Origin of the sequence: Amycolatopsis granulosa, assembly GCF_011758745.1 — a bacterium.
GTDB lineage: Bacteria > Actinomycetota > Actinomycetes > Mycobacteriales > Pseudonocardiaceae > Amycolatopsis_E > Amycolatopsis_E granulosa.
Map to the genome: position 1 here is coordinate 1462886 of NZ_JAANOV010000001.1, position 55052 is coordinate 1517937.

At 72.8% G+C, this 55052-nt stretch carries 57 protein-coding genes (2 of these 57 running past the window's edge); 26 read left to right on the top strand and 31 right to left on the bottom strand.

Annotated elements, in window-relative coordinates; all coding sequences use genetic code 11:
- Positions 1-1777, top strand: the 3' portion of a protein-coding gene (locus FHX45_RS06920) for a WXG100 family type VII secretion target (RefSeq protein ID WP_167097732.1). It extends 371 nt beyond the left edge of the window; the window shows 1777 of its 2148 coding nt (coding positions 372-2148); the start codon falls outside the window, past its left edge; it ends in the stop codon at positions 1775-1777.
- Positions 1778-1898: 121 nt separating this feature from the next.
- Here the strand turns inward: FHX45_RS06920 and FHX45_RS06925 are convergent, their stop codons facing one another.
- Together FHX45_RS06925 and FHX45_RS06930 are read right to left on the bottom strand one after the other, a co-directional pair.
- The gene (locus FHX45_RS06925; RefSeq protein ID WP_167097734.1) at positions 1899-2945 is read right to left on the bottom strand and encodes a hypothetical protein; all 1047 of its coding nucleotides are present in this window, start codon (positions 2943-2945) and stop codon (positions 1899-1901) included.
- Positions 2942-4141 carry a type VII secretion protein EccE gene (locus tag FHX45_RS06930; RefSeq protein WP_341771381.1) on the bottom strand — a complete coding sequence of 400 codons (1200 nt, stop codon included), beginning with the start codon at positions 4139-4141 and terminating at the stop codon, positions 2942-2944. The genes FHX45_RS06925 and FHX45_RS06930 overlap by 4 nt, the downstream gene beginning before the upstream one ends.
- A 231-nt stretch (positions 4142-4372) precedes the next feature.
- Between FHX45_RS06930 and FHX45_RS06935 the strand changes: the two genes are divergently transcribed.
- The 4 genes from FHX45_RS06935 to FHX45_RS06950 all read left to right on the top strand — a co-directional run bounded on the left by FHX45_RS06935 (position 4373) and on the right by FHX45_RS06950 (position 7465).
- Positions 4373-5293 (top strand): sigma-70 family RNA polymerase sigma factor, encoded by a 921-nt coding sequence (locus FHX45_RS06935; protein ID WP_167097736.1) that lies wholly within the window; start codon positions 4373-4375, stop codon positions 5291-5293.
- A 166-nt stretch (positions 5294-5459) separates the two neighbouring features.
- On the top strand, positions 5460-5624 hold the full coding sequence (locus tag FHX45_RS06940; protein ID WP_208405834.1) for a hypothetical protein: 165 nt from the start codon (positions 5460-5462) through the stop codon (positions 5622-5624).
- 88 nt (positions 5625-5712) lie between these two features.
- A complete protein-coding gene (locus FHX45_RS06945; protein ID WP_167097738.1) occupies positions 5713-6585 on the top strand; it encodes a 5-oxoprolinase subunit C family protein in 873 nt (290 codons plus the stop codon).
- A 457-nt stretch (positions 6586-7042) separates the two neighbouring features.
- The gene (locus FHX45_RS06950; RefSeq protein WP_167097740.1) at positions 7043-7465 is read left to right on the top strand and encodes a C40 family peptidase; all 423 of its coding nucleotides are present in this window, start codon (positions 7043-7045) and stop codon (positions 7463-7465) included.
- A 41-nt stretch (positions 7466-7506) separates the two neighbouring features.
- On the opposite strand, the gene FHX45_RS06955 is transcribed toward FHX45_RS06950, so the two are convergent.
- Positions 7507-8100: a TetR/AcrR family transcriptional regulator gene (locus FHX45_RS06955; RefSeq protein WP_167097742.1), complete on the bottom strand. Its 594-nt coding sequence runs from the start codon at positions 8098-8100 to the stop codon at positions 7507-7509.
- Between the two features lie 42 nt (positions 8101-8142).
- Between FHX45_RS06955 and FHX45_RS06960 the strand changes: the two genes are divergently transcribed.
- The 3 genes from FHX45_RS06960 (at position 8143) to FHX45_RS06970 (ending at position 10913) form a co-directional block, all read left to right on the top strand.
- Positions 8143-8997 carry a virginiamycin B lyase family protein gene (locus FHX45_RS06960; RefSeq protein ID WP_167097744.1) on the top strand — a complete coding sequence of 285 codons (855 nt, stop codon included), beginning with the start codon at positions 8143-8145 and terminating at the stop codon, positions 8995-8997.
- A gap of 106 nt (positions 8998-9103) precedes the next feature.
- A complete protein-coding gene (locus tag FHX45_RS06965; RefSeq protein WP_341771382.1) occupies positions 9104-10117 on the top strand; it encodes a CobW family GTP-binding protein in 1014 nt (337 codons plus the stop codon).
- An 82-nt stretch (positions 10118-10199) separates the two neighbouring features.
- Positions 10200-10913 carry a GAF and ANTAR domain-containing protein gene (locus FHX45_RS06970; protein WP_341771645.1) on the top strand — a complete coding sequence of 238 codons (714 nt, stop codon included), beginning with the start codon at positions 10200-10202 and terminating at the stop codon, positions 10911-10913.
- Here FHX45_RS06970 and FHX45_RS06975 read toward each other — a convergent pair.
- Positions 10910-11686 (bottom strand): crotonase/enoyl-CoA hydratase family protein, encoded by a 777-nt coding sequence (locus tag FHX45_RS06975; protein ID WP_167097746.1) that lies wholly within the window; start codon positions 11684-11686, stop codon positions 10910-10912. The genes FHX45_RS06970 and FHX45_RS06975 overlap by 4 nt on opposite strands.
- Positions 11687-11759: 73 nt before the next feature.
- Positions 11760-12359: a GTP cyclohydrolase I FolE gene (gene folE / locus FHX45_RS06980; protein ID WP_167097748.1), complete on the bottom strand. Its 600-nt coding sequence runs from the start codon at positions 12357-12359 to the stop codon at positions 11760-11762.
- A 178-nt stretch (positions 12360-12537) separates the two neighbouring features.
- On the opposite strand from folE, the gene FHX45_RS06985 reads away from it, so the two are divergent.
- The gene (locus tag FHX45_RS06985) at positions 12538-13227 is read left to right on the top strand and encodes a helix-turn-helix transcriptional regulator (protein ID WP_167097750.1); all 690 of its coding nucleotides are present in this window, start codon (positions 12538-12540) and stop codon (positions 13225-13227) included.
- An 18-nt stretch (positions 13228-13245) separates the two neighbouring features.
- Here the strand turns inward: FHX45_RS06985 and FHX45_RS06990 are convergent, their stop codons facing one another.
- Positions 13246-14187: a MerR family transcriptional regulator gene (locus FHX45_RS06990; RefSeq protein ID WP_243868942.1), complete on the bottom strand. Its 942-nt coding sequence runs from the start codon at positions 14185-14187 to the stop codon at positions 13246-13248.
- Between the two features lie 111 nt (positions 14188-14298).
- Here FHX45_RS06990 and FHX45_RS06995 point away from each other — a divergent pair, with 111 nt between their 5' ends.
- Both FHX45_RS06995 and FHX45_RS07000 read left to right on the top strand, forming a co-directional pair.
- Positions 14299-14877 (top strand): TetR/AcrR family transcriptional regulator, encoded by a 579-nt coding sequence (locus FHX45_RS06995; RefSeq protein ID WP_167097752.1) that lies wholly within the window; start codon positions 14299-14301, stop codon positions 14875-14877.
- A gap of 58 nt (positions 14878-14935) precedes the next feature.
- The gene (locus tag FHX45_RS07000) at positions 14936-16102 is read left to right on the top strand and encodes an MFS transporter (protein WP_167097754.1); all 1167 of its coding nucleotides are present in this window, start codon (positions 14936-14938) and stop codon (positions 16100-16102) included.
- Here FHX45_RS07000 and FHX45_RS07005 read toward each other — a convergent pair.
- Positions 16038-16898, bottom strand: coding sequence for a CE1 family esterase (locus FHX45_RS07005; RefSeq protein ID WP_167097756.1), 861 nt, complete (start codon positions 16896-16898; stop codon positions 16038-16040). The genes FHX45_RS07000 and FHX45_RS07005 overlap by 65 nt on opposite strands.
- Positions 16899-17064: 166 nt before the next feature.
- On the opposite strand from FHX45_RS07005, the gene FHX45_RS07010 reads away from it, so the two are divergent.
- From FHX45_RS07010 to FHX45_RS07025, 4 genes are read left to right on the top strand one after another with little or no spacing between them, the layout of a single operon-like run.
- Positions 17065-18534, top strand: a complete 1470-nt coding sequence (locus FHX45_RS07010) for a class I adenylate-forming enzyme family protein (protein ID WP_167097758.1) — start codon at positions 17065-17067, stop codon at positions 18532-18534.
- Positions 18531-19661: an acyltransferase family protein gene (locus FHX45_RS07015; RefSeq protein WP_167097760.1), complete on the top strand. Its 1131-nt coding sequence runs from the start codon at positions 18531-18533 to the stop codon at positions 19659-19661. Before FHX45_RS07010 ends, FHX45_RS07015 begins: the two co-directional genes overlap by 4 nt.
- Positions 19658-20389, top strand: a complete 732-nt coding sequence (locus FHX45_RS07020; RefSeq protein WP_167097762.1) for a phosphosulfolactate synthase — start codon at positions 19658-19660, stop codon at positions 20387-20389. Before FHX45_RS07015 ends, FHX45_RS07020 begins: the two co-directional genes overlap by 4 nt.
- Positions 20390-20400: 11 nt before the next feature.
- Positions 20401-20799 (top strand): VOC family protein, encoded by a 399-nt coding sequence (locus FHX45_RS07025; RefSeq protein ID WP_167097764.1) that lies wholly within the window; start codon positions 20401-20403, stop codon positions 20797-20799.
- A gap of 23 nt (positions 20800-20822) precedes the next feature.
- Here FHX45_RS07025 and fahA read toward each other — a convergent pair whose 3' ends face one another.
- From fahA to FHX45_RS07070, 9 genes are all read right to left on the bottom strand, one after another.
- A complete protein-coding gene (fahA, locus tag FHX45_RS07030) occupies positions 20823-22004 on the bottom strand; it encodes a fumarylacetoacetase (protein ID WP_167097766.1) in 1182 nt (393 codons plus the stop codon).
- Positions 22001-22870 (bottom strand): hypothetical protein, encoded by an 870-nt coding sequence (locus FHX45_RS07035; RefSeq protein ID WP_167108555.1) that lies wholly within the window; start codon positions 22868-22870, stop codon positions 22001-22003. The genes fahA and FHX45_RS07035 overlap by 4 nt, the downstream gene beginning before the upstream one ends.
- Entirely contained in the window at positions 22840-24039 is a 1200-nt protein-coding gene (locus FHX45_RS07040) for a homogentisate 1,2-dioxygenase (RefSeq protein ID WP_167097768.1), read from the bottom strand. Before FHX45_RS07040 ends, FHX45_RS07035 begins: the two co-directional genes overlap by 31 nt.
- Before the next feature lie 63 nt (positions 24040-24102).
- On the bottom strand, positions 24103-24627 hold the full coding sequence (locus tag FHX45_RS07045; RefSeq protein ID WP_167097770.1) for a MarR family winged helix-turn-helix transcriptional regulator: 525 nt from the start codon (positions 24625-24627) through the stop codon (positions 24103-24105).
- Between the two features lie 36 nt (positions 24628-24663).
- Complete coding sequence (locus tag FHX45_RS07050) at positions 24664-25986, bottom strand: MFS transporter (RefSeq protein WP_167097772.1); 1323 nt, start codon at positions 25984-25986, stop codon at positions 24664-24666.
- Between the two features lie 79 nt (positions 25987-26065).
- Positions 26066-27481, bottom strand: a complete 1416-nt coding sequence (locus FHX45_RS07055; protein WP_167097774.1) for an FAD-dependent oxidoreductase — start codon at positions 27479-27481, stop codon at positions 26066-26068.
- Complete coding sequence (locus tag FHX45_RS07060; protein WP_167097776.1) at positions 27478-28254, bottom strand: SDR family NAD(P)-dependent oxidoreductase; 777 nt, start codon at positions 28252-28254, stop codon at positions 27478-27480. The genes FHX45_RS07055 and FHX45_RS07060 overlap by 4 nt, the downstream gene beginning before the upstream one ends.
- The gene (locus tag FHX45_RS07065) at positions 28247-29053 is read right to left on the bottom strand and encodes an SDR family NAD(P)-dependent oxidoreductase (RefSeq protein WP_208405835.1); all 807 of its coding nucleotides are present in this window, start codon (positions 29051-29053) and stop codon (positions 28247-28249) included. The genes FHX45_RS07060 and FHX45_RS07065 overlap by 8 nt, the downstream gene beginning before the upstream one ends.
- On the bottom strand, positions 29050-29586 hold the full coding sequence (locus FHX45_RS07070) for a nuclear transport factor 2 family protein (protein ID WP_341771383.1): 537 nt from the start codon (positions 29584-29586) through the stop codon (positions 29050-29052). The genes FHX45_RS07065 and FHX45_RS07070 overlap by 4 nt, the downstream gene beginning before the upstream one ends.
- A gap of 88 nt (positions 29587-29674) precedes the next feature.
- Here FHX45_RS07070 and FHX45_RS07075 point away from each other — a divergent pair, with 88 nt between their 5' ends.
- The gene (locus FHX45_RS07075; RefSeq protein ID WP_167097778.1) at positions 29675-30346 is read left to right on the top strand and encodes an IclR family transcriptional regulator; all 672 of its coding nucleotides are present in this window, start codon (positions 29675-29677) and stop codon (positions 30344-30346) included.
- Positions 30347-30359: 13 nt separating this feature from the next.
- Here FHX45_RS07075 and FHX45_RS07080 read toward each other — a convergent pair whose 3' ends face one another.
- Both FHX45_RS07080 and FHX45_RS07085 read right to left on the bottom strand, forming a co-directional pair.
- Entirely contained in the window at positions 30360-30512 is a 153-nt protein-coding gene (locus tag FHX45_RS07080) for a hypothetical protein (protein ID WP_167097780.1), read from the bottom strand.
- Between the two features lie 5 nt (positions 30513-30517).
- Positions 30518-31621: a glycosyltransferase family 2 protein gene (locus tag FHX45_RS07085; protein WP_167097782.1), complete on the bottom strand. Its 1104-nt coding sequence runs from the start codon at positions 31619-31621 to the stop codon at positions 30518-30520.
- Between the two features lie 189 nt (positions 31622-31810).
- On the opposite strand from FHX45_RS07085, the gene FHX45_RS07090 reads away from it, so the two are divergent.
- The 3 genes from FHX45_RS07090 (at position 31811) to FHX45_RS07100 (ending at position 33320) form a co-directional block, all read left to right on the top strand.
- Positions 31811-32431 carry an L-threonylcarbamoyladenylate synthase gene (locus tag FHX45_RS07090; protein WP_167097784.1) on the top strand — a complete coding sequence of 207 codons (621 nt, stop codon included), beginning with the start codon at positions 31811-31813 and terminating at the stop codon, positions 32429-32431.
- 67 nt (positions 32432-32498) lie between these two features.
- A complete protein-coding gene (locus tag FHX45_RS07095) occupies positions 32499-32639 on the top strand; it encodes a hypothetical protein (RefSeq protein WP_167095801.1) in 141 nt (46 codons plus the stop codon).
- A gap of 3 nt (positions 32640-32642) precedes the next feature.
- Positions 32643-33320 (top strand): hypothetical protein, encoded by a 678-nt coding sequence (locus FHX45_RS07100; protein WP_167097786.1) that lies wholly within the window; start codon positions 32643-32645, stop codon positions 33318-33320.
- Between the two features lie 193 nt (positions 33321-33513).
- Here the strand turns inward: FHX45_RS07100 and FHX45_RS07105 are convergent, their stop codons facing one another.
- The 5 genes from FHX45_RS07105 to FHX45_RS07125 form a co-directional block, all read right to left on the bottom strand.
- The gene (locus tag FHX45_RS07105) at positions 33514-34392 is read right to left on the bottom strand and encodes an enoyl-CoA hydratase-related protein (protein WP_167097788.1); all 879 of its coding nucleotides are present in this window, start codon (positions 34390-34392) and stop codon (positions 33514-33516) included.
- 76 nt (positions 34393-34468) lie between these two features.
- On the bottom strand, positions 34469-35506 hold the full coding sequence (locus FHX45_RS07110; RefSeq protein ID WP_167097790.1) for an acyl-CoA dehydrogenase family protein: 1038 nt from the start codon (positions 35504-35506) through the stop codon (positions 34469-34471).
- Positions 35507-35517: 11 nt separating this feature from the next.
- Positions 35518-36690 (bottom strand): acyl-CoA dehydrogenase family protein, encoded by a 1173-nt coding sequence (locus FHX45_RS07115; protein ID WP_167097792.1) that lies wholly within the window; start codon positions 36688-36690, stop codon positions 35518-35520.
- The gene (locus FHX45_RS07120; protein WP_167097794.1) at positions 36687-37820 is read right to left on the bottom strand and encodes an acetyl-CoA C-acyltransferase; all 1134 of its coding nucleotides are present in this window, start codon (positions 37818-37820) and stop codon (positions 36687-36689) included. The genes FHX45_RS07115 and FHX45_RS07120 overlap by 4 nt, the downstream gene beginning before the upstream one ends.
- Positions 37805-39367: an acyl-CoA synthetase gene (locus tag FHX45_RS07125; RefSeq protein ID WP_167097796.1), complete on the bottom strand. Its 1563-nt coding sequence runs from the start codon at positions 39365-39367 to the stop codon at positions 37805-37807. Before FHX45_RS07125 ends, FHX45_RS07120 begins: the two co-directional genes overlap by 16 nt.
- Positions 39368-39455: 88 nt before the next feature.
- Between FHX45_RS07125 and FHX45_RS07130 the strand changes: the two genes are divergently transcribed.
- Both FHX45_RS07130 and FHX45_RS07135 read left to right on the top strand, forming a co-directional pair.
- Entirely contained in the window at positions 39456-40091 is a 636-nt protein-coding gene (locus FHX45_RS07130; RefSeq protein WP_167097798.1) for a TetR/AcrR family transcriptional regulator, read from the top strand.
- A complete protein-coding gene (locus FHX45_RS07135; RefSeq protein ID WP_167097800.1) occupies positions 40085-40261 on the top strand; it encodes a hypothetical protein in 177 nt (58 codons plus the stop codon). The genes FHX45_RS07130 and FHX45_RS07135 overlap by 7 nt, the downstream gene beginning before the upstream one ends.
- On the opposite strand, the gene FHX45_RS07140 is transcribed toward FHX45_RS07135, so the two are convergent.
- Genes FHX45_RS07140 through FHX45_RS07165 form a run of 6 tightly spaced genes read right to left on the bottom strand, consistent with a single transcriptional unit; the run spans position 40258 to position 47319 of the window.
- Positions 40258-41193 (bottom strand): hydroxymethylglutaryl-CoA lyase, encoded by a 936-nt coding sequence (locus tag FHX45_RS07140; RefSeq protein WP_167108564.1) that lies wholly within the window; start codon positions 41191-41193, stop codon positions 40258-40260. The two genes, FHX45_RS07135 and FHX45_RS07140, sit on opposite strands and share 4 nt — an antisense overlap.
- A 22-nt stretch (positions 41194-41215) precedes the next feature.
- Positions 41216-44080, bottom strand: coding sequence for an FAD-binding and (Fe-S)-binding domain-containing protein (locus FHX45_RS07145; protein WP_167097802.1), 2865 nt, complete (start codon positions 44078-44080; stop codon positions 41216-41218).
- Positions 44077-44445, bottom strand: coding sequence for an FmdB family zinc ribbon protein (locus tag FHX45_RS07150; protein WP_167097804.1), 369 nt, complete (start codon positions 44443-44445; stop codon positions 44077-44079). The genes FHX45_RS07145 and FHX45_RS07150 overlap by 4 nt, the downstream gene beginning before the upstream one ends.
- A gap of 4 nt (positions 44446-44449) precedes the next feature.
- Positions 44450-45727 carry a hydroxyacid-oxoacid transhydrogenase gene (locus FHX45_RS07155; protein ID WP_167097806.1) on the bottom strand — a complete coding sequence of 426 codons (1278 nt, stop codon included), beginning with the start codon at positions 45725-45727 and terminating at the stop codon, positions 44450-44452.
- 11 nt (positions 45728-45738) lie between these two features.
- A complete protein-coding gene (locus FHX45_RS07160) occupies positions 45739-46545 on the bottom strand; it encodes an N-acyl homoserine lactonase family protein (RefSeq protein ID WP_167097808.1) in 807 nt (268 codons plus the stop codon).
- 60 nt (positions 46546-46605) lie between these two features.
- Positions 46606-47319 (bottom strand): GntR family transcriptional regulator, encoded by a 714-nt coding sequence (locus tag FHX45_RS07165; protein WP_167097810.1) that lies wholly within the window; start codon positions 47317-47319, stop codon positions 46606-46608.
- 61 nt (positions 47320-47380) lie between these two features.
- Between FHX45_RS07165 and FHX45_RS07170 the strand changes: the two genes are divergently transcribed.
- The 4 genes from FHX45_RS07170 (at position 47381) to hisS (ending at position 52450) form a co-directional block, all read left to right on the top strand.
- The gene (locus tag FHX45_RS07170) at positions 47381-47884 is read left to right on the top strand and encodes a 2Fe-2S iron-sulfur cluster-binding protein (RefSeq protein ID WP_167097812.1); all 504 of its coding nucleotides are present in this window, start codon (positions 47381-47383) and stop codon (positions 47882-47884) included.
- Positions 47881-48852 carry an FAD binding domain-containing protein gene (locus FHX45_RS07175; RefSeq protein WP_167097814.1) on the top strand — a complete coding sequence of 324 codons (972 nt, stop codon included), beginning with the start codon at positions 47881-47883 and terminating at the stop codon, positions 48850-48852. Before FHX45_RS07170 ends, FHX45_RS07175 begins: the two co-directional genes overlap by 4 nt.
- Complete coding sequence (locus FHX45_RS07180; protein ID WP_167097816.1) at positions 48849-50921, top strand: molybdopterin cofactor-binding domain-containing protein; 2073 nt, start codon at positions 48849-48851, stop codon at positions 50919-50921. Before FHX45_RS07175 ends, FHX45_RS07180 begins: the two co-directional genes overlap by 4 nt.
- A 242-nt stretch (positions 50922-51163) precedes the next feature.
- The gene (gene hisS, locus FHX45_RS07185; RefSeq protein ID WP_167097818.1) at positions 51164-52450 is read left to right on the top strand and encodes a histidine--tRNA ligase; all 1287 of its coding nucleotides are present in this window, start codon (positions 51164-51166) and stop codon (positions 52448-52450) included.
- 7 nt (positions 52451-52457) lie between these two features.
- Here hisS and FHX45_RS07190 read toward each other — a convergent pair whose 3' ends face one another.
- On the bottom strand, positions 52458-53123 hold the full coding sequence (locus tag FHX45_RS07190; RefSeq protein WP_167097820.1) for an HAD family hydrolase: 666 nt from the start codon (positions 53121-53123) through the stop codon (positions 52458-52460).
- 39 nt (positions 53124-53162) lie between these two features.
- Positions 53163-53849 carry a hypothetical protein gene (locus tag FHX45_RS07195; protein ID WP_167097822.1) on the bottom strand — a complete coding sequence of 229 codons (687 nt, stop codon included), beginning with the start codon at positions 53847-53849 and terminating at the stop codon, positions 53163-53165.
- A gap of 132 nt (positions 53850-53981) precedes the next feature.
- On the opposite strand from FHX45_RS07195, the gene FHX45_RS07200 reads away from it, so the two are divergent.
- Positions 53982-55052: the 5' portion of a sensor histidine kinase gene (locus tag FHX45_RS07200; RefSeq protein WP_167097824.1), read on the top strand. 12 nt of this gene lie beyond the right edge of the window; the window shows 1071 of its 1083 coding nt (coding positions 1-1071); its start codon is at positions 53982-53984; the stop codon falls past the right edge of the window.

A 55052-nucleotide genomic window follows, 5' to 3' on the forward strand; every position in this document is an offset into this window, starting at 1 on the left:
GTCGCCCGGCGCGAAGGCGGTGTTCCTGGAGAAGGTCGGCATGACGCTGGCCTACCTGCGGGTGTGGGAGGACGCGGCGATCAAGAACTCGGTCGCGCTGCACGGCCTGTCCAACGTCATGTACGAGGCGCAGGCCGAAATGCGGGTCCTGTACCAGGAGTACGCCGCCGTCACGGGCGCCTTGCAGTACCTGGCCGACCAGCCGGGCGTGGGCACACAGTACGGCTACTACAAGGTCATGCCGCAGCGCAAGGTCGACGAGACGAAGGACGAGTACACCGACAAGGCGCGGAAGCTGGCGCACAAGTACGCCGGTGAGTACTCGCCCTACATCGCCACACTCCAGGCGGGACACGCGAAGGCGCTGGACCCGATCAACGCGATCGCGCACCCGGAGGCACTGGGGGTGGACCTGCCGGACGTGCCGCCGCCGGGTGCTCCGCCGGGCGCTCCGGGTGGGCCGCCGCCGGGTGCGCCGCCCGGAGGTCCGAACGGGGCGCCGCCCGGGGGCCCGAAGAACCGCACGCCGCCGACCGGTACACCGCCCGGGGGCCCGAAGCACCCGCCGAAGAACTTCACGAACCGGCCGCCCGGGCCGGGTGGCCCGAAGACGCCGCCGGGTACCCCGCCCGCCGCACCGCCCCCGGCGCCGAAGAACCTGGTGCCGCCGGGTACGCCCCCGCCCGCGACGCCACCGGCTCCCGCCCCCGCGACGCCACCGCCGGGCACGCCGCCGCCCGCGTTCGCCGGCCTGCCGCCGGGTTTGCTGCCCAACGGCTTCCGCGGCGGCAAGATCCCGCCCGCGTCGTTCGGCGGTAACAAGCCGTCGCCGGGCCTGTTCGACGGGTCGAAGGCGCCGAACGCCGCGCCGCCGACGCTCGGCTCCACCTCGCCGGACACCTCCGCCGGTGCCCCGCCCGGTGGCTTCCCGTCGTCGTCGGCGCCGAACAGCCTCTACCCGCCGGGCACGATCACGCCGCCACCGGGCGGTCAGGTGCCGGAGAATCCGAAGGAGAAGTCCCCGGGTGCGAACCAGCCCGGGATTCCCTCCTACGGCGAGCAGTCCTTCACCGACCACCTGGAGATGGAGGCGAAGAGCGCCGCCCAGCAGCAGGCGTCCGCCGCGCCGCCGCCTTCGCTGCCGCCGGGCTCGTCGGCGCCCGGCTCCACCGCGGGGGAGAAAACCGGGTCACCATCGGGTCTGCCCGGGCACACCGAGCAGTCACCCGCTTTCCAGGCGCCGCCGAGCACCACCCCACCGGTGCTGGGCAACGACAAGAAGCGCAAACAGCGCGCCGGCAGCAAGGCCGAGGCGCCGGCCGTGCCGCAGGACGGGCCGGGGCTGGGCGCGCCGCCGGTGCTGTCCAACCCGCACCGCAAACCACCGGAGAAGACGTTCACCGAGAAGCAGCGTGAGCGCAAGCGGGCGCCGCGGCCGGCGGTGCCCGGGTCGGAGTTCGCGGCGAACCTGCCGGCCGGGATCGCCCCGGTGTTCGACGGCCGCTTCTCCACGGAGGAATACGTGGTCGGTCCGGCCGGGGAGATCCCGTCGGTGCTGCAGGCGGCCGCGCCCGTGGTGTCCGCACCGGACCGGCACGCCAAGCCGGTCGTGCACGCCGACCGCGCCACCCGGGTGGCCAAGCCGGCCGAGAAGACGCCGGTCCGGGAGGACACGGCCTTCGAGGTGGAGACGCCGGGCGGCCCCGTCGTCGCGGGCGGCCAGGAGGAGCGGCGGCAGAGTCCGGCCGGACCGTCCCCTCTGGACGGACGGACCTGACCGGAGCCGCGGTCGCGGTGGTGCCCCGCCCGGCGCGGGGCACCACCTGGCACGCCTGGCGCTGGGCGGAGGCCCACTACCCACGAGGGCCGGCCAGGGGCACCGGCGTCCCCGCCCGGGATCAGTACCGGCCGGGCCGGCCCAGCCGCTCGCGCTCCGCCGGCGCCGGATCCACCCACACGTAGTGGTTGGTCTCCCCCGCCAGCACGGCCAGCATGTCGTCGCGCAGCACCTGGAGTTGCTGGGACGTCCGCTGGGTCAACTGGAGCGCCGGCGCCAGCAGCGCGGCCTCGTTGGGCGTGAGCCGCTGCATCAGGACCAGGTCCGAGCCCGGCACCGCGCCGACGCGTTCCGGCGTGAGGCGGCGGTGCAACAGCACCCTGGTCTGCCACGCTTCCGGCTCGCTCTGGGTCTGCGGCGCGTCGTGCAGGCACAGCACCGGCGCGTCCGCGCTGGCGCTCATCGCGGGCGGTGATCCCGGCGCCACCACGGCGACGCGGTCGGTGCGGCCGGTCGCGGACCGTCCCAGTTGGACCCAGTCGGCCGGGTGCTGCGAGAAGACCAGCAGACGCGCACCGGCCCGCAGCGCGCGGTAGGCCATCAGCCGGGCCGCCCAGGCCCCGCCGATCAGGCTCACCGACACCGGTTCCGGCCGGAACAGCGTCAACGCCACCGGGAAGCCGTTCTGGTCGCGACCGAGCGGCAGGCCGACCGACGACGCGGAGATCTGCAGCAGTTCCAGCGCGGCGTCCGACGCGTGGTGCGCGCCGATCCGCAGGCGCGGGATCGACCGGTGCCGTCGCGTGCGCCAGTCCCGGTGCTCCCGTGGCGCGACGGTCGCCGGCCCGGCGGGGCCGGGTCCGGGCGGGCCGGGCGGCATCGGGGCCGGGAGGCCCACGGCGAGCGCGGGCCGCGCGACCTCCACGGTGGTCGCGGTCGCGGTCGCGGCGGCCTCGGAACCCGCCTGTTGCCGCGTCCGCGCCGGAGCCGCAACGGCGACGACGGCAGGGGCCGACGGTACCGCCGGGGCGCCGAGCACGGCCTGCCCCTGCGGTGGCGGCGGCTGCGGCTGCGGCTGGGCCTGCGCCGGCGGAACCGGCGGCCTGGGCCGCGCCATCGCCTGCGCCGGCGGCTGCGGCCGCGACGGCGGGTGTTGCCCGGCGTTCATCGTGCACCTCCCCCGCTCGGGGCCGAAGCATACACGGCCGGCGCGTGCTGACCGTCCAAACGGGACACCCGGGCCCCGTTGCGCTGCGCGAGGGTACGGACCAGGTCGCACACCTGCGCGTACCGCTGCGGGGTCGCCGCGACCCGGACCAGGCATCGCAGCATGGTGCCCTCGTAGGACGGTTCGAGCAGCACCGCGGTGCTGACCAGGTCCGCGGGCAGTTCGGCGAGCGCGGCGAGCAGGCCGGTACCGCGATCCGGGTCCGGCCAGGACTGGATCCAGAAGCAACCGTGCGCCAGCCGCGCCGAGTGCCAGGCCTCCCAGTCCTCGTGCACCCCGGCCGGGCCGCCGCCGGGCCGCAGGTCGCAGGACCGGGCCAGCGCGTCGACGACCTCGTCGGCCGTCAGCATCCGGGCCGGCAGGCCGCGGCGCCGCAGCACCCGTTCCGCACGACGGGTGATCTCGGCGAGGACCGCGGGCACGTCCAGGCGCCCCGTCGCCGAGTCGATCATCGACTCGGCGACCGCCGTGGCGTCCAGCCGGACCGCCACCCACAGCACGCGGTCACGGGTTCCGGCGTCCCGCCCGGGCACCGAGTGCGTCACCACCTGGATGACGACACCGGCCTGTTCGGCCTCGGCGGCGGTGCGGGCCAGCGCCGCGAGCGGCACGGGCGGGTTCGCGACCGCCGCGCCGCCGCCGACCTCCAGCACGGCGAACCAGCCCGCTTCGTCGCTGCCCATGCCGAGCTTGCTGCCGCCGGGGCCGTCGATGTTCTCCACCACGAGATCCGGCACCAGCTCGCACAACGCGGTGAGCCGCGGGTCGTCCCGCCGCTCACCCGCGGTGCCCCGGCGGGACCGGAACCCCATCCACAGCATCAGGCTCTCGGTCCACCAGCGGCCCTGGGATCGCCCGAACATCAGCACGATCGCGGCGAGACCGATCACGCCCGCCACGATCAGCGCCCACATCTTCTGCACGCCGACGGCCGCGACGACCACGAGCACGACCTCGAACGCCAGGAGGCGGGCCAGGCTCACCACCCCGAGCCGTCCCCGGCCGCGTGCGGGGCGGAACCACGCCTGCCGTCTGGCCTGGGCGCGCAGTTCGACGGAGCCGCCGCCACGCGCGTCGAACTGCGCAGCGGCCTGCGGCTGCTGACCGGTCGTGATCACCTGCGGAGCCCCTTCCACCAGCCAACGATATAGCCGGACCCCGCCATGATCACCGCACGAAAACCCGCGGTGTTCGCGGCGGACCCGTAGCCGCCCCGCACCCTACCGCGACCCGGCGCGCCAGGGCTGGTGATGACCTGGCGTTTTCCCCTTGGCCGCGCGGCGCCGCGGTGTCGGTTCCGTGCCAGGGCGTTCGGCCACGCTGGCACCGGAAGCGCACTCTCTCCTGGCTGTCGGAGGCAACGGCAGGTGACCCCACCGCTCTTCGAGCCGGCCGATCCGGTCCGGACGTACCTCAACGGCATCAGCCGGTCCGAGCTGCTGACCCTGGAGGAGGAGGTCGTCCTCGCGAAACGGATCGAGGCGGGTCTCTACGCGCAGCACGTCCTGGCGACCACGCCGATCGCCGACCCGGAACGCCGCGCGGACCTGCAGCTCGTCGCCGACGAGGGCCGCGAGGCGAAGAACCGGCTGCTGGAGGCGAACCTGCGGCTGGTGGTCAGCATCGCCAAGCGTTACACCGGGCGCGGCATGTCGTTGCTGGACCTGATCCAGGAGGGCAACCTCGGGCTGATCCGCGCGGTGGAGAAGTACGACTACACGCCGGGGTTCAAGTTCTCCACCTACGCGACGTGGTGGATCCGCCAGGCGATCAGCCGGGCGCTGGCGGACCAGTCCCGCACCATCCGGATCCCGGTGCACCTGGCCGAACAGGTCAACCGGGTGCTGGCCGCCCGGCGGGAGCTGGCCGTCCGGCTTGGCCGGGAACCCGGGCACGAGGACATCGCCGCGGAACTGAGCCTGACGCCGTTCCAGGTGATCGAGCTGCTGTCCTACAACGAGGAGCCGATCAGCCTGGATCAGACGGTCGGCACGGACGGCACCAGCGTGCTCGCGGATTTCCTGTGCCACCCGGCGCGGCCCGGCGTGCCGTCGTCGTACCACGTGCTGCGCCGGGAGATCGACGATCTGCTGGGCACGCTCACCGCCCGCGAGCAGCAGGTGATCCGGCTGCGGTGTGGTCTGGACGACGGCCGTCAGCGCACCCTCGAGGAGGTCGGCCGCGAGCTCGGCGTCACCCGCGAGCGGATCCGCCAGATCGAGCGGCGCACGCTGGACAAGCTACGTGAGCAGTCCCGCACCAGCCGGCTGCAGGCCTACGTCTCCTGACGCCGCGACGCGAAGTCCGCAGCGCCGCCGCGCCGCCACCGTACCGGCGCCGGTGACCTGCGCGTTCGATCTCCCGTCGCGGTCAGCCCGGCGGTCCCGGTCCGGCAGCGGGGCCGGGCACACTGACCGCATAGCGACCGTCGAGGGGGAAGATGGGCAGGCTGACGTGGCTGACACGAAGTCCCGCTGCCGCACGTGCGGGGATTGGGACGGCTGGATCCTGGAGACCGACGTCGATCCGGTGACCGGTCTCGTCACCTCGCACGAGGCGCCGTGCCCGTGGTGCCGTCCGGCTTCGCGGCACCAGGAGGATCCGTTCCGGCCGTGGTGAAATTCGCAGCCCAGATGTAATACGTAGCGCTTGCAGGATCGTTCAACAATTGAGTACGGTCGCGGCACCCGAACGAACCGGAGTCGCCATGGCCGCTGTGCTCGAGGTCGTCGACAGCGGGCCGCTGTCGACGGTGCAGGACCTGGGCCGGCCCGGGTACGCCGACATCGGTGTGACCGCGTCCGGCGCCGCCGACCGCGCCTCGCTGAAGCTCGCGAACCACCTGGTGGGCAACAGCGCCGGCGCGGCGGCGATCGAGGTGACGTTCGGCGGGTTCGCCGCCCGCGCGAGCCGGGACCTCGTCGTGGCCGTGACGGGTGCACCGAGCCCGATCACCGTGGGCCGGACGAGTGCCCCGATGAACTCGCCGCTGCGGATCCCGGCGGGCACCGAGTTCCGGCTGGGATGGCCGGCCACCGGGCTGCGCAGTTACGTGGCGGTCCAGGGCGGTGTGACGGTCGAACCCGTCCTCGGTTCGCGGGCGACGGACCTGCTGACCGGGCTGGGACCGGATCCGTTGCGGCGCGGGATGGTTCTCCCACTGGGCGACCCGGTTCGCCCCGCGGCGCCGCACGGCGAGGCGCCGGTCTGCGCTCCCCCGTCGGACGAGCTGACGCTGCGCATGATCCCCGGTCCGCGCGACGACTGGTTCGCCGAGTCGGCGTCGCGGACCCTGCTGTCGCAGCCCTACGTCGTGACCTCGGAGAGCAACCGCATCGGAATCCGGCTGGACGGGCCGGTGCTGCCCCGCGCGCAGCAGGGGGAACTGGTCAGCGAGGGCATCGTGGCCGGAGCGTTGCAGGTGCCGCCGTCCGGAAGGCCGACGCTGTTCCTCGCCGACCACCCGGTGACCGGGGGTTACCCGGTGATCGCGGTGGTGGTGACCGAGGACGTCGACAAAGCGGCCCAGGCACGCCCGGGGATGCGGATGCGGTTCACCCTCGCCGACGTGCCAGCCTAGGGGCCGGGTTCGCGGGCTCCGGTGACGGAGCACCCGCTCACTGAACCCGGAGTGGACACTCCTCGGGCCGATCCCCGAATTTGGCTCGTGAGGACGCGCAGTGGAAGTAGGGCCCGGGCAGCGGCAGGAGCTCGGTGGCCGCGATCGCCGTTGCCGATCCGGAAGGTCCACATCGGACCTGGCTGGCACCGGCCTGCCGTCCCGGCGTCCGTCCGGCAGCTGCTGTGCCGGGTCGTCGTGCTCCGCCACCGGCCGTGCGGGCCGCCGGGCTGCCGGCACCGCGGGCGTGAGCACGCGAAAGGTGAGCCCGGTTCACCGACGTGTTCTCGTTCACTGAAGCGGGTGTATATCGTTTCGTGATCGGGCCGCGGGGAAAACGGGTTCTGGTTCCGGGAAATGAACCGAAATGCCTTCGAGTGTGAAGGAGGTTCCTACCGTGCCCACTCGAATACGCAGAATGATCACCGTGCCGATCACGTGCGCCGTCGCGGTCCTGGCGTTCACCGCGCCCGCGACCGCGGCGCAGCTGTCCACAGGCGACCGTATCGTGCACGCCGCGGCTGCACAGGCCGGAAAGCCCTACCGTTCCGGCGGTACCGGTCCGGGCGGGTTCGACTGCTCCGGCCTGGCGCAGTACGCGCACAAGCAGGTCGGCATCACCCTGCCCCGGACCGCCCGGGCGCAGCGGACGGCGGTCCGCGGCGTGTCCAAGCCGGACAAGCGGCCCGGCGACCTGGTGTTCTTCGCCAGCGGCGGCAAGGTTTACCACGTGGGTATCTACGCCGGGGACAACAAGATCTGGGCCGCTCCGGAATCGGGTGACGTGGTCCGGTTGCAAACCATCTGGACCAGTTCCTACACCGTCGGCCGGGCTTGGTGATCCCCGCCGCGGGGCATCCGGCGAACCGGTGCCCCGCGGCGTCATCCGGAGATCACCGCCGAAACGGCGTCCCGGGCGCATTCCTCGGCCATCACCGGATCCGGTGGCTCACCCATCAGGACCAGCCGGTGGTACAGCGGCGCCGTCGCCATCACCACGACCCGGTGCGCGTCCACCCCGTCCGGCAGCTCCCCGCGCGCCTGGGCCCGCGACACCACCACCGCGCACCGCCGGTACCGGTCGCGCCAGAACGCGCGCAACGCGGCCGCCGCCGGGGCCGACCGGAACGACGCCGCGATCAACGCCCGGGTCACCGACGAGGTGTCCCGCAGCGACTCGAACACCTCCCGGTTCACCGCGATCAGGTCACCCAGCAGTGAACCGGTGTCCGCCGGTGCCCAATCGTCCTGTGCCGCCGCGTCGAACACGTCCGCCAGCAGGCCGCCCACGTCCCGCCACCGCCGGTACACCGTCGCCCGGTGCACCCCGGAGCGTTCGGCGACGGAGTCGATGCTCAGCCCGTCGAACCCGGACTCGACCAGCAGGGACGTGACCGCATCCAGGACCCGCGCGCGGGTCCGGGCGGTGCGGCCGCCGGGGCGGCGCAAACCGGTTGCACCGGCCGACTCGCTCATGTCAGCATCTTAGCGCGACTTTCGTCGCGTTAAGGAGGCAACGTGCAGATCGACGAAATCGACGTGCCCGGCGCCGGGCCGTACGGGATCACCGAAGGCCCGGACGGCGCCCTGTGGGTGACGCTGGTCCACAGTGGCCAGATCGCCCGGATCGCGGGCGACATCACGGTGTTCGACCTCGACCCCGGCTGCGGGCCGGCGGTGATCACACCCGGTCCGGACGGTGCGCTGTGGTTCAGCCGCCTGCGTGACGACCGCATCGGCCGGATCACCCCCGGGGGCACCGCCACCTCCTACGCGCTGCCGGACGGCTGCGGCCCGTACGGGGTCGCCGCCGGACCGGACGGTGCGCTGTGGTTCACCGAGATGAACGCCGGCCGGATCGGCCGGATCACCGCGGGTGGCGAGATCACCGAGTTCTCGCTGGGCCTCGACGCCTCGTTCCCGTCCACCCTGGTCACCGGCGGCGACGGCGCGCTCTGGGTGACGCTGAACCAGGCGCACGCCCTCGCGCGCGTCACCACCACCGGCGAGGTGACCCGCTTCCCGCTCCCCACCGGGAACGCCGCGCCGGTCGGCATCGCCGCCGACGCGCATGCGGTGTGGTTCGCCGAAATCGGCGCCGGGCAGATCGGCCGCATCACCGGTGGCGAGATCACCGAGTTCCCGCTGCCGGACCGCGGAGCCCGCCCGCACGCGGTCGCCACCGATGGGCGCGGCGGGTGCTGGTTCACCGAATGGGGTGCGGGACGGGTCGGGCACGTGACCGCCGACGGTGAGTTCACGCATTTCACGCTGCCCACCCCGGGTTCCGAGCCGCACGGGCTCACCGTCGGCACGGACGGCTCGGTCTGCGCGGCGCTGGAGGCCGGCCGGATCGCCCGGCTGCGCGCCTGAAGAACCCGGCGGCCCACCACACACAGATTGTCCACAGTGGATCGACGCGGGCGGGCACGCGCGGCGGTACCGGTGGCGCGGCGGGGTGCGCGATAAGGTGCCGCCGGTGAACACGCAGCCGATCCCCGTGGTCCTGGTCGCCGGCTACCTCGGCTCGGGCAAGACGACACTGGTCAACCACCTCCTCACGCATGCGCGCGACCACCGCATCGGCGTCGTCGTCAACGACTTCGGCCGCGTCAACGTGGACGCGCTGGCGGTCGCAGGGCAGATCGACGCGATGCTGCCGGTGGGTAACGGGTGCCTGTGCTGCGCGGTGGATTCCGCGGGCCTGGACCGCATGCTGGAGCGGCTGACCGAGCCCGCACTGGGCATCGACGCGATCGTCGTCGAAGCCAGCGGCCTCGCCGAGCCACGCGACCTGGTGCGCATGCTGCTGGCCGGGGAGAACCCGCGGATCGCGTACGGCGGGCTGGTCGAGGTCGTGGACGCGGTCGAATTCGAGGCCAACCGGATCCGTCACCCCGAGCTGGACGAGCACCTGCGCTTCGCCGACCTGGTGGTGCTGAACAAGACCGACCAGCGGGACGACGAAGACCTGCGGGAACTGGTGCGCGAGCTCAGCGGCGGCCGCCCGGTCGTGCGGGCGTCGTTCGGCGCGATCGATCCGGGTCTGCTGTTCGATCCGGGCCGGCCGGAGCCGGTGGCACGGCAGCTGTCGTTCGACGACCTGCGCCACCAGGACGGCCACCTCGGCCACCCCCACGCGCACCTGCACGACGCCTACCGCAGTGTCGAGTTCTCCTCGGCGACACCGCTGCACCCGCGGCGGTTGCTGAACTTCCTGACCGAACGGCCGGCCGGGTTGTACCGGATGAAGGGGCCGGTGCACTTCGGCGTGCCCGGCCACGACGACCGCTTCCTGTTGCACACCGTCGGACCGTACCTGCGGTTCCACCGCTCGCCGTGGGGCGACGAGGCACCCGGCACGCGGCTGGTGCTGATCGGGACCGGCCTCGACGCCGACGACCTGCTCGCGCGGCTCTCGGCCTGTGTGGAACCCGTCCCGGCGGCCCGCACCGAGCGGGCGATCCTGCCGGTGCTCAAACACTGCGGGTAGCGACCGGCTCGTGCCGACGATCTGGACCGGAAAGATGGGCCAGGACCTGTCGCCACCCGCGTGCGTGGACAAGACTGTGCTGGTGACGGACGAACTCATCAGACCCGCCGATCTCGAACTCGCCGACGCGCTCAGCGCCGTCGTGCGAACGCTCGAGCCGGAGCCGGACGTCGGGCAGACCGTCGGCAACATCGTGGCAGCCGTCGCGGCAACCGTGCCGGGCACCGAGGACGCCGGGGTCTCACTGCTCGACTCGGGTGCGTTGCGGACCGTCGCGCCGTCGAGCGAGCGGGTGGCGCGGCTCGACGAGTTACAGCACGAGCTGGGCGAAGGGCCGTGCGTGGACGCGGTGTTCGCCGGCACCGTCTACCGCACCGGCGACATCCGCGCCGACGATCGCTGGCCGAAATTCGGTGCGGCCGCCGCCGAGCTGGGGATCAGCTCGATGCTCGCGATCCGCCTGTTCACCGGTAAGACCCTGCTCGGGGCGCTCAACCTGTTCTCGTCGGAACCGGATGCGTTCGACGAGTCCGCCGTGCACGTGGGCAGCCTCTTCGCCGCGCACGCGGCCGTCGCCCTGGCCGGTTCCCGCGCCCAGGAGCAGTTGCGCAGCGCACTGGAAACGCGCGACGTGATCTCGATGGCGAAGGGGATCCTGATGGAGCGTCACCGGGTGACCGACGACCAGGCGTTCACCCTGCTGGTACGCGCGTCGCAGAACTCGAACCGCAAACTGCACGACGTCGCCGACTGGCTGGTGCGGGGCACCAACAACGCCGTCACCGGAAGCGATTAGCCCAGCTCGAACGAGCCGCCGCGGCCGGCGCCGGCGGCGAAGCGGCGTGCCCCCTCGTCAGCGTCGGCGGCCAGCGAGACCAGCCCGTGCCGCCATTCGTTCGCCATCGCCGCGCGTTCGTCCAGACCGTCCTGCTCGAGCAGCGACAACCGGTCCTGCCGCAGGCAGGTCTGCGGGAACCGGGCGATCGCCGCGGCCAGGTCCTCCGCCGCGGCCCGCTCGGTGCCGCGCGGCACCACCCGGTTCGCGAGCCCCATCCGCAGCGCCTCGTCCGCCGGCACCGGCCGTCCGGTGAGCACCAGGTCCATCGCCTGGCTGACCCCGATCAGCCGGGGCAGCCGCACCGTGCCCCCGTCGATCAGCGGCACGCCCCAGCGGCGGCAGAACACCCCGAACACCGCGTCCTCGGCCGCCACCCGCAGGTCGCACCACAGCGCCAGCTCCAGCCCGCCCGCCACGGCGTGCCCGGCGATCGCGGCGATCACCGGCTTGCCGAGGCGCAGCCGGGTCGGCCCCATCGGGCCGGGACCGTCCTCGCCCAGCCGGTTGCCACGGTCCGTGCCGATCGCCTTCAGATCGGCGCCCGCGCAGAACGTGCCGCCCTCGCCCCACAGCACCGCGACCGCCGCCGAGTCGTCGGCGTCGAACTCCTCGAACGCCGTCAGCAGGGCCTGCGCGGCCGGCCCGTCGACGGCGTTGCGGGCGTGCGGCCGGGACAGGATCACGGTGTGCACCGGGCCGTCGCGCTCGACCCGGACCCCAGGCTCGGTCATGCCGTCACGCTGTCACAAGGCTGCGGTCCTTGTCACTCCCGAACGTCACTCCCGAACGTCACGCCGGAGCGGGTCAGGGATTGACACCGGTGAGGGCGAAGAACTCCTGGCGCGACCGGGCGTCCTCGCGCAGCGTGCCGAGGAGGGTGGAGGTGACGGTGCTTGACCCGGCCGCCTGCACGCCCCGCAGGGTCATGCACGTGTGCTCCGCCTCGATGACCACGCCGACGCCCTTGGGGTGCACGCGCTCGGCGAGCCAGTCCGCGACCTGCTTGGTCAGCCGCTCCTGCACCTGCGGCCGCCGCGCGAAGTGCTCGACCACGCGGGCCAGTTTGGACAGTCCGAGGATGCGCTCGCCGGGCAGGTAGCCGACGTGCGCGACCCCGACGAACGGCAGCAGGTGGTGCTCGCACACGGACCGCACCGGGATGCCGCGCGCCAGCACGAGCTCGTCGTAGCCCTCGTCGTTGGGGAACGTGGTCAGGTCGAACGGCCGCGGCGAGAACAGCTCGGCGTAGGCGCGCGCCATCCGGCCGGGTGTTCCGCGCAGGCTCTCCGAGTCCAGGGAGATCCCCAGAGCCTCGAGGAACTGGGCGGCGTGGAGCTCGGCGGCGGCCAGGTCGACGCTGTCGCTCTGGTCGTGGACGACGCGCAGGGCGGGTTCGGGCTGCACGGGATTGCCTTTCGGTGGGGAGGTGGGGCAGCGGGCGGGCCGCGTCGCGTGGTGTTCCGCGCCGGCCGTGGCGTCCCGCCTCGCACTTTTCACCAACAAAGTTTGGTCTTTTCTTCCGGCTGAAGTCAAGGCTTCTCGGTGGCATTGGGCAAAGGAGGTTCGGTGATACCGTGGAACGATGACGGAGGGGCCGATCCGGGCACTGGCCGCGCTCGACGACGAGCTGCGGCGCCGCATGTACGCCTACATCCGCCAGGCCCGGCGCCCGGTCACCCGGGACGAGGCCGCCGGCTCGGTCGGCATCTCGCGCAAGCTCGCCGCGTTCCACCTGGACAAGCTGGTCACCGCCGGTTTGCTCCGCGCGCGGTACGAGTTCGTCGGTGAGCGGCGCGGCGCGGGCCGCACCCCGAAGGTCTACGAGCCGTCCGGATTGGACCTCCGCGTCAGCGTCCCGCCGCGGCGGCCCGACCTGCTGGCGGACATCCTGCTCGACGCGGTGGTCGAGGAGGATGCGGGTGAAACCGCGCACGAGGCCGCGCTGCGGATCGCCCGGGAACGGGGACACGCGGTCGGCAGCGCCGAGCGGGAGCGGGCGCGGCCGGGACGGCTGGGCGCCGAGCGGGCACTGACGCTGGCCGCGGACGTCGTGGAACAGCACGGCTTCGAGCCGAGCCGCGAGTCCCCGGCGTGCCTGCGGCTGCGCAACTGCCCGTTCCACCCGCTGGCGGTGAAACAACCGGCGGTCGTTTGCGGGCTGAACCAGTCGTTCCTGACCGGGCTGCTGGACGGGCTGGGCGCCAGCACTGTGGAGGCGGCGCTCGAGCCGCGACCCGGCGAGTGCTGCGTGGAGCTCCGCTCGGCGGAGTAGGCCCGGGGCGCAGGCCGGTCAGGCCGGTCCGGTCAGCGCGTCCAGCGCGTCGGGCAGGGAGCGCAGGTGCCGGGTGCCCTCGGGGAGCGGCACCCCGTCCCAGCCGGGGCCGGCCACGTACAGGCGGGTGCCGGTCAGCTCCGCCGCCGGAACCAGGCGCGCCAGCTCCGCCGAATGCGCCCACACCACCGTGGCCGGCGGTTTGCGTGCCGTGACGGTGGCGAGCAGGGACTGCGGCGGAACCCGGGCGCCGAGCGCGATCGTGCCGCGCCCTCGTTCGGCGAGCGCGTGCCGCAGCACCTCCAGCGGCAGTGAATGCTGCTCCTCCGGCGCGCATGCCAGCAGCACGGAAGCCGCCGCGGTGTGCCCGGGCGGGATGGCGTGCAGTGCGGCGATGATGCCGTCGGTCGCGAGGTGCTCGACCTCCACCGGGCCGTCCGGCTCGGCACACCGCTCGCCCAGCTCCTGCAGGAACGGCACGAGCAGCTTCTGCCACGTGTCCACGGTGCCGTGCCGGTCGAGAAAGCCCACCACGATGCGGCGGAAGGCGTCCGGGTCGAGCTTTTCGGCGGCTCCGCGCAGTGACCGCCGCCGCCGGCTCGCCACCCGGTCGGGCACCCGGCCGAGCGGGCCGATCCGCGGCGCCGTGCCGGCGCTGACCGTCGCCGCCGCACTCGCCACCGGCACACCCTGGCGCACCAGCTGCACCACGCGCTCCAGGCGCCGCAGGTCGCCGACCGTGTAGCGGCGGTGCCGCCCCGGCTCCCGCGAACTCGGCCCGAGTCCGTGCCTGCGGTCCCAGCTGCGGAGGGTCGCGACGGCGACGCCGAGGCGGCGCGCGACCGCGGCAGGGGTCAGCACCGCTTCGGGCGGTACCGCGTCTCGTGCGGCCTGCCCCGTGCGGGTCATCGGCTCGCGCCTCCTGGTGATGTCCGGGTGGCCGCCTCCCGGCGGATTCATCCTTCGATTGTGCAACATTTCCAGGTCGCACGGTTGCGGGACAAGTCACTGACCACAGGAGCATCACGGGGTTACTGGAACGATCGGTTGGATATAAGCTAGGCTGCGGGTATGGCGAGGACCAAGGAGTTCGACCCCGACGCCGCGTTGCAGGCCGCGCTGGAGCTGTTCTGGCGGCAGGGCTACGAGGCCACCTCGATGCAGGACCTGGTCGAGCACCTCGGCGTGAACCGCGCCAGCCTGTACGCCACCTATGGCAGCAAGCACGACCTCTACCTGCACGCCCTGGACCGCTACTGCGAGCTACGCGGGATCCAGACGATGACGGTGCTGAACCGGCGCGGCCCGGCGCTGGCCGCGGTCCGCGACTTCATCCGCGGCTACCTGACCGAGGTGCTCGAGGACGCCGACCACAAGGGATGCCTGGTCACCAACACGGCAACCGAGCTCCTGCCGCGCGACGCCACAGCGGCGCGGCGCGTGGAGATCGCGTTCGGCGAGCTGGAGGCCGCGCTGGCCGGCGCCCTGACCCGGGCGCAGCACGAGGGTGATCTCGCGCCGGACAAGGATCCGCGGGCACTGGCCCGCTTCCTGGTCACGTTCGTGCAGGGCCTGCGGGTCGTGGGCAAGACCGACGACGTGCGCCGGGCCGGCGAGGCCGTCGACCAGGCGTTGTCGCTGCTGGCCTGACCGCCGCCGCGGCACGCCCGAATTATGGAATGATCAGTTGGTTATGGAAGGAGTGCGTATGCCGCGCGCTATCTACGTGCTGAGCCTCGGCGTGTTCGCGATGGTCACCAGCGAATTCGTCGTCGCCGGGCTGATGCCCCAGCTCGCGGACGGGCTGGGGGTGACGGTTCCGGAGATCGGCTACCTCATCACCGCGTTCGCCGTCGCGATGGCCGCCGGCGGCCCGGTCCTCACCGTTGCGCTGCTGCGGCTGAACCCGAAGTCCGCGCTGATGCTGCTGTTCGTGATCTTCCTGGCCGGCAACGTGCTCGCCGCGACGGCGACGGGCTACGGCACGATGATGGCCGCCCGCATCATCACCGGTGTCGCGTCGCAGGCGTTCTTCGGCATCGGCGTGTCCCTGAGCTCACAGCTGGTCCGGCCGGAGGTCCGCGGCCGGGCGATCGCGGTGGTGCTGAACGGCCTGATGCTCGGCACGCTGCTCGGCCTGCCGCTCGCCACCGTCGTCGGCGAGCACTTCGGCTGGCGGGCCGCGTTCTGGGCGATCGGCGCGCTGACGGTGGTCGCCGCGCTGGCCACCCTGACCGGAGTGCCCGCGATCGCCCCGTCCGCCGAGGGTGGCTCGTTCCGCGCCGAGCTCGGCGCGTTCCGCGCGCCGCGGTTGTGGCTGGCGCTGTCGACCAGCACGTTCATCATCGGTGCCACGTTCTCGGCGTTCAGCTACTTCACCCCGATCCTCACCGAGGTAACCGGGTTCGACGGCGGCACCGTGCCGCCGCTGCTCGTCGCCTACGGCGCGGCCACGGTGGCGGGCAACTTCGTCGTGGGACGCCTCGCCGACCGGCACACGATGCCCGTGCTGGCCGTCGGGCTGGCCCTGAACCTCGTCTTCCTCGTCGCATTCGCGCTGTTCGCGGACCTGCCCGGGCCGGCGGTGGTGGCGATGCTCGGCATCGGGCTGGCCGGGGTCACGCTGAACCCGGCGATGGTGACCCGCGTGCAGCGCGCCGGGAACGCCCGTCCGCTGGTCAACACCGTGCACTCGTCGTTCATCACGCTCGGCGTGATCCTCGGGTCGTCGCTCGGCGGGCTGGCCATCTCGATGTCCGGCCTGCGCGCGCCGCTGTGGCTGGGTGCCGGGCTGGCGGTGCTCGGCCTGCTCACCGTGCTGCCAGAGCTGGTGCGCCGCCCGGCGCCGGTGCCGGCGCTGCAGCCCTGCTCCTGACCCGCGCGGACAGGAAGTCCCACATCTGCCCGGCCAGCGGGGCGGGCCAGCCGTGGCCGGCCCCGGCGAAGGTCAGCGACTGCACGGCAGCGCCGCCGGTGCAGTCGCGCCAGGTCGTGACCACCGCCGCGCCGTCATGGCGCACCGAGGACGCGGGCGGGCACGAGTCCAGCGCCCGCCAGGTCGCGGTCGCGTGCTCCACCACCTCGGCGCCGTGGCCGAGGATGCCGTCGTTCGTGCCGGCCGCGACCAGCGCCGACAACCCGGCCGCGGCCCGGTTGGCGCACACCCGCGGCGGGGCGGCGCCGTAGGTGGCGAACGCGGCGAACGGCGCCGGCGACTCGCACGCGAGGCGGAACGCCAGCCGGCCACCGTTGCTGTAGCCGACCAGGTAGACCCGCCGCGGGTCGGTGCCGAACGCCTGGGCGGCGTCGGCCACGACCGCGGCGACGAACGCCGGGTCGTCGACGTGGTCCCGGGCGGCCAGGCCGCAGCAGCCGTTGCCCGCGTTCCACGATTGCCCGGTTCCCGCCGGAAATACGATATCGGCCATTCCGCGTTGCGCGAACGGCAGAAAACCGGTGCGGGCCGCCGCATTCCGGACATCCATCCCACGGCCGTGCAGAACGACCAGCAACGGCAGTCCGGAATTCTCCCCCGCCGCTCGCACCGCGAGATAGGACCGGCCCAGCACGGACCGCGTGGACAACGTGATCCGGTTGGCCGGCACCGAATCCGCGATCACCGGCGGAGCCGTGCACGCGGCCAGGGCGGCGCACAGCAGACCCACAGCCATCCGCCTCCGCCACCGCGACATGCGCCCATTCTGAGAGAATTCCGGTCGGCGCGCAGCGCCTCCCGCGATATTTCTCAGGACGTTCTCACCGTCCGCCCAGCGGTCTCCCAGAAAAGCTGACGACACTCGGCCCGGTCGCCCGCCGCCGATTTTCCGAGGAGACACGATGGGCCGAATTTCCGGGTTGCTGGCGGTCCGCGCCGCGGCCCGCCCGGACGAGGTGGCGTTCCTCGACGGCACGGACGGACGGGAGCTGAGCTGGCGCGCGGTCGCGTCCGCCGCACAGCGCTGGCGGAGCCTCGCCCACGACCTCCCGCCGCGCACCCGGATGGGGCTGGTCGCGGCCGATCCGCTGGCCTTCACCAGCGCCTACCTCGGCTGTCTCGCCGCCGGCCTGACCGCGGTGCCCGTCGATCCGCGGCTTCCCGCGGCCGAACTGGACGCCACCCTCGACCGGTTGCGCACCGCGGTCGTCGCCACCGACCGTCCCGATCTCGTGCCCCGCCGGCCGGCCTGGGTCCTCGGCCGGGGCGGACCACGGCCGGTGCGCGCCACGCGGCCGCGGCCCGCGGGTACCGCGGTGCGGCCCGCGGTGCTGTTGACCAGCTCGGGCACCACCGGCGCCCCGAAGGGGATCCCGCTCAGCGAGTGGCAGCTGCTGCACACCGCGCGCCGTGTCGCCCGGCACCACCGGCTGGGCCCCGGTGAGCGCGGCTACACGCCACTGCCCCTGTTCCACGTGAACGCACAGGTGATGGGCCTGCTCGCGACCGTCGTCGGCGGTGGTTCGCTGGTGGTGGACCAGCGGTTCAGCGCCGGCGAGTACTGGGATCGCGTGACGCGCTGGGCGCCGACCTGGCTCAACACCGTCCCGGCGATCCTCGCCTCGCTCGCCCGGCGGCCCGCGCCACCGGCTGCCGTGGCCGACCGGATCCGGTTCGCCCGCTCGGCGTCGGCACCGTTGTCGCCGGGCATCGCCCGGCGCTTCACCGCGCGCACCGGCATCGGCGTCCTGGAGACCTACGGCATGTCCGAGGCCGCCGGGCAGATCACCGCCAACCCGCTCGATCCCGCGCTCCGTCGCGCGGGTTCGGTGGGCCTGCCGGTCGGCGTCGGGCTCGTCGTCGCCGCGCCGGACGGCACCGCGCTCCCGCCGGGCGAGCGGGGCGAGGTCCGGCTGCGCGGCCGGCAGGTGGTGAGCCGGTACCTCGACCTCGACGGCCCCGGCGAACGGATCCGGCCGGCCCGCGGGGCCGACGGCTGGCTTTCCACCGGTGACGTGGGCGTCCGCGACGCCGACGGGTACCTCACACTCGACGGGCGCGTGGACGACGTCATCAACCGCGGCGGCGAGCAGATCTACCCGCGGGAGATCGAGGACGTCCTGCTCGCGCATCCGGCGGTCGGCACGGCCGCCGTCGTGGGCGCGCCCGACGAGCGGCTCGGCCAGGTGCCGGTCGCGTTCGTCACCGCGGCGTCGGCAGCCGGCCTGGAACGCGCCCTGCAGGACTGGTGCGGGCACCGGCTGCCCCGGCACAAACGACCGGCCGTGATCGAGGTGACCGCTGCCCTGCCACTCGGGCCGACCGGGAAGGTGCTGCGCCGTGAGCTGCGCGTCGAAGCGGGCGGGCGGTGAGCCCGCGCGCCGAGCACCTCGACTACGTCGACCTGGTGCGCGTCCTGACGGTCGGGCTGGTGATCGGGATGCACGTGCTGGTGCTGTCCCCGTTCGCGCACGGCGTGGCGATCGGTGCGCTGATCGTCGTCTTCCACGTCAGCCGCGAGGTGTTCTTCCTGCTGACCGCGTTCGTGCTGACCCACAGCACCGTGCGGCGGCCGCGCTGGCCGCGGTTCTGGCGGCGCCGCTACCTGTTGGTGGCCGTGCCGTATCTGCTGTGGACGGTCGTCTACTTCTTCGCCGACGGCGGCCCGTACTCGCTGACCGCGTTCCGCACCGAGCTGCTCACCGGCACCGCGCGGTACCACCTGTACTTCCTGCTGGTGTCGATGCAGATCTACCTGGTGTGGCCGCTGGTCCGGGCCCTGATCGCCGCGACCCGCCGCCACCACGCCGCGCTGCTGGCGTTCGCGGTGGCGTTCCAGCTGGTGTTCGCGCTCGCCGTGCAGCAGCAGTGGGATCTCGGCGCGCTGTCCGGGTGGGTGCACGCACCGGACGCGTGGCTGCCCAGCTACCTCGGCTACGTCCTGGCGGGCGCACTGGCCGGGGCGCACCGCGACCGGCTCGTCGCGTGGACCAGGGCGCACACGGCGCGAGTGCTCGGCGGATGCGCGGCCGCGGTGGCGCTCGGGGTGACCGTCTACTGGGGACAGGTGTCCCTCGCCGGCCAGTCGCCACCGCAGGCCGCCATCGTGTTCCAGCCCGTGGTCGTGGTGGAGAGTTTCGCCGTGGCGTGGGCGTTCCTCGCAATTGGTCTGTTGTGGACCGCGCGGGGAACCCCGGGGCGCCACCTGGTCGGACTGACCTCCGACGCGTCGTTCGGGGTCTACCTGCTCCACCCGCTGGTGTTGCAGTACCTGCTCGCGGCGGTTGCACTGGCCGGTCCCGGCGCGGACCCGGCGCCCGATGCCGTGGTGCTGCCGGTGCTGGTGCTCGGCGTCGTCCCGCTCGTCTACCTCGTGTCCGTCCTGGTCACCGCACTGGCGCGCCGCACCCCGGTCAGTCTCGCCCTCACCGGGCGGCCCCGCCGCAACCGTGCCGCCGTGGCCCGGCCCGCCCTCGTCCCCACCGGAGGAACCCCATGAACACCGGCGTCACCATGGTGATCGACCCCGGCCTGCCGACCGGCGCGTTCACCGACCTCGTGGCCAGCCACGGCGACCACATCGACCTGCTCAAGTTCGGCTGGGGCACCGCACTGGTGACCAAGGACCTGCACCGCAAGGTCGCGGTGCTGCGCGAGGCCGGCATCGGCTGCTACTTCGGCGGCACCCTGTTCGAGCACTACCTGGTGCGCGATCAGCTCGACGACTACCTGCTGTTCGTCGAAACGGCGGGTGCCACCCACATCGAGGTCTCCAACGGCACGATCCCGCTGTCGCAGCACGACAAGGCATCCTATGTGGAGCGAATGGCGCGGTACCGGCCGGTGCTGGCCGAGGTCGGCTACAAGGACGCGGGGCGTTCGGCGTGCCTGGGTCCCGGTGACTGGGTGGCCGCGATCGCCGAGGACCTCGCCGCGGGGGCGGACCTGGTCATCACCGAAACGCGGGAGAGCGGCCGCAGCGGCCTGGCCCGGCCGGACGGGCACGTGCGCGAGGACGTGCTGCACGCGGTCATCTCGTCCGTCGACCCCCGGCGGCTGCTGTTCGAAGCACCGACCAAGGACCTGCAGGTCGAGCTGATCCAGGCGCTCGGGCCGTCGGTGAACCTCGGCAACATCGCCACCACGGACGTGCTCGGCGTGGAAACGCTCCGGCGCGGCCTGCGGGCCGACACCCTCATCCAGCTCACCCCGGCCCCCGTGGCCTGATCGGAGTTCCCATGCGTGATCCGCGAGACGCCTGCCACGTCGCCGTCCCCGCACGCGACCTCGACGAGGCCGTCGAGTTCTACACCTTCGGCCTCGGCGCGAAGCTGGCCCGCCGCTACGACGACCGCGTCACCTTCGACTTCTTCGGCGACCAGCTGGTGTGCCACCTCTGCGACGACGTGCCGGCGGAGGCGGTGGCCTATCCTCGGCACTTCGGGGTGAGCTTCGCCCGCGCCGAGGACTTCGACCGGCTGGTGCGCCTGGTGGAGCACCGGAAGCTGCCGGTGCTGTCCGAGCCGTCGCTGCGGTTCGAGGGCACGGCCGAGCAGCACCGCACGATCTTCCTGGTCGATCCGTCGAACAACGTGCTGGAGTTCAAGAACTACGACGACCCGCGGTTGCAGTACTGACCCGGCCGATCGTGCCCCGCCCGTCAGCGCTTGGCTTCGGTGGCCGGCAGGATCCTCCCCCGCACCTCGCCGAAGCCGATGCGGCCCGCGGCGCCGGGGGCGCTGGCCGTGATGGTCACCTCGTCGCCGTCGAGGAGGAACGTGCGCGGCTCGCCGTTGACCGTGACCGGCTCCTGGCCGCCCCAGGTCAGCTCGATGAACGCGCCGCGCTGGTCCCTCGCCTCGCCGGAGATCGTGCCGGACGCGTACAGGTCACCGGTGCGCGCGGACGCCCCGTTGACGGTCATGTGCGCCAGCATCTGCGCCGGCGACCAGTACATCTCCCGGTAGGGCGGGCGGCTGACCTCCTGCCCGTTCCACGAAACCGCGAGCTCGACGTCCAGGCTCCACGGCTCGCTCTCCCGCAGGTACGGCAGGACCTGCGGCTCCTGCGGCGGCGTCGGCACGCGGGCGGCCTCCAGCGCGAGCAGCGGCACGACCCACGGTGAGATCGACGTCGCGAAGCTCTTGCCCAGGTGCGGGCCCAGCGGCACGTACTCCCACGCCTGGATGTCGCGGGCCGACCAGTCGTTCACCAGCACCACGCCGAACACGTGCCGCGGGAAGTCCGCTGTGGACAGCGGCGACCCCAGCGGTGTCCCGGTGCCGACGACGAAACCCAGCTCCGCCTCGATGTCCAGCCGCCGCGACTCGCCGAACGTGGGCGCGTCCTCGTCCGGGGCCTTGCGCTGCCCGCAGGGCCGCACGATGCCGGTGCCGGACACGACGACGGTGCCGGCGCGCCCGTGGTAGCCGACCGGCAGGTGCTTCCAGTTCGGCATCAGCGGCTCGGCGCCGGGCCGGAACAGCCGCCCGAGGTTGGCCGCGTGGTGCTCGGAGGCGTAGAAGTCGACGTAGTCGGCCACCTCGAACGGCAGGTGCAGCTCCACCTCACCCACTCCGAAGACCGCCGCGTCCGGCACGTCGCCGCGCACCAAATCGCCGATGCGGGACCGCACCTCGACCCAGCGGTCGTAGCCCTGGGCCATGAACGCGTTCAGCGACGGCCGCGCGAACACGTCGTCGCCCAGCGCCACCGCCAGGTCGATCACCGAGTCGCCGACGCGCACCCCGACGCGCGGGGCGGTGCCGGGCGTGGTGAACACGCCGTAGGGCAGGTTGCCGAGCCCGAACAGCGAGCCCTCCGGGATGTCGATCCTGGTCACGCCGTCACTCCTCCGTTCAGCGCCGCGGCCGGGACCAGTCCGAGGTCCGCCAGCTCGGTCACCGGTTCGATGATGCTGCACGTGCCGAACGAGCGGAACCACGTCCGCGCACCGGCGTCCATTTCGGACACCAGCGCGGCGACCCGGGCACCGTCCCGCTCCGCCAGCAACGCGATCAGCTCGTCCGCACCCGCGCCGCGGGCGGCGGCCCCCGCGGCGAGCAGCAGGTTCAGGAACCCGTGCTGCTCGAACCCGGTCTCCGGGTCCGTGTTGCGCACCGCGTGGTGCAGCCCCGCGGTCGCCTTGAACGGGACCCCGGCCCGCACCGCCGCGAGCACCGCCGAGGCCAGCTCGGCCTCGTCCGGGTACAGCCCGGCCGTGACCCCGCCGGTGCGGAACTTCGCCCGGTGCCCGGTCCTCGCGCAGGTCGCGATCACCTCGGCGCGGCGGTCGTCCCGCGGCACCTCGACGAACACCGGGACGTCCCCGGCGGCCTCCAGCCCGGTGAAGAACTCGGTCACGCCGAGGCCCGCGGGCATCGCCACCTCGAACCCGGTCAGCCGCACCGGCAGGTCGGCGGCCCGGGCACGAGCGTCCGGCAGCTGGGCCGGGCCGCCCGGCGCGGTCACCGCCAGGTCCAGCGGCTGCTCCACGACCGCGCCGAGGTCGGCGAGCGCGGGCGCCGCCAGCACCAGCGGGCCGACCAGGCCGCCGTAGCCCGACGCCAGGTGCACCGCGTGGTCCGGCACCGCCTGCGCCAACGGCTTCAGCCCCGGCGGGAACACCGCCGCGTCGTCGAGGAACCCGTCGAACAGGCCCGCCGGGGTCGCCGGGTTCACTGCGGCCCCCGGCCGGCCCAGGTCCAGGCGTAGCCCGGGTCCTCGGCCGCGCGGCCGCCCTCACCCAGCTCCAGCGGGCGGAACGTGTCGACCATGACGGCCAGCTCGTCGAAGAACTCCACGCCGATGCTGCGCTCGTAGGCGCCGGGCTGCGGGCCGTGCGAGTGCCCGCCCGGGTGCAGCGAGATCGAGCCCTGCCCGATGCCCGAGCCCTTGCGCGCCTCGTAGTCGCCGCCGCAGTAGAACATCACCTCGTCGGAGTCCACATTGGAGTGGTAGTACGGCACGGGGATGGACAGCGGGTGGTAGTCCACCTTGCGCGGGACGAAGTTGCAGATGACGAAGTTGGCGCCCTCGAACACCTGGTGCACCGGCGGTGGCTGGTGCACGCGGCCGGTGATCGGTTCGAAGTCGGCGACGTTGAAGGTGTACGGGTACAGGCAGCCGTCCCAGCCGACCACGTCGAACGGGTGCTGCGGGTAGACGAACCGGGTGCCTGCGATACCACCGTTCCCGGTTCCGCCTCTATGTTTGACCAGCACCTCGACGTCGGTGCCGTCGGCCAGCAGCGGCTCGGTGGGCCCGTGCAGGTCGCGCTCGCAGTAGGGCGCGTGCTCCAGCAGCTGGCCGTACTTGGACAGGTACCGCTTGGGCGGCGTGATGTGGGAGTTCGCCTCGATGGCGTAGGCGCGGACCAGGCCGTCGGGCACCCACCGGTGGGTGGTGGCGCGGGGCAGGATCACGTAGTCGCCCTGGCGGAAGGGCAGCACGCCGAAGACCGTCTCGACCACGCCTTCGCCGGATTCGATGTAGACGCACTCGTCACCGATCGAGTTGCGGTACAGCGGCGACGCCTCGCCCGCCGCGACGTAGGAGATGCGCACGTCACCGTTGCCCAGAACGAGCCGGCGCCCGGTGACGACGTCACGGGACTTCCACTCCTCGCCGGGGAACAGCTCGTGCAGCTTGAGGTGCCGCGGCTTGAGCGGGTGGTTGGCCTCGGTCGTCAGGTCCGGCAGCTGCCAGACCGACGAGTCGACGAGCGCGGACGGGATGTTGCGGTGGTAGAGCAGCGAGGAGTCGCTGGAGAAGCCCTCCTCCCCCATCAGCTCCTCGTAGTACAGGCCGCCCTCGGGCGTGCGGTGCTGGGTGTGCCGCTTGGGGGGAACCGCACCGACCTGCCGGTAGTACGCCATGACTTCGCCTCCTTGCCGGTCCGATGTAGTAAATCTATGTACTACCTTGGCGGCGCGCAAGGGTCAGTTGCGGCCCCGCACGTCGAACTGGTCGCGGTTGGTGATCAGCTTGTCCAGCAGCATCACCAGGATCCGCTGCTCGGCCTCGGTGAGCACGCTGGTCCACTCGTGCTCGCGCTCGTTGTGCTCGCGGAAGACCTCGGTCATCTCCGAGCGGCCCCGCCCGGACAGCGACAGCAGCACCGAGCGGCCGTCGTGCTCGCCGGGGGTGCGCTCCAGCAGGCCGTCCGCGACCAGGGTCTTCGCCAGGTTGGACACCGCCGCGCGGCTCATCCCGGTCAGCTCGGCGGCCTTCTTGGCCTCCAGCGGGCCGGCCAGCCACGTGACGAACAGCAGCCGGAACGCCGACCAGGAGTGGCCGCGCGGCCGGTGGACGCTCGCCTCCAGGTCGTAGGTGACGATGTTGGAGGCGCGGTTGAGCGTCAGCAGCACCTCGGTGGCGAGCTGGTGCCGGAAGCCGAACTCGTCGGCGAGCCGGCGGTTGGCGAGCTCGACGAAGGACCAGAAGTCGAGCTCGCCATCAGCCATGACCGCACCTTAACGCTTCACCGAAGTAGTTAATACCTAAACTACCTCGTGCGTGGCCGCCACGCCACGCCGTTCCTTCGTCACCTTGAGCACGGACAGCATCACCGCGCACAGGACCAGGCAGGCGATCGGGAAGTACAGGCCCACCGAGACGTCGTCGGCGGTGGCGTTCTTGCCGATCACGTACGGCCCGAAGAACCCGCCGAGCGCGGCGATCGAGTTGATCGCGGCCAGCCCCACCGCGGTGTGCTCCTTCGACAGCAGGCGCGCGGCCAGTGCCCAGTACGGCGCGAGGTAGCCGAGCACGCCGATGGCGACCAGCGACAGGCAGATCAGCGCGGCCACCGGGGTGTGCCGGAACTGGATCGTGCCGAACAGGCCGATCGCGGCCAGCAGCATCATCGCCACCACGTGCCCGCGCCGCTCGCCGGTGCGGTCGGAGTTGCGGGCCACCAGCAGCATGCCGATCGCGCCGACGATCCACGGGATCACGCCGAGGAAGCCGATGTTGGTCGCCGAGTAGGACCGGTCCATCTGCTTCACGATCTGCGGCAGGAAGAAGGTGAACCCGTACAGCCCGCACGCGGCGAACAGGTTCGCCAGCGCCAGGTAGAGCACCTTGCGGTCCTTGACGACCCGCAGCTGGCCCAGGAAGGTCTCCTTCCGCTCGGGTGCGTAGTCGGAGTTGATCTCCGTCTCCAGCCAGTCCTTCTCCTCGGCGGTGAGGAAGCTCGCCTGGCTGGGCTTGTTCGGCAGCCAGGCCAGCACGATCACGCCGACCAGCACCGCGGGCAGGCCCTGCAGGAGGAACACCCAGCGCCAGGACGACATGCCGAACCAGTGGACGTGGTCGAGGATCAGGCCGCCGGTGAGACTGCCGAGGATCATCGCGATCGGCTGGGCGATCGCCAGCGTCGCGATGGCCCGGCCGCGCTCCTTCGGGCGGAACCACAGCGTCAGGTACAGCAGCAGGCCCGGGTAGAGGCCGGCCTCGGCGATGCCGAGCACGATCCGGGCGAGGTAGAGCTGCGGGATGTTCTGCACGAACCCGGTGACCACGGTGACGATGCCCCAGCTGATCGCGATCCGGGCGAGCCAGATCCGCGCGCCCACCTTCTTCATGATCATGTTGCTGGGGACCTCGAACACCACGTAGGCGAGGAAGAAGATCGCCGACGCGGTGCCGAACACTGCCGTGGTGATCGCCAGTTCGTGCTGCATGCCGAGCTGGGCGTAGCTGATGTTCGACCGGTCCATGTAGTTGAACACGTACAGCAGCGCGACCAGCGGCAGGACTCTGCGGCTGACCTTGCGGATCGTGCGGCTGCCGACATCGCCGGCAGCGGTGGTTTCGCTCATGTCTCTCCTCGTTGAGTACAACAGTTCTGGAGCGAGGGACCGCCTCGGGTTCCGCTCCCGGACCGCGGCGCGTGCCACTTCACGAGGTCGTGACCGCGGCGTTGCGGCCGGCGATGCGGCCCATGGTGAGGGCGTTGGCGACGGCGTTGCCGCCGCCGACGTAGCGCGGGCCGAGCACGCCGGCACCGGCCTCGCCCGCGGCGAAGAGGCCGTCGATGACCTCGCCGCGCTCGTCGCGCACGGCCGCGCGGGCGTCGATCTCCAGCCCGGCGTGCGTGCACACCAGCTCGGCGGGCAGCAGGCGCGCCGCGTAGAACGGGGGCTCGGCGATCGGGTCCGGGTTGCCCGTCACCCCCTTGCTGGCGAGCGTCCGGTGGCGCAGGAACTCCGGGTCGTGCCCGGCGGGCAGCTGCTCGTTCCACCGGCGGACCGTCGCGATCAGCGCGCCGGCGGGGATCCCGGCCTTGCCGGCCAGCTCGGCCAGGTCCGCCGCGCGCAGCGTGCGCCCGGCCTCGGCCTCGGCGAGGACGTACTCGGCCGTCCAGTGCGCGTATCCGGGCGGGAGGGTCCGGCGGGCGCGTTCGTCGAAGATCATCCACGCGGTGCCGCCGTGCCGTTCGATGATGCCGCCGGACACCGCGTAGGAGGCGTCCTCGTCCATGAACCGGCGCCCGCGGGCGTCCACGTGGATGCGCGATTTCGGCGGGAACCCGGACTGCCAGTGGTGCAGGCGCTGGAAGTAGGCGGTGGGCAGCAGCAGCCCCCAGCCGTCCCCGGCGACCGCCGCGCCGACCTGCGCGCCGAAGCGCAGGTGGTCGCCGCGGCTGCCGTCCGCGGCGACGACGAACAGGTCCTCGCCCGCCCGCAGTGCCGCCGGGTAGTAGCGCGCCAGCAGACCCGGGTCGCGGGCGAACCCGCCGCTGGCCACCACCACCGCCCGCGCCCGCACCTCGATGCCGTCCGCGACGACCCCCGCGACCCGGCCGTGCTCCTCGAGCAGCCGCTCGACCCGGGTGCCGAGGACGATCTCGACCTGCCGCGTGCGTGCCGCCCTGGCGAGCACCTGGACCACCCCGTAGCCCTGGTCCCTGGGCACGTGACCGCGCCACACGTCCTCGACCCCGGCCTGGCACAGGCCCGGCGTGTGCGCGTTGCCGGACAGCTTCGCCGGGATCTCCACACCCAGTCCGATCAGCCAGTCCAGCGTCGGCCCGGACTGCACGCAGAACGCGGCGATCAGCCCCGGGTTCAGCTGCCAGGCGTTGAGGTCCATGTAGTGCTGGAAGAACCGTTCCGCGGAGTCCTCGACTCCCAGCGCGGCCTGCACGCTCGTGCCGGCCGCGGTGAACAGGCCCGCGGACAGCTGGGTCGAACCGCCGAGCTCCCGTTCGGACTCGAACAGCAGCACCGAAGCGCCCTGCTCGGCGGCGGACACGGCGGCGGCGAGACCGGCGCCACCGCCACCGACGACCACGACGTCCCAGTCGTCGGTCACGACAGCTCCCCTTCCATGTCGGCGATGATGCGGTGGTAGAGCCCGTTCGACACCAGGCCACCGTCCACAGTGATCTCACTGCCGGTCAGGTAGCTGGACCGCTCGGACAACAGGAACAGCACCGCCTCGGTGATCTCCGCCGGCCGCGCCATGCGCCCGGCCGGGATGCTCGCGACGGCCGAGGCGACGAACGCCTCCGCCCCGTCGAGCAGCCCGGTGTCCACGAGCCCGGGGTGCACCGAGTTGACCCGGATCCCCCACCGGGCGAAGTTGCCGGCAGCCGATTTGGACAGCCCGGTCAGGCCCCACTTGCTGGAGCTGTAGGCGGGCGAGAAGTAGCCGATCTGGCCGGCGATCGAGGAGATGTTCACGATCGACCCGCCACCCGAGTCCCGCATCAGCTCCGCCACGGCCCGCATGCCGTGGAACGGGCCGGACAGGTTGACGCGCAGGACCTGTTCCCAGACCTCGCCGGTGGTGTCCAGGAACTCCAGGCGGCGGGAGATCCCGGCGTTGTTGACCAGGCCGGTGAGACGGCCGCGGGTGGCGCGGATCTCCGCGACGACCCGGGCCCACGCGGCCGGGTCGGTGACGTCCAGTTCGTGCGCCGACGCCGACCCGCCCCCGGCTTCGATCTCCGCCACCACGGAACCGGGGTCGGCGATGTCCGCCAGGCACACGTGCGTGCCGTGCCGGGCGAGCGCGCGGGCGTGGTGAGCGCCCATGCCACCGGCCGCGCCGGTGACGAGCACCGTGTCCGGGTACTCAGACATGCCGCGACCCGCCGTCCACGGCGATGCTGTGCCCGGTGACGTAGCGGGCGCTGTCGGAGAGCAGGAACAGCAGCGGTCCGACGACCTCCTCCGGCGAGCCGAGCCGGTGCAGCGGCACGACGTCGAGCGCGTGCCGCAGCGCCGCCGGATCCTCCTTGACCCACCGGGTCATCTCGGTGTCGACGTAGCCGGGCGCGATCGAGTTGACGCGGATGCCCCGGTCACCGAGCTCGACGGCGAGCGATTCGGTGAGGTGCGCGACGGCGGCCTTCGAGGTGCAGTAGGCGCCGCGGCCACGGCGGACGCGGACGGCCGACACCGATGACATGTTCACGATCGCGCTGCCCGGCGCCATGTGCCGCGCGGCGGTCTGGGCGCCGTACAGAACACCCTCGACGTTGACCGCGAGGGTCGCGCCGATCTGCTCCGGGGTGATCTCACCAACGGTCGCGTACGGGAAGATTCCCGCGTTGTTGACCCAGAAGTCCAGGCGGCCGAACCGCTCCAGTGCCAGCTGCGCCACGGTTTCGTGGTCCTCGGGCCGGGTGACGTCGATGCGGGTGCCGACGATCTCGCCGGCCTTCTCGGCCGCCGCGACCTCGGCGGTCAGCTCGCGCGCCGTGGCGAGCATGCCCGCTTCGTCGATGTCGGCACCGACGACGTGCACGCCGCGCACCGCCAGGGCCGCCGTGAACCGCGCCCCCATTCCGCGGGCCGCGCCGGTCACGACCGCGACCTTGCCCGCCAGTTCCGGGTAGACCGCCGTCATCGGCTCGTGCTGGGCGCGGGTGTCGCTCATCGGTGCTCCTCGTTCTGCGAGTTCTGGGGGTTCGGCGAGTTCTGGGGGTTGTGCGGCTGGTCGTCGCGGCGCACGGTGCGGCGGCGGATGCGCCAGGTGCCCGCGTACCGGACCAGCTCATCGGTGAGGGTGGTCAGGCGCAGGAGTTCGGGCGGGCCGCCCGGCAGGGTGCGCACGATCTGCAGGTAGGCGTGCACAGTGACAGCGCCGACAGCGCCGACAGCGCCGACACAGTCCACACCGTCCACACCGTCGGCACCATCCACACCGTCGGCGGGCACGACGTGCACGTTGGTGAGCACGTGACGGGTGATGCCGTCCTGCCCCGCGAAGTCCTCGGCGAACCTCCGCAGGTCCGCGGTGCCGGTGACCGGTGCCGGATAGCTCGGTGAGCGGAACTCGCCGTCCGGGGTGAAGGTGTCCGCCCACGCCGCGGCATCGCCGTTGTCGATGAAGTGGCTTTGCGCGCCGTAGAGCTGGTGCACGAGCACGAGCGTCGCCACGTCCACGGTGACCTCCTCGGGGGGTTGCACGCCAGATTGAACGTGCTATTATCGCACGCAGCGTGCGAACTACGGAAACAGTAGGTCGGTGCCCGCCGGCCGTCAAGGGGGTGCCGCCATGTCCGAAGTCGACTCGGGAATGTCGAAAACGCTGCACAACGGGTTGCAGATCCTCGAGCTGCTCGTCGCGCACCCGCAGGGGATGACGCTGACCGAGATCGCGGAGGGAATCGGGGTGCACCGCACGGTGGCGCACCGGCTCGTGCGGACACTGGAGGCGCACCGGTTGTGCCGGCGCGACCGGTTCAAGCGGATCTCGCTCGGCACCGGCCTGGTGCGGCTGGCCGAGCCGGTGGAGCAGGACCTGCGCACGCTGGCGCGGCCGGTGCTGGAGGAGCTCACCGACCTCACGCAGGCCACGGCACACCTGGTGGTGCGGGAGAACGCCGGGGAGGTGCGGATGCTCATGATCGTCGAGCCGCGCCAGGCGCGGATGCACGTGAGCTTCCGGCCCGGTCAGGTCGACCCGATCGACCGCGGCTCGGCCGGGCTGGCGATGCTGGCCGCGGGGCCGCCGGCAGCGGGCGAGCGGGAGGAGGTGACGCTGGCGCGCAAGCGCGGCTTCGCGGTGTCCTACGGCGAGATCGCCCCGTCGGTGATCGGCGTTTCGGCGATGGTGCCGGGGCGGGAGGTCAGCATCGGCCTGTCGTTGTTCTCCGCCCCGGACGAGGAGGCGCTGGGCCGCACCGTGGTCGACGCGGCCCAGCGGCTGGGTTCCCTGTTGCGGTGACGACCGGCGCCGGTCAGCGCTGACCCTTGCGCGGCACCAGCTTGACCAGTGCCACACCGGCCAGCAGCAGCATCAGCCCCGCCAGCACCATCCAGGCGGTGCCGAACCCGGTGTAGGCCAGCGCGGCCGACCCGGACCCCGCGGCGGTGAAACCCTTTCCGTACATCGCTTTCACCTCCCCCCGGTGGTCAGGTGGTGCCAGCCGGCCGCACGCCGCAGCACCGCGTCCCGCCACCCGGCCAGGTACACACCGAGGCGGAAGAAGTCGTAGTAGATCTCGGGCAGGAACAGCAGCGTCAGCAGGATGCCGCGCCACCCCGCCTTGCGCACGGTCACCACCCGGTCGACGACGCACACCGCGCCGACCGCGAGCCAGAACGGGTGCAGCACCATCGGCATCCCCGCCGCGAGCGACAGGCCCAGCAGCAGCGGGTACCCCACGATGACCAGGAAGCCCAGCACCGCCCACAACTGCTGCCCCAGGTACGGCAGCGTGACCCGGTTGACGCCGTGCGACCGCAGGTTGTCGATCGCGCCGCGCTGCCACCGCACCCGCTGCCGCCACAGATCCCGCCAGGTCGGCATCAGCTCGGTCGTCGTCGCGCACCGGGCCGGGGACACGCACCGGTACCCCAGCCGCAGGCACGCCAGGGTGATCTCCATGTCCTCGGTCAGCGCCCGCCGGTCGTAGAACTCCCCCGCCCGGCCCGGCAGCGCGCCGCCCCGCGCCGCGGCGATCTCGTGCAGCACCGGCACCCGGAACAGCGTCGAGGTGCCGGTCAGCACCCACACCCCCCTGCCGCGCCGCAGGATGTCCCGGGCGTAGCGGACGTACTCGTTGCGCTGCAGCTGTTCGATCAGTCCCCGGCGGCCTTCGCCGTAGAAGATCCCGCCCACGGCGCCGACGGCCGCGGAACGCTCCATCGCCGCGAGCGCGGTTTCGATCCACTCCGGGGCGAGGATCGAATCGGCGTCCATCACCAGGACCCGGTCGTCGCCGTCGAGCTGGGGCAGGACGACCGCCAGTGCCTGGTTCAGCGCACCGGCCTTCTTGTCCGTGTTGGCGACGGTCTCCAGCACGCGGGCGCCGTGCGCCGCCGCCACCGCCGCGGTGTCGTCGGCGCAGTTGTCCGCGACGACGAAGATCGCGTCCGGGGTCACCGTCTGCGCCCGGACCGAGTCCAGCGTGGCGGCGATGCTCGCGGCTTCGTCATGCGCGGGGATCAGGACCACGACCCGGTCCCGGCCCAGCGAGTGACGAGGAGTAACCAACATGACTGGGATATAGGCGGGAAAGCGCAGGTCATTAGCCCGAATGGATAGTGACGAACATCACACTTCATTACGCTCTGTTGACAACACGAAGGGTGTTCGAATTTTCCCGAACCCGGGCCGGAAGCCCCGGGCCACCCGGGCCGTTCGCCTCTGGCGGCCGGCCCGGACCCGTGATCCTAAGCTCTCCCCATGGCGAAGTACTTCGACGTGCACCCGGACAACCCCCAGCGCCGGTCGATCGCTCAGATCGTCGACCTGCTGCGGCGCGACGGGCTGATCGTCTACCCGACCGACTCGTGCTTCGCGCTCGGCTGCCAGCTCGGCAACCGCGACGGGCTGGACCGCATCCGCGCCATCCGCCACCTCGACGACCGCCACCACTTCACCCTGGTGTGCCGCGACTTCGCCCAGCTCGGGCAGTTCGTGCACGTCGACAACACCGTCTTCCGCGCGATCAAGGCCGCCACCCCGGGCAGCTACACCTTCATCCTGCCCGCCACGAAAGAGGTGCCCCGGCGGTTGCTGCACGCGAAGAAGAAGACCGTCGGTGTGCGGATCCCCGACCACGCCGTCACGCGGGCGCTGCTCGACGAGCTGGGCGAGCCGCTGGTGTCGAGCACCCTGCTGCTGCCCAGCCACGAGGAGCCACTGACGCAGGGCTGGGAGATCAAGGACGAACTGGACCACGCGGTCGACGCGGTCGTCGACTCCGGCGGCTGCGGCACCGAGCCCACGACGGTGATCGACTTCTCCGGTGGCGAGCCGGAAATCGTCCGAAAGGGTGCCGGGGACCCGGCACGTTTCGAATAACTCTGGACATCGCCGCCGTCGCGGGTCACGCTGGAAAAACGCACCGTGATCCGCGAGGAGGCTGGCGATGAGACTGGGCCGCAAACTTGCCGTGGGCGTCGTCGTCGAAGAATCCAGGGCCGAAGAGGTCGCGCCGGTCGAGGAGCCCCGCGACACCGTGGAAACCCCCGAACCGGAGCGTCCCGCCCCCGTCACCGCCGACCGCTGAGCCATGGCGGGCCGGCTGTCGTTGCGCCGCACGCCCCAGGAACGGCGCGACGTCCCGTGGCGCGGGTACAAGCTCGCCTACCCGATGGTGTCGGCCGACGGCACGGAGGCCGGTTTCACGGGCGTATCGCTCGGCCGCACACACGCCTACGGTGTGCGGGCCGAGGCCCGGTGCGCGCAGAGCAGCCGCCACCAGAGCCCGTCCCGCCTGTGCGACTGCGGCTTCTACTGCTTCCACGACCTCGCCGACGCCCGCGCGCTGGCCTGCGACCCGCAGTACCAGCAGAGCGTGCTGCTGGAGGTGGACGCCGCCGGCCGGTACTTCCTGTACGAGCGGGGCGTGCGGTACTCGAAACAAACCGTCCGGTCCGTGCACGCCGGGTTGTGCGCATGCGGGTGGCCCGCACAGGTGTTCGTGGCGACCGGCACGGGCGTCGTCGGCTGGCGCAAGCTGCTGCCGGTGTGCTCGACCTGCGCCGGGAACCGGCCGCCGTTGACGCTGGACCACTTCAGCCGTCTCGCGGGCGTGCCAGTGCACCGGGACGATCAGGCGGTGGCGTTCACCGCCGGGGCGGCCGCGAACCCGGAGCTGGTGCCGCTGCTGTCCGCCGAGGTCACGCTCCTGCACGCCCGCCTGGACGAGCTGCAGAGCCAGCTGGACCGGCTCACCAAGGGGCACTGAGCGCTCTGTCCGAAGGCGACAGTGAGCCGGACGGGGAGATCGCGGACCGGGGCACGATCCGAGGATGACCCGTTCGACCTCACCGGGCACGTCGCCTTCTGGGGCGCCAGCACCACACGCAACGAGGAGACCGCGGCCGATCTCGCCCGGATGGAACCTGGGTTCCTGCTTCGTCAGCGTGCGCGCCGCCGGGTCACGGTGCGCCGGGGAACGGCAGCACCTGGTCCGGGTAGTCGGCGGTGACCCGGCCGGGGAAGCTCGGCGACCGCTTCTCCAGGAACGCCATGACGCCTTCGCGCGCGTCCTTGCCGGTGCCGAGCTCCAGCAAGGCGCGGGAGTCGGCACGGTGGGCGTCCCACGGCGTCGGCGAGCCGAGCATGCCCCACAGCAGCTGCCGCGACACCGCGACCGACACCGCCGAGGTGTTGTCCACGATCTCCCGCGCGATCCGGTGCGCCGCCGGGATCAGCTCCTCCGGTGGCACCACGCGGGACACCAGTCCCCCGGCGCGCGCCTCGGCCGCGTCGAACACCCGCCCGGTCGCGACCCACTCCATTGCCTGCGAGATGCCGACGATCCGGGGCAGGAACCACGAGGACGCGGCCTCCAGCACGATGCCGCGCCGGGCGAACACGAACCCGAACCGGGCGTTCGCGCCGGCGATCCGGATGTCCATCGGCAGCGTCATCGTCACCCCGATCCCGACCGCGGGCCCGTTGACCGCCCCGATCACGACCTTCTTGCTCGCCGCGATCCGCAACGCCACCGCGCCACCGGCGTCGCGCGGGACACCGTCGATCTCGCCGAAACCCCGCACGTCGCCGATCGCGCCGCGGTCGAAGGTGCCGGCGCCGCGGCCGAGGTCCGCGCCCGCGCAGAACCCGCGCCCGGCACCGGTCACCACGACCACGCGCACCGCGTCGTCGGCATCCGCTGCGTCGAACGCGGCGATCAGCTCGTGCGCCATCTCCAGCGTGAACGCGTTCAGCCGCGCCGGCCGGTTCAGGGTGATCGTCGCGATCCCGCCGGTGACCTCGTAGGTGATCTCGCCGTAACTCACCGCACCGCCCATCGTCGTGGGTACCGGACGAGCCTGAGCACGTGTGGCGGCCCGGCGACGGCCCGGTCGAGCAGCACCGGCCGGGCCGTCACGGCACCCGCTCCAGCCGGTCGGCGAGCCGCGCCCACTGCTCCGCGGGCGTGCCGAACAGCAGCTCACTGCTCTTGGCCCGCTTGTAGTACAGGTGCGCATCGTGTTCCCAGGTGTAGCCGATGCCGCCGTGCAGCTGGAGCCCGGTGGCCGCCGCCCGGAAGTACGCGGGGCCGGTGAACGCCTGCGCGGTCGCCGCGGCGAGCGGCAGCGCGTCCGGGTCGTGGTCGGCGGCCCACGCCGCGTACCGCAGCAGCGACCCGGCCCGTTCGCTCGTGCTGTACAACTCCGCGCACGCGTGCTTGACCGCCTGGTAGGAACCGATGGCGCGGCCGAACTGCACCCGCACCTTGGCGTAGCCGACGATCGTGTCCAGCACCTTGGCGATCCCGCCGACCTGTTCCGCGGCCAGCGCCACCGCCGCCAGGTCGCGCACCCGCTCCAGCACCGCGCCCGGGTCGGCGTGCTCGAGCCGGCGGGCGGGCGCCGCGGAGAACTCCAGCTTCGCCTGGCCTCGCGTGGGGTCCAGGGTGGTCAGCGCCCGCCGGTGGCCCTCCGCGGTCACGAACCACCCGGCGGGGGTGTGCACCACGAAGACCTCGGCCACGTCACCGGAGAGGACGAACGGCGCGCACCCGTCGAGCACCCAGCCGCCGTCGCGCTCGGTCGCGGTCACCCCGGACAGCGCCACCGCGCCGACCTGCTCCCCCGCCGCCAGCGCGGGCAGGACCTCGGTGTCGCCCAGGGCCGTCAGGGCGTCGGCCGCCAGCACCGCGGAGGCGAGGAACGGCACCGCCGCCAGCGCGCGGCCCAGTTCCTCCAGCACCACGCACCGCTCGACGTGCCCCGCGCCCGCACCGCCGAGCTCCTCCGGAACCACGAGCCCGGTCAGCCCCAGCTCCGCCATCCGCCGCCACAACCCGCGGTCGTAGCGGGCGTCACCGTCCACAACGGACCGCACGTCGTTGTGGTCGGCCAGCAGGTCGCGCACCGCGGACCGCAGTTGCCGCTGTTCGTCGTCGAGCACCAGCTGCACGGCTTCTCCTCTCAGGCGGGTCGCTGCGTGCCCACCCGCAGCTCGCGGAAGGGCACGTCGCGGTCGGCGACGGGTTCGCGGGGCAGCCCGAGGATCCGGTCACCGATGATCGTGCGCTGGATCTGGTCGGTGCCACCGGCGATGCTCGACGACGGGGTCTGGTTGATCGCCAGCGCCAGCTCGTCCCCGGCCGCGTCGTCCGGATCCCAGGCGATGGCGTGCGGTCCGGCGATCAGCCCGGCGACCGCGACGGCCTGTTGTCGCAGCTGGGCGCCGGCGAGTTTGGCCACCGAGCCGCGTGCCCCGGGCGGGGAACCGGCCTCGGCCTCCTGCCGCAACCGCGCGTTGAACAACGCCAGCGCCCGTTCGGCCGCGTACAGCTTCGCCAGTTCCACCCGCACCACCGGATCGCGGTCGCGGCCGTACCGGCGCGCGGTCTCGGCGAGGTTCGCGTGCGCCAGCGGGTCGTGCCGGATGCGGACGAACCCGCCGATCGACACGCGTTCGTGGCCGAGCATGGTCACCGCGGCCGGCCAGCCGCCGCCGACCTGCCCGAGAACCGCGCCGGCCGGCAGCCGCAGGTCGGCGAAGTACACCTCGTTGAACGGCGCCCGGCCGGTCATGTCCGTCAGCGGCCGCACGGTCACCCCGGGCGCGTGCATGTCGATGAGGAACATGGTCAGGCCCTGGTGCTTGGGCACGTCCGGGTCGGTGCGGGCGAGCAGCGCACCGAAGTCGGCCAGGTGCGCGACCGTCGTCCACACCTTCTGCCCGTTGACCACCCACGAGTCCCCGTCCCGGACCGCGCGGGTCTGCAGGCTCGCGACGTCGGACCCGGCGCCCGGCTCGGAGAACAGCTGGCACCAGATCTCCTCGCCGCGCAGCAGGGGCCGGATGTAGCGCGCCTTCTGCCCGGCCGTGCCCAGGTCGAGGATCGTCGGCCCGCACATGCCCATGCCGATGCGGAACACCGAGGTCGGCAGGTCGTAGTGCGCCGCCTCCTGGTCGAAGATCTGCTGCTCGGCGGCGGTGAGCCCCTGCCCGCCGTACTCCGTCGGCCAGGTGATGCCGGCCAGCCCGGCGTCGTGCAGTGCGGCCTGGAACCGCTTGGCGGTCGCCAGCTCCTCGTCACCGGGGACGTTGGCGGCCAGCCACGCGCGGACCTTCTCGCGGAACCCGGTCACGCGATCAGCTCCAGGATGGTCGCGTTGGCCTGCCCGCCGCCCTCGCACATCGTCTGCAGCCCGTAGCGGACACCGCTGGCACGCATGTGGTGCACCAGCGTGGTCATCAGGCGCGCGCCGCTCGCACCGAGCGGGTGGCCGAGCGCGATCGCACCGCCGTGCGGGTTGAGGGTCTTGGGGTCCGCGCCGGTTTCCGCCAGCCACGCCATCGGCACCGGCGCGAACGCCTCGTTCACCTCGAACACCCCGATGTCGCCCAGGGACAGGCCGCTGCGCCGCAGGGCTTTGTGCGTCGCCGGGATGGGTGCGGTCAGCATGATCACCGGATCGGCACCCGCGAGCACGGCGGTGTGCACGCGGGCGAGGGGCCGCAGGCCCAGCTCGGCCGCCTTCTCGCTGGTGGTCATCAGCAGCGCGGCCGCACCGTCGCTGATCTGCGAGCTGTTGCCCGCGGTGATCACGCCGTCCTCGGCGAAGGCGGGCTTGAGCTTCGCGAGCTTCTCCAGCGAGCCGCCGCGGCGCACACCCTCGTCGGCGGTCACCGCACCGAGCGGGAGCAGCTGCTCGTCGAAGGCGCCCGAATCCTGCGCGGCGGCCGCCTTCTCGTGCGAGGCCAGGGAGAACTCGTCGACCTGGGCACGGCTGAACCCCCACCGTTCGACGATCATCTCCGCGCCGGCGCCCTGGTGGGGCCGCACCCCGCCGTAATGGGCCAGCAGCCGTTCGCCGAGCGGGTTCGCGCCCTGCGCGGCGAAGCCCATCGGCACCCGGCTCATCGACTCGACCCCGCCGGCCACCACCACGTCGTAGTGCCCGGCGATCAGGCCGGCGGCGGCGAAGTGCACACTCTGCTGGGACGAGCCGCACTGCCGGTCCACGGTCACGCCGGTCACGGTCTCCGGCCAGTCCGCCGCCAGCACGGCGTTGCGGGCGATGTCGCCGGTCTGCTCACCGGCCTGGCCCACGCACCCCCACACCACGTCGTCGATCCGGCCCGGGTCCAGGCCGGTCCGCTCGGCGAGGCCGCGCAGCACGTGCGCGGACAGATCCACCGGGTGCACCCCGGACAGGCCGCCGTCGCGCTTGCCCACCGGGGTGCGCAGCGCCTCCACGATCACCGCGTCTCGCACGGCTCCTCCTTCTCCTTCGGCACGTAGCGCTCTTGCAGGCGGCGCTTCACCAGCTTGCCGGTCGGGGTGCGGGGCAGCTCGCCGGTGAAATCCACGCTGCGCGGCACCTTGTAGTGCGCGATCCGCTCGCGCAGGTGGGTCAGCAGCTCGGCTTCCAGCTCCGGTCCCGGGATCACGCCGGGCGCGGGCTGGACGACGGCCTTGACGGCCTCCCCCATCTCCTCGTCCGGCACGCCGATCACGCCGACGTCGAACACGGCGGGGTGCAGGGCGAGCGCGTCCTCGACCTCCTGCGGGTAGATGTTCACCCCGCCGGAGATGATCACGAAGGCCTTGCGGTCGGTGAGGTAGAGGTAGCCGGCCTCGTCGAGGTAGCCGACGTCGCCGGTGGTGGTCCAGGTTTCGTGCTCGGGGTGCTGCGCCGCGCGCGTCGCGGCCTCGTCACGGTGGTAGGTGAACGGGACCTCGTCGCGTTCGAAGTAGACGGTCCCGGTCTCGCCGGGCGGCAGCACCATGCCCTTGTCGTCGCAGATGCGGGTGACGCCGACCACCGCGCGGCCCACCGAGCCGGGCCGGGCAAGCCACTGCTCGCTGTCGATGAACGTCATCCCGGCGCCCTCGGTGGCCGCGTAGTACTCGACGAGGATCGGCCCCCACCAGTCGATCATCGCGCGCTTGACCTCGACCGGGCAGGGCGCCGCGGCGTGCACGGCCACCCGGTGACTGGACAGGTCGTAGCGGGACCGCACCTCCTCCGGCAGCTTGAGCATGCGCACGAACATCGTCGGCACCCACTGGCTGTGCGTGACGCCGTAGGTTTCGATGGCCCGCAGCGCGGCCTCGGCGTCGAAGCGTTCCATCATCACCACCGTCCCGCCGAGCCGGTGCACCGCCGCGCCGAACCGCAGCGGCGCGGCGTGGTAGACCGGCGCCGGGGACAGGTAGACCGCGTCCGGTCCGAAGCCGTACAGGTGCCGCAGGACCGGGGTGAGGGTGTCGCCCGGCTCGTCCACCTGCCGACCGGGCAGGTCGACCTGGATGCCCTTCGGGCGGCCCGTGGTGCCGGAGGAGTACAGCAGGTCCGCGCCGCACGGCTGGTCCGCCGGACGGCGCGGGGAACCGGACGCGAGGAACGCGTCGTAACCGGCGTACCCGTCGGCCTCGCCGCCGTAGACCAGCTTGACCGGCACGTCCGGGAGCAGTTCGGCGACCGCGCGGGCCAGCGGGCCGAGCGCGGCGGAGACCACGAGCGCGCGGGCGCCGGAGTCGGTGACGATGTAGGCGGCCTCGGCCGGGGCCAGGTGGCTGTTGACCGCGGCGACGTAGCGACCGGAGCGCATCGCGGCCCAGTAGACCTCGTAGGCGCGGACCGAGTTGTCGCTGAGCAGTGCGACGGTCTCGCCGCGGCCCACGCCGGCGCCGGTCAGGGCGTCGGCGAGGCGGGTGGACCGCTCGTCGAGCTCGCCGTAGGTCAGCCGCTCGCCCGAGCCCGCCATGATCACGGCGGGCCGTCCGGGGTCGGCGTCGGCGTGGGTACCCGGATACATGCGGCTCCTCCTCGAACGCCTCGGCTCCCCTGCGAGAGTGCAAGCATTCCGCGGAACAGTCAACACCGACTGTTACCGGGTTAGGCTGATGCCCGTGGTGACCGAAACCCGGACCCGGCAGGACCGCGCGGCCGGAACGCGCACCCTGATCCTGGACGCGGCGGTCGCGTGCCTGGTCGAGCTCGGCTACGCCGGTGCCTCCACGCTCGCGATCCAGGCCAAGGCCGGGGTGTCCCGCGGCCGCCTGCTGCACCACTTCCCGTCGCGGGACGAGCTGCTGGTCGCGGCCTCGCAGCACCTGTCGGCGAGCCGGTTGCGGCAGACCGAGGAGCGGCTCGCCGAACAGCTCGCCGGTGAGCCGGAGGGGCCGCGCCGGGTCGAGCGGTGCATCGAGCTGCTGTGGATGACCTTCCACGAACCGGCGTTCTGGGCGGCCGTCGAGCTGTGGACCGCGGCGCGCACCAATCCCGCGCTGGCCGAGGCCCTGCGCCCGCAGGAACGCGCACTGCGGGACGCGATCCGCCGTGTCGGCGACCGGATCTGGGGACCGGCGGTGTGCGCGCACCCGCGTTATCCGGAGCTGCGGGAGCTGCTGTTCACCAGCATGCGGGGCGCGGCCCTGCCCTACGCCTTCGAGAAGGAGCGGCGGCCGGCACACGACCCGCACGTCGCCCTGTGGAAGTCGCTGGCCCGCCGCCTGCTCTTCGCGGACGGCCAGTGCTGACCGAGCTCGCCCGCCACGCGCGCACGCACGGCGACCAGCCCGCGTTCTCGTTCGAGGGCACCACCCTCTTCGCGTCCACGCGGCTCGGCGCGATCTGCGTGCCGGTGCGCTACAAGCGGCCACGGCACATCGCGGTGGTGACCGCGCTGGCCGCCGCCGAGCGGATCTAGCCGCCGGTCAGCGCCTTGACCACGCGCGACGGGCTGGGGCGGCCCAGCCGCTCGGCCATCCAGGCGCTCGTGCGCACCAGCGCGTCCAGGTCGACGCCGTGGTCGATGCCCAGGCCGTCGAGCATCCACACCAGGTCCTCGGTCGCCAGGTTGCCCGTCGCCGCCTTCGCGTACGGGCAGCCGCCGAGGCCGCCCGCCGACGAGTCCACTGTGGTCACTCCGGACCGCAGTGCGGCCAGGGTGTTGGACAGCGCCTGGCCGTAGGTGTCGTGGAAGTGCACGGCCAGCGCGCTCACGTCACCGAAGGCCGCCAGCACCGCTTCGACGTGACCCGGCGTCGCCACGCCGATCGTGTCGCCCAGGGACAGCTGGAAACAGCCCATGTCGAGCAGCCGCCGGCCCGCGGCCGCCACCTGTTCGACCGGCACCGCGCCCTCCCACGGGTCGCCGAAGCACATCGACAGGTACGCCCGCACCTGGAGGCCCTCGTGCCGGGCGCGGCGCACCACCGGCTCGAACATCGCGAACTGCTCGTCGAACGAGCGGTTCAGGTTCTTGCGCGCGAAGGTCTCGGTGGCGCTGCCGAAGATGGCGATCGACTCGACGCCGAGCGCGAGCGCCCGGTCCAGCCCGCGCTCGTTGGGCACCAGCACCGGGTAGCGGACGCCCTCGCGCCGGTCGAGCCCGGCCAGCAGGTCGTCGGCGTCGGCGAGCTGGGGCACCCACTTCGGGTGCACGAAACTGGTGGCCTCCAGCGTGCGCAGCCCGGCATCGGCCAGCCGGTCGAGGAACTCCAGCTTGGTGTCCAGCCCGACGATCGCCTGCTCGTTCTGCAGCCCGTCGCGCGGCCCGACCTCCCAGATCGTCACCCGGCCCGGCAGGTCGCCCCGCGACGCCTCGCGCTGGGGCAGGCCCAGCTCCCGCACAGTCACCACACCTCTACGTTAACGCTCACTAACGCTGCCGTCCAGTGTCCACCACCGGCGGCTCACCAGATCCGGGAGTCACCGGCAGGGCGCGGGCGAGAACCTGTGCCAGATGCAGCGCCTGCCGGCCGGTGAGGTCGTCGATCTGCGTGCGGCAGCTGAATCCGTCCGCGAGCACCAGGGTGTCCGGGGACGCGGCCGTCACCTCGGGCACCAGCACCCGGTTCGCCGCCGCGACCGACACCTCGTAGTGCCCCTTCTCGACCCCGAAGTTCCCGGCCAGCCCGCAACAGCCGGAGTCCAGCGTCCGGTTGGTCACGCCCACCTTCCGCAACAGCCGCTCGTCCGCCGCGTTGCCCATCACGGCGTGCTGGTGGCAGTGCTGCTGCGTGATCGCCGACGCCGCCACCTCCGGGAACGACACGTCCGGCGCGAAGCGCTCCAGGAACTCGGCCAGCGTGAACGCCTGGGCGGGCAGCCCGTGCAGCTCCGCCTCGTCGAACAACTCGCGCGCGTCGTGCCGGAACACCGCCAGGCAGCTCGGCTCCAGCCCCACCACCGGCGTGCCCGCCTCCAGGTGCGGCCGCAGCACCCGCAGCGTGCGCCGCAGCACCCGCCGCGCCACGCCCAGCTGCCCGGTGGAGATCCAGGTCAGCCCGCAGCACACCGACGACGACGGCAGCACCACGTCGAACCCGGCGTGCTCCAGCACCCGCACCGCGTCGTGACCCACCTCGGGCGAGAGGAAGTTGGTGAACGTGTCCGGCCACAACAGCACCTTCGGCCGGCCCCGGTCCCGGGCGGTGAACCCGCGCCGGAACGTCCGCCGTGCGAACCGCGGCAGCGACCGCTCCGGGGTGATCCCGCCGGCCTTCTTCACCACCCCGGCCAGCCGCCCGCCCAGCACCCGGTTCACCAGTCGCGGCGTGCCGGACGCCAGCCGCGCCAGCAGCGGCAGGAACCCGAGCGTGTAGTGGCTGGCCGGGCGCAGCCGCCCGGCGTAGTGCTGGTGCAGGAACTCGGCCTTGTAGGAGGCCATGTCCACGTTGACCGGGCAGTCGGACAGGCATCCCTTGCACGCCAGGCACAGGTCGAGCGCCTCGAGCACCTCGGTGGACCGCCACCCGTCGGTGACCGTCTCCCCGCGCATCATCTCGAACAGCAGGCGCGAACGGCCGCGCGTCGAGTGCTCCTCGCGGCCGGTGACCATGTAGCTCGGGCACATCACGCCGGACGAGGTGTCCACACAGGCCCCGACGCCGACGCACCGCCGGGTCGCCGTCGCGAGGCTGCCCCCGTCGTGCGGGTACTTCAGCGTGATCGGCAGTGACCGGACCGGCCCGTCGAACCGCAGGTCCGCGTCCAGGCGGCGGGGCCGCACCAGGTTCCCGGGGTTGAGCAGGTCGTCCGGGTCCCAGATCCCCTTGAACCGCTCGAACAGCGCGAGGATCTCCGGCGGGTACATCCGCGACAGCAGTTCCGCCCGGGCCTGGCCGTCACCGTGCTCGCCGGACAACGAGCCGCCGTGCGCGACCACCAGGTCCGCCGCGTCCTCCAGGAACGCCCGGAACTGCCGCCGCCCCTCGCCGGTGGTGAGGGCGAAATCGATGCGCACGTGCACACAGCCCTCGCCGAAGTGTCCATAAGGGACCCCGCGCAGGCCGTACTTGCTCAGCAGGGCACGGAAGTCGCGCAGGTAGGCGCCCAGGTTCTCGGGCGGCACCGCGGAGTCCTCCCACCCCGGCCATGCCTCGGAACCGTCCGGCATCCGGGTCACGATCCCGGCCGCGGCCTCCCGCACCGACCACAGCAGCCGCTGATCGGCCGGCCGGGTCTCCACCACGGTCGCCGCGCCGGTGTCCCGCGCCAGCACGGCGGCAACCTCGGCCGCCCGCTCCGCCGCCTGTTCCGGGTCCGCTCCCCCGACCTCGACGAACAGCCAGCCGCGCCCCTCGGGCAGCAGGTCGACCGCCGGGTGCGGGCGCCGCACCAGCAGCGAGTCGATCAGGTCGCGGCCCATGCCCTCGACCGTCAGCGGCCCCAGCGGCAGCACCGACGGGACGGCGTCGGCGGCCGCGATGTCGTCGGCGTACCCGGCGACGACCAGCGCGCGTGCCGCGGGCGCGGGCACCAGCCGCACGGTGATCTCGGTCAGCAGCACGCAGGTGCCCTCGGTGCCGACCAGCGCGCGGACCAGGTTCGTCCCGTTCTCCGGCAGCAGCTGGTCCAGCGCGTACCCGGACACCCGTCGCGGCAACGGCGGGAACGCCGTGCGCAGCAGCGCCAGGTTGTCCAGCGCGAGCTGCTTCGACGCGGCGGCGCGCGGATCGTCCGGCAGCGACGGCCCGACCACCAGCCGGGTCCCGTCCGCGGTGAGCACGTCCAGCGCGACGACGTTGTCCGCCGTCCGGCCCCACGCCACCGAATGCGAGCCGCACGCGTCGTTGCCGACCATGCCACCGATCGTGCACCGGCTGTGCGTGGACGGGTCCGGCCCGAAGGTCAGGCCGTGCGGCGCGGCCGCCGCACGCAACGCGTCGAGCACCACGCCGGGCTGCACGCGCGCGGTCCGCGTTTCCGGGTCGATCTCCAGCACCCGGTTCAGGTGCCGGCTGTAGTCGATCACCACGCCCTCGCCGAGCGCCTGGCCGCCGATGCCGGTGCCCGCACCGCGCGCGGTGACGGGGATACCGAACTCCCGGCACAGCCGGACGGTCGCCGCCAGGTCCTCCACAGTGGACGGAAACACCACGGCCACCGGCACGTGCCGGTAGTTCGACGCGTCCATGCTGTAGACGGCGCGCGCCGTGGTGCCGGATTCCACCTCACCGTCGAGCGCGTCGGCCAGCTCCGCCAGGAACTGGCCCACCCGCTCCTCCGCCACGACCGTCATGAAGCCGGGCCCCCGGGCAGCGGATCGCCGGCCCGCAGCGGCGCGGCGGCGAACCGGCCCTCGTGCGCGAGCACCGGACGGCGGTCGCCGGCCAGCTCCGGGTACTTCTGTTCGAGCTTCTCCCGCCGGGTCATCTGCCGGTGCCAGTGCCGCACCGTCTCCCGGTCGCCGTTGCCGGTGCCGCGCCAGCTCTTCGGCGCGTCGTCCCGGCTGGGCCCGGCGGAGGCGACCCCGCCCAGCCGCGCCGCGGGTGGCAGCCGGTGCGGCACCGAGCCGCACGAACAGGACGGAGCCGGGCTCGCGGACGAGGGCACGAGCGCCTCGAACCGGTTCCCGCACTCGCACGAGTAGTCGTAGATGGGCATGGTGTCACCAGTTCTCGATCGACTGGGCGAAGATCGACGCCAGGTCCTCGTCGCGCACCGGCCGGGGCGAGATGGTCAGCAGCCGCTCCTGCTTGAGCGTGCCCTCGACCAGGCCGGGGATGTCGCCCTCGTCGTAGCCGACCCCGCCGATCCCGTTCGGGGTGCCGATGTCGCGCATCAGCGAGGACAGCACGAACGGCAGCTGGTCCACCGGGTCGCGCTGCTCCGGCGCGCCCGGGTCGAGGATCCGCGCCGCGCGCAGGTGCTTGTCCGGGTTCGTCGGGAAGGTGAACCGGAACGCCGCGGGCGCGGTCAGCGACACCGACTCGCCGTGCGGCACCATGGCCTCGTCCTGCGGGTAGTTCTTCGGCCGGTACTCCTTCACGCGGCCGGCGATCGGGTACGCGCAGGCGTGCGGGATGTGCACGCCGGCGTTGCCGAACCCCATCCCGGCGAACGTCGCGGCCAGCATCATGTCGGTCCGGGCAGCGAGGTCACCCCCGTTGAGCACCGCCTTGCGGAACGACCGCGCCAGCAGCGTCAGCGCCTGCTCGGTCCAGGCGTCGGAGATCGGGTTGGACCCGCAGTAGGCGACCCGGGTCTCCGCGCGGTGCCGGGGGAAGGAGTCGAACGGCTTGGCCGTGTAGGACTCCAGCGCGTGGCACAGCACGTCCATCCCGCTCGCCGCGGTCACCTCCGGCGGCATGCTCAGCGTCAGCAGCGGGTCGACCACCGCCATCGACGGCCGCAGCCGGGGATGGCTGATGCCGGACTTCACCTTCAGGTCGAGGAAGTCCATGATGCACACCGGCGTGGTCTCCGAGCCGGTGCCGGCCGTGGTGGGCACCGCGACGAGCGGCTTGAGCGGCCCGGCCGGCGCCTTGCCCTGGCCGATCGGCTTGTTGACGTAGTCGTAGAGGTCCGCGGGATAGGTGGTCATCAGGTTGATGGCCTTGGCGGTGTCGATCGACGAGCCGCCGCCGACGGCGATGAAACCGTCCCACTGCGACTGACTGGCGAAGTCGACCGCGGCCTGGATGCTCACGTCGGTCGGCTCGACGTGCACCTGGTCGTAGGTTTCCACGGTCAGCCCGCCGGCCTTGGCGGCCGCGGCCACCCGTTCCGGCACTCCGGTCGCGGCGACGCCCGGGTCGGTGACGATGAGGACCCGCTCGGCGCCCATCTGGGCGAGGTCCCAGCCGATCTCGTCGACGGCGCCGGCGCCGAACTTCAGTGGGGTGGCACCCCAGGTGAAGACGGTCTCGGTGAGGTATTCGGTCATGGCAGTCCCTTTCAGGCGAAGTACCCGTCGGGTGCGAACGGGAGGGCGGCGGCCTGTTCGGGGTCGTGCCCGAAGATCACCTCGGCGTTGGTCTCCTCGGCGATGCGGCGCAGCTTTTCCACCGACTCCAGCCAGCGCACGCTGTCCCACACGATCGCGGCGCCGATGGCCGGCGGGCCCCAGCTCTCGCCGAGGTAGACGGCGTCGGAGGTGAAGATCTTGGTGCCGGTCTCCGGCAGGTCCACCCGCAGGGACATGGTCCCCCAGGTGTGGCCCGGTGTCGCGATGACGCTGACGCCCGGCGCGATTTCGGCGTCACCGGAGACGAGTTCGTAGTCGATGCCCTCGTAGTCGGCCTTGAGGTGGGCGCCCTTGAACGGGCCGTCGATGCCGAGGGCGCCCTCGTGCTCCTCGGAGTTGACGACGATGCGGGTCCGGCCGCCGGCGAAGAGCTTGGCGTTGGCCGCGTGGTCGAAGTGCAGGTGGGACAGCACCAGCACGTCGATGTCGTCGGGCGTCAGCTCCAGCGCCGCCAGCGAGTCCTCCAGGTAGGTGGTGCCCTCCTGGACCGGGAAGAACTCCTGCAGGCCGGTCGGCGCCCAGCGGGTCTCCCAGTCCCGCGGCACGCCGGTGTCCCAGAGGATGCGCCCGTCCGGGTGCTCGATGAGCACCGCGTGGGTCGGGCAGGTCGTCCACACCGCTTCCTTGCGGGTGTTCGCCCGGTCGGTGATCGTCGCACCCGGCTTGAGCAGCAGCCAGGTCTGGTCGCATTCCATCGTCCCGGTCCGGAGCAGGTGGACCTTGCTCGGTGCCGTCATCGGTGCCTCCTTGCGCCTCGAACGAACCAGCGAGGCACACAGTGGCATGTAGCATGCTACTCAGTCAATGGCGGGGTACCCGGTCCACTCCATCGAGACCGGCGGCACCGGGTCGCCGCTCGCCGCGGCCTCCTGCCCGATCAGCAGGCGGGCCGTGTTGAGCAGGTGCGCGCGCATGCTCTCGGCCGCTTCCCCGGCCTTGCCGGACTCGATGAGCGCGAAGATCGCCTCGTGCTCGGCGAGGATGTCGGCCAGGCTGCGCGAGGTGTCCACGGTCGAGGTACCGCGCAGCAGCACCATGTCGCGCAGCGAGTCGACGTACCGCGCCAGCCGGACGTTGCCGGACGCGGAGTTGATCAGCTCGTGGAAGCGCCGGTCGGCGGCCATGAACCTCGCCTCGTCGTGCACCTGCGCCGCGACCCGCATCGTCTTGAGCTCGGCGCCCAGCTCCTTCACCCAGGCGGCCGTGCGCTGGGTGACGGCGCGGTAGGTCGCCGGCACCTCCAGCAGCAGCCGGATCGCGAAGACCTCCTCCAGGTCGTGCAGGGACGTCTGAAGGATCCGCACGCCGCGGTTGCGCTCGAAGCGCACCATGCCGCGCTCGGCCAGCTGGATCAGCGCTTCGCGCACCGGCGTCCGCGACACGCCGAGGCGCTCGGCGAGGTCGTGCACCGAATACAGTCGCCCCGCGACGAGCTCCCCGTTCACGATGGCGGTCCGGAGCTCGTCGACGATCTTGCCGGCGAGGTTGGCGTCGTTCCCGATCTGCCGCATCGCAGAAGTTTCCCACGGCGGCGGCGGTTTCACGCCCCAGGCGCCGGGTACGCCCCGGGTCATGGACGCGGAGATCACCTTGCGTGTCGACGGCACCACCCACCGCCTGGCGGTCGACTGCCGCACCACGCTGCTGGACGCGCTCCGCGAACGGCTCGGCGTCACCAGCGCGAAGAAGGGCTGCGACCACGGCCAGTGCGGTGCCTGCACGGTGCTGGCGGACGGCCGCCGGGTGCTGTCCTGTCTGACCCTCGCCGTCGCGCGGAGCGGGTCCGAGGTGACCACCGCCGCCGGGCTCGCCCCGGACGGCGAGCTGCACCCCGTGCAGCGCGCGTTCCTCGAGCACGACGGGTTCCAGTGCGGCTACTGCACGCCCGGCCAGATCTGCTCCGCCGTGGGCATGCTGGACGAGGCCGGCCGGGGCTGGCCGAGCCACGTGAGCCCGGACCTGACGGCGCACCCCGCGCTGACCCGGGCGGAGATCGCCGAGCGGATGAGCGGCAACCTGTGCCGCTGCGCCGCCTACGCCGGCATCGTCGCCGCGATCGAGGAGGCGGCCGGGTGAAGCCGTTCAGTTACGACGCGCCGGCCGACGCGGCGACCGCCGTCCGCACCGTCGCCGCCGACCCGTCGGCCGTGTTCCTGGCCGGCGGCACGAACCTGCTCGACCACCTCAAGCTCGGCATCACCCGCCCGGCTCGCCTGGTCGACGTCACGAACCTGACCTCCACCGAGATCACCGAGCACGACGGCGGGCTGTCGATCGGTGCGGGCGTGCCCAACAGCGACCTGGCCGCCGATCCGCGCGTGCGGTCACGGTACCCGGCACTGGCCGAGTCGCTGCTGGCCGGCGCGTCCGGGCCGTTGCGGAACATGGCGACCACCGGCGGGAACCCGTTGCAGCGCACGCGGTGCGTGTACTTCCAGGACGTCACGACACCGTGCAACAAGCGGACACCCGGCTCCGGCTGCTCGGCGATCGGCGGCTACACCCGCTACCACGCGATCCTCGGCGCGTCCGAGCACTGCGTGGCCACCCACCCGTCCGACCTGGCGGTCGCGCTGGCCGCGCTGGACGCTTCGGTGCGGGTGCTCGGGCCGCACGGCGAGCGCACCATCCCGTTCACCGAGCTGCACCGGCTGCCCGGCGACACGCCGCAGCGGGACACCGTGCTGGAGCACGGCGAGCTGATCACCGCGATCGACCTGCCCGCGCCGCCCGCCGGACGGCAGCGGTACCGCAAGGTCCGCGACCGGGCGTCGTACGCGTTCGCGCTGGTGTCGGTCGCCGCGCTGCTCGACGTCGCGAACGAGACCGTCCGCGACGCGCGGATCGCGTTCGGCGGGGTCGCGCACAAGCCGTGGCGCGCGTGGCAGGCCGAGGACGTGCTGCGCGGCGCACCCGCGACCGATGCGACGTTCCGCGCCGCCGCCGGGGCGGAGCTGGCGCAGGCGCGGCCGCTGCCGGGCAACGAGTTCAAGGTCCCCCTGCTGACCCGCACCCTGGTGTCCGTGCTCCGGGAGCTGTCGTGACCGCGATCGGGAAACCGCTGGTGCGGCGTGACGGCGCGCGCAAGGTCACCGGCGCCGCCACCTACGCCTACGAGACACCGGTCGACGCGCCGGTGTTCTGCCACCCCGTGCAGGCCACCGTGGCGCGCGGCCGGATCACCGCGATCCACACCGCCGAGGCCGAGGTGCTCGACGGCGTGCTCGACGTCATCACCTTCCGCACGGCCGAACGGCTGGCCTCCACCGAGGACCGCGAGCTGGCGGTGCTGCAGGACCGCGAGGTGGCCTTCCGCGGCCAGGTGATCGGCCTGGTGATCGCCCGGACCTCGGAGATCGCCCGCCACGCCGCGGAACTGGTGTTCGCGACCTACGCCGAGACAGCGCACGACACCGAGCTGTCCGCCGATCGCGACGACCTGTACGCACCGGAGAAGGTGAACCCCGCGTTCCCCACCGACACCGGGACCGGGGACGTCGACGCCGCGATGGCATCCGCGGAGGTGACGGTCGAGCGGACCTACCGCACCGCGATGTACCACAACAACCCCCTGGAGCCGCACGCGACGACGGCGTTGTGGGACAACGACTCCCTGACGTTGTGGGACTCCACGCAGGGCGTGCACCCGTCCCGCAAAGCCATCGCGAAGGTGTTCGGCCTGCCCCCGGAGCGGGTGCGGGTGGTGTGCCCGTTCGTCGGCGGCGGGTTCGGGTCGAAGGGCCTGCCGCACGCCAACGTCGTGCTGGCCGCGATGGCCGCGCGGGCGCACCCGGGCCGTCCGGTGAAGCTCGCGCTCACCCGGCAGCAGATGTTCGCCCTCGCCGGGTACCGGACGCCGACGATCCAGCGGATGCGCCTGGGCGCCACCCGCGACGGCAGGCTGACCGCGCTCGGGCTGGACGTGGTGGAGCAGACCTCGCGGATCAAGGAGTTCGCCGAGCAGACCGCGGTACCGGCCCGCATGATGTACGCCGCGCCGAACCGCGGCACCACCCACCGGCTGGCCGCGCTGGACGTGCCGGTGCCGTCGTGGATGCGCGCGCCCGGCGAGTGCCCTGGCATGTTCGGGCCCGAGGTCGCGATGGACGAGCTGGCGTACGAGCTGGGCCTCGACCCCATCGAGCTGCGCGTGCGCAACGAGCCCGGGGTGGACCCGGAATCCGGGCGGCCGTTCTCCAGCCGTCACCTGGTCGAGTGCCTGCGCGAGGGCGCGCGGCGGTTCGGCTGGGACGGGCGCGATCCGCGCCCCGGGGTGCGGCGGGAGGACGGCTGGCTGACCGGCACCGGGGTGGCGGCGTCGGTGTACCCGTCGTCGTCACGGGCCGGGACGACCGCACTGGTGCGCTTCTCCGGCGGCCGGTACGCCGTGGAGATCGGTGCGGCGGACCTGGGCACCGGGGCGTGGACGGTGCTGCCGCAGATCGCCGCGGACGCCCTGGACGTGCCGGTCGAGGAGGTCGACGTGGCACTGGGCGACACCGCGTACCCGGTGGCGGCGGTGGCCGGCGGCTCGATGGGCACGGCGACCTGGGGTTCGGCGATCGTGGAGGCGGCGCGCGCGTTCCGGGACAAGTTCGGCCGCGACCCGGACGACGGTGACGAGGCCGACGCGACGACGGGCGACAACCCGGCGCGCGAGAAGTACGCGATGTACGCGTTCGGCGCGCAGTTCGCCGAGGCGCGGGTGCACGCCGACACCGGCGAGATCCGGGTGCCGCGGCTGCTCGGTGTGTTCGCCGCCGGGCGGATCGTCAACCCGCGGACCGCCCGGTCGCAGTTCCTCGGCGGGATGACGATGGGCCTGTCGATGGCGCTGCACGAGGACAGCGTGCTGGACCCGCGGTTCGGGCACGTGGTGAACCACGACCTCGCCGAGTACCACATCGCGGTGAACGCGGACGCGCCGGACGTGCAGGCGCACTGGCTGGACGAGGAGGACCCGCACGTCAACGCCCTGGGCGTCAAGGGAATCGGCGAGATCGGGATCGTCGGCACGGCGGCCGCGGTGGCCAACGCGGTGTTCCACGCGACCGGGGCGCGCATCCGCGACCTGCCGATCACCCTGGACAAGGTGCTGCCCGCGCTGCCCTGACCGGGGCCGGCCGCGCCGGAGATCTTTTTCCGGCTGGTGAGGGTTTACCCGCCGGGCGGCCTGGGTAGCCGGGCGCCGGAGTCGCAATCCGGTGTCGCGCAGGGGTGCCGCTGGGTGCAGCAGGAGGCCCCGGTCCACCTCCCCCTCGGCGGGCCGGGGCCTCCGGCTGTCCAGGGGTCCCGCTCACCGCGTGCGGCGCGCGCGGGACAATGGCGGGGTACCCGAGCGCAAAGGACCGTTTCATGGCGAAGGCCGCCGAGCCACCTTCCGGGACCCGCGACTTCCTGGCCGACGACGTGCGGCGCCGCAAAGCCGCGTTCGACACCGTCAGCGCCGTCTTCGAGCGGTACGGCTTCGACCCCCTGGAGACCCCGGCGTTCGAACGCCTCGAGGTGTTCGCCGGCAAGCTCGGTGAGGACGCGTCGGCCCTGATCTTCAAGATCCTCAAGCGCGGGGTGCACGAGGCCACCGGCGAGGCCGACCTGGCGCTGCGCTACGACCACACCGTCCCGCTCGCACGGGTGATGGGTACCTATGGCAGCAAACTGCCCTCGCCGTACAAGCGGTACGCGATCGGCCCCGTGTGGCGCGCCGACCGGCCCGCGCAGGGCCGGTTCCGCGAGTTCGTCCAGTGCGACCTGGACACGGTCGGCTCGGCCTCGCCGCTGGCCGACGCCGAGACGCTGTGGGCGATCAACGACGCGCTCACCGAGCTGGGTGTGGCGGACTTCCGGTTCTTGGTCAACAGCCGCCAGGCCCTGCACGGCCTGCTGGAGGCGTACGGCATTCCCGAGGACTCGGGCGCGAAGGTGCTGGGCAGCCTCGACAAGCTGGACAAGGCCACCCCGGACGCGGTGATCGCCGAGCTGGCGGACCGCGGCGTGCCGGCGGCGACGGCGGAGAGCCTGGTCGGCGACGTGGTGGCCACCGACACCGACCGCATCCGCAAGCAGCTGGACACCACCGAGCGCGGCCGCGCCGGCCTCGCCGAGGTGGACAAGCTGGTGGAGCTGACCGCCGGGCTGCCGTCCGGGCGGGTGGTGTTCACCCCGCGGATGGTGCGCGGCCTGGACTACTACACCGGCCCGATCTTCGAGGTCACCGCGGCCGGTTACCCGGGTTCGATCTCCTCCGGCGGCCGGTACGACGGGCTGGTGGCGAAGCTGGGCGGACCGGACATGCCGGCGTGCGGCGGGTCGATCGGCCTGGAGCGCATCCTGGCGGGTCAAGCGGCCGGTGCCGAGCAGGCCGGTGGGCTGGACGTGGCGCTCACCGTGCTCGGCGCGGAGGACGAGGTGCTGCGGCTGGCGGGACGGCTGCGGGCCGAGGGCCTGCGCACGGGCGTCTACCTCGGCACCTCCGGCAAGCTGGCGCGCCAGCTGAAGTGGGCGAACGACCAGCACGCCCGCACGGTGCTGATCTACGGCCCGGCCGAGCAGGAGGCCGGCGAGGTCACGGTGCGGGACATGGCCTCCGGCGAGCAGACCCGGATGCCGGTCGACGACGTGCCCGCCCACCTGCGCCGGTAGCTCCGGGTCAGCTCGCCGAGGTCCCGCCGAAGGGCAGGTCGTCCAGGTTCGAGCGGAGTTCGTGCAGGTCGGCGAAGATGCGGTTCGCGCCGTTGTCCGTCAGCTCGGCGGCGCCGAACCCGCCGGTCAGCAGCCCGACCGAGGGCAGCCCGATGCGGCCCGCTGCGACGCAGTCCCACACCGAGTCGCCGATGACCACCGCCTGCTCGCCGCGCACCTTCTCCAGCGCGACCTCCAGCAGGTCCGGTTCCGGCTTGGTGGCCTCGACGTCCTTCGAACTGGTCCAGTCCCCCGCCAGCTCGCGGCCGTCGATGAGGTCGAGGTAGTGGTCGACGTGGTCGGGTTTGCCGGAGCTGGCCAGCACCACCCGGTACCCGGCGTCGCGGGCCGCCCGCAGCAGCTCGTGCGCGCCGCCGAGGGCGCACACCTCGGGCAGCATGCCGTCGGCGAGTTCCTTCCACTTGGCGCGGATGTCGTCGCCGCTTGAGTCCTCGACCTCCTGGCCGGCGACCTCGGGCACGAGCTGGTCGCCGCCCATCCCGATGGCGCGGTGGATCCGCCACACCGGCACGGTGACGCCGTAGCTGCGGAACGCGCGGAACCAGGCGAGCGCGTGGTGGTAGTTCGTGTCCACCAGCGTGCCGTCCACATCGAGCACGAGAACCTTGGCCATGCCGGACGGGTTGCCCACGCCGCTCGCCCGGGAAACCGGTCAGCCGAGCGTGCTCACATAGCCGAGCAGCCCCACCGCGGGCACGGCCGCCAGCACGAGCCGGAGGTCCGGTCGCGGCGCCGACCGCAGCAGCCGCACCCCGGAGGGCACCAGCGCCACGCACAACCCGGTGACGGCCAGGATCGACAGGACGGTCGTCCCCTTCAGCACCCCGAGCGGCAGCGCCGAGGTCGCCGCCAGCCCCAGCGCCCGCACGGGGTGCAGCACGCCGGCGCGCCAGGCACCGAAGGCGAGCACCGGCCACCCGAGCAGGATGGTGAAGGACAGGAAGCTGAACAGGTGCAGGTCACCGTAGGCGTCGGCGACGAACCCGGTGGCGAACCCGGTGCCGCCGTGCCGGGCGAGGGCAAGGGCGGCCTGGTCGAACCCGGCGTGGAAGGTCCGCTCGAACAAGCCGGCGACGACCAGGACCGCACCCCAGTGGGCCCATCCCGGCCGCGCCCGGCGGACGTGCCCGGCGAGCGCGAGCACCGCCGGGCACAACAGGACGGTGCCGCCGGACACCAAGGTGTAGGCCGCGGTCAGCAGCCCGGGGTGGTCGACGGCCGCGGCGAGCTGGTGCGGGAAGAAGAAGGGGAACGGCACGCGCAGCAGGAGGCCGGCGAGCAGCAACAGCGGCGCGGCGATCATCGTCGTGCCGCCGATCCAACGGGTTTCGCGAGTCATGGGAAGAACCTCCCAGCGCGGCCGCCGCGGCGAATCGGACCGCAGCCGACACTGCGCGCGCCCGGCATCAGACCTGGGTATGACCGCCGTGGTCGGACGTGGTGCCGCCGGGATGCCGGATATCGTGCGGTGATGAGCGAGTGGCGTGCCCGTGCGGCGGACGTGCTGCTGCCCGGGCTGCTGGTCGTCGCCGATGTCGCGGTGGCCGGCAACCTGTTGCACGAGGACCCCGGGTGGCGGTTGCCGGTGTCGCCGGCCGTCGCGCTGGTGATCGGGCTGCTGGTCCTGGCCCGGCGGCGGTGGCCAGTTCCGGCGCTGGCGTGCGTGCTGGCCGTGTCACTGGCCGCGGCGTTCCTCGGCGTCCTGTGGGACCCGTTCGCCGGCGCCGCGCTGGTGCTGTACCTGGTCGCGCTCACGCGGGAACGCTCCACCGCGCACCTGGCCGCGGCGGCTGCCGTGGCCGCCCTCGGCGGACTCGCTGCCTGGTGGTTCGCCCTCGGGGTGCCGCTGCTGGACGCGGCGTGGACGGCCGGGCGCGCCGTTCGCGCGCACCGGGCGCAGGCCGAGCAGCTGGACCGGCAACGGCAGCACCAGATCCGCACGGACGAGCGGCTGCGCATCGCGCGGGAACTGCACGACGTCGTCACGCACGGGATGGGGTTGATCGCCGTGAAGGCGGGAGTGGCCAACCACGTGGCCGCGTCCCGGCCGGAGGAGGCGCGCGACGCGCTCCGGGTGATCGAGGAGACCAGTCGCGAGGCGCTCGGCGACATGCGGCGGCTGCTCACCGCGTTGCGCGACGACACGGAGGCGCCGGCCGGCCTCTCCGATCTGCCGGGGCTGGTGACGCGGGCGGCCGCGGCGGGTGTCACCGTGGAGCTGGTGGTGGCGGCCGGGGACCTGCCGCGGCCGGTCGGTCTCGCGGTCTACCGCATCGTGCAGGAAGCGGTCACGAACGTGATCAAACACGCCGCTCCCGCGCGGTGCCGGGTCGTGGTGCGCGACGAGGCGGGCACGATCCGGGTCGAGGTGACCGACGACGGCCGCCGCTCGGGCCGTGCGGACAGTCCGGTCCAGCACGGGCACGGGATCGTCGGCATGACCGAGCGGGCCGCCCTGTACGACGGCGAGCTGACCGCGGAACGGTTGCCGGAGGGCGGTTTCCGGGTTCGCGCGCTGCTGCGGTACGCACCGGCGGAGGTT

What these genes read in the sequence shown, in the direction of transcription:
- FHX45_RS07000 (WP_167097754.1), top strand. Translation starts at nt 14,936, where the DNA reads ATGCCGCGCGCTATCTACGTGCTGAGCCTCGGCGTGTTCGCGATGGTC.
- FHX45_RS06975 (WP_167097746.1), bottom strand. Translation starts at nt 11,686, where the DNA reads ATGACCGAGCCTGGGGTCCGGGTCGAGCGCGACGGCCCGGTGCACACC.
- FHX45_RS07195 (WP_167097822.1), bottom strand. Translation starts at nt 53,849, where the DNA reads ATGACTCGCGAAACCCGTTGGATCGGCGGCACGACGATGATCGCCGCG.
- FHX45_RS07010 (WP_167097758.1), top strand. Translation starts at nt 17,065, where the DNA reads ATGGGCCGAATTTCCGGGTTGCTGGCGGTCCGCGCCGCGGCCCGCCCG.
- FHX45_RS06925 (WP_167097734.1), bottom strand. Translation starts at nt 2,945, where the DNA reads ATGAACGCCGGGCAACACCCGCCGTCGCGGCCGCAGCCGCCGGCGCAG.
- FHX45_RS07125 (WP_167097796.1), bottom strand. Translation starts at nt 39,367, where the DNA reads ATGTATCCGGGTACCCACGCCGACGCCGACCCCGGACGGCCCGCCGTG.
- FHX45_RS07130 (WP_167097798.1), top strand. Translation starts at nt 39,456, where the DNA reads ATGCCCGTGGTGACCGAAACCCGGACCCGGCAGGACCGCGCGGCCGGA.
- FHX45_RS06995 (WP_167097752.1), top strand. Translation starts at nt 14,299, where the DNA reads ATGGCGAGGACCAAGGAGTTCGACCCCGACGCCGCGTTGCAGGCCGCG.
- FHX45_RS06985 (WP_167097750.1), top strand. Translation starts at nt 12,538, where the DNA reads ATGACGGAGGGGCCGATCCGGGCACTGGCCGCGCTCGACGACGAGCTG.
- FHX45_RS07100 (WP_167097786.1), top strand. Translation starts at nt 32,643, where the DNA reads ATGGCGGGCCGGCTGTCGTTGCGCCGCACGCCCCAGGAACGGCGCGAC.
- FHX45_RS06945 (WP_167097738.1), top strand. Translation starts at nt 5,713, where the DNA reads ATGGCCGCTGTGCTCGAGGTCGTCGACAGCGGGCCGCTGTCGACGGTG.
- FHX45_RS07090 (WP_167097784.1), top strand. Translation starts at nt 31,811, where the DNA reads ATGGCGAAGTACTTCGACGTGCACCCGGACAACCCCCAGCGCCGGTCG.
- FHX45_RS07045 (WP_167097770.1), bottom strand. Translation starts at nt 24,627, where the DNA reads ATGGCTGATGGCGAGCTCGACTTCTGGTCCTTCGTCGAGCTCGCCAAC.
- FHX45_RS07080 (WP_167097780.1), bottom strand. Translation starts at nt 30,512, where the DNA reads ATGTACGGAAAGGGTTTCACCGCCGCGGGGTCCGGGTCGGCCGCGCTG.
- FHX45_RS07075 (WP_167097778.1), top strand. Translation starts at nt 29,675, where the DNA reads ATGTCCGAAGTCGACTCGGGAATGTCGAAAACGCTGCACAACGGGTTG.
- hisS (WP_167097818.1), top strand. Translation starts at nt 51,164, where the DNA reads ATGGCGAAGGCCGCCGAGCCACCTTCCGGGACCCGCGACTTCCTGGCC.
- FHX45_RS07190 (WP_167097820.1), bottom strand. Translation starts at nt 53,123, where the DNA reads ATGGCCAAGGTTCTCGTGCTCGATGTGGACGGCACGCTGGTGGACACG.
- FHX45_RS06990 (WP_243868942.1), bottom strand. Translation starts at nt 14,187, where the DNA reads ATGAATCCGCCGGGAGGCGGCCACCCGGACATCACCAGGAGGCGCGAG.
- FHX45_RS07170 (WP_167097812.1), top strand. Translation starts at nt 47,381, where the DNA reads ATGGACGCGGAGATCACCTTGCGTGTCGACGGCACCACCCACCGCCTG.
- FHX45_RS07040 (WP_167097768.1), bottom strand. Translation starts at nt 24,039, where the DNA reads ATGGCGTACTACCGGCAGGTCGGTGCGGTTCCCCCCAAGCGGCACACC.
- FHX45_RS07025 (WP_167097764.1), top strand. Translation starts at nt 20,401, where the DNA reads ATGCGTGATCCGCGAGACGCCTGCCACGTCGCCGTCCCCGCACGCGAC.
- FHX45_RS07020 (WP_167097762.1), top strand. Translation starts at nt 19,658, where the DNA reads ATGAACACCGGCGTCACCATGGTGATCGACCCCGGCCTGCCGACCGGC.
- FHX45_RS07050 (WP_167097772.1), bottom strand. Translation starts at nt 25,986, where the DNA reads ATGAGCGAAACCACCGCTGCCGGCGATGTCGGCAGCCGCACGATCCGC.
- FHX45_RS07065 (WP_208405835.1), bottom strand. Translation starts at nt 29,053, where the DNA reads ATGAGCGACACCCGCGCCCAGCACGAGCCGATGACGGCGGTCTACCCG.
- FHX45_RS06955 (WP_167097742.1), bottom strand. Translation starts at nt 8,100, where the DNA reads ATGAGCGAGTCGGCCGGTGCAACCGGTTTGCGCCGCCCCGGCGGCCGC.
- FHX45_RS07155 (WP_167097806.1), bottom strand. Translation starts at nt 45,727, where the DNA reads ATGACCGAATACCTCACCGAGACCGTCTTCACCTGGGGTGCCACCCCA.
- FHX45_RS06950 (WP_167097740.1), top strand. Translation starts at nt 7,043, where the DNA reads ATGATCACCGTGCCGATCACGTGCGCCGTCGCGGTCCTGGCGTTCACC.
- FHX45_RS07085 (WP_167097782.1), bottom strand. Translation starts at nt 31,621, where the DNA reads ATGTTGGTTACTCCTCGTCACTCGCTGGGCCGGGACCGGGTCGTGGTC.
- FHX45_RS07005 (WP_167097756.1), bottom strand. Translation starts at nt 16,898, where the DNA reads ATGGCTGTGGGTCTGCTGTGCGCCGCCCTGGCCGCGTGCACGGCTCCG.
- FHX45_RS07060 (WP_167097776.1), bottom strand. Translation starts at nt 28,254, where the DNA reads ATGTCTGAGTACCCGGACACGGTGCTCGTCACCGGCGCGGCCGGTGGC.
- FHX45_RS07165 (WP_167097810.1), bottom strand. Translation starts at nt 47,319, where the DNA reads ATGCGGCAGATCGGGAACGACGCCAACCTCGCCGGCAAGATCGTCGAC.
- FHX45_RS07150 (WP_167097804.1), bottom strand. Translation starts at nt 44,445, where the DNA reads ATGCCCATCTACGACTACTCGTGCGAGTGCGGGAACCGGTTCGAGGCG.
- FHX45_RS07145 (WP_167097802.1), bottom strand. Translation starts at nt 44,080, where the DNA reads ATGACGGTCGTGGCGGAGGAGCGGGTGGGCCAGTTCCTGGCGGAGCTG.
- FHX45_RS07160 (WP_167097808.1), bottom strand. Translation starts at nt 46,545, where the DNA reads ATGACGGCACCGAGCAAGGTCCACCTGCTCCGGACCGGGACGATGGAA.
- FHX45_RS07095 (WP_167095801.1), top strand. Translation starts at nt 32,499, where the DNA reads ATGAGACTGGGCCGCAAACTTGCCGTGGGCGTCGTCGTCGAAGAATCC.
- FHX45_RS07105 (WP_167097788.1), bottom strand. Translation starts at nt 34,392, where the DNA reads ATGGGCGGTGCGGTGAGTTACGGCGAGATCACCTACGAGGTCACCGGC.